The organism is Streptomyces sp. NBC_01233, assembly GCF_035989305.1.
In the GTDB taxonomy this organism is placed as follows: domain Bacteria; phylum Actinomycetota; class Actinomycetes; order Streptomycetales; family Streptomycetaceae; genus Streptomyces.
The window spans coordinates 7,194,129-7,251,799 of sequence record NZ_CP108514.1 but is presented as its reverse complement, the minus strand read 5'-3'; the positions used below and the strand labels follow the sequence as shown (position 1 = coordinate 7,251,799).

Sequence of the window (57,671 nt, the reverse complement as noted above, 5' to 3'; positions counted from 1 at the left end):
GGCCCTGTTCGGCAGGAAGAGGTCGGCCTCGGCCGACATCTACATTCAGTTCCGGACCTGGGTCAACGGCCCCGAAGGCGGCCGCCTCGGACTGGCACCGATCCCGGACGGCCCCGTGAACGCACGGAACCTCCGCCGCACGCTGGCCATGGCGCTGGCCAACCGGCCCGGCGGTCTGATCGCCGCGAAAATCCACCTTAAGCATGTGCACGTGGCCACCACCGAGGGCTACGCGAAGGCTCGGGAATTGCATCAGACGGGCGAGAAGTCGCAGGTCGCCAGCTCGGGGCGAGGGCCTGATGGACTCCAACGCTACTACGAAGTGGCCTCCTGATCAGGAAGTTTGCCAGACAGAGCCCATCTGATGCAGGATTTGCCCTCCAGAAGGGATGGTCTGGAGTGGCGCAAGAGCGGAAGGTGGCCCTGGCCGGGGCGGCTCATCTGGAGCTCGTCTCCGGGGTGATCCAGCTGCGTCCGGAGGACGCGATGGTCGATGCGATGCTGCGGGGCTGGCGGGCCCAGCAGATGTCCCGGGGTTTGAAGGAAGGCACGATCGCCGGGCGGGAACGGCTGATCCGGCGCTTCCATGAATTCACCAACGAGTACCCGTGGTCGTGGCTGCCGGGCCACATGGACGAGTGGTCAGCCTCGCTGACGGGCGAGAAGCACCTGGCACCGTCCACGATCCGCAGCTACCAAGGCGACGTTCGGCAGTTCACAGAGTTCCTCATCGACGGCCGCTACGGCTGGGGGCCGGTCTGCGAGGACGCCTTCGGGACCCATCCCGTGGCGATCTGCCACGAGTGGAACACCATCGCCCACCTCAACGACTACGAGGGCGACCCGGAGGCCAGGCCGTTCACCCGGGAAGAGCTGCAGCGGTTCCTCGACTACGCCGACGACCAGGTCGAACGCGCGGTGAAGTCCAAGCGCAAGGGCGCCCTCGCTGCCTACCGCGACGCCACACTGTTCAAGGTCATCTACGGGTGGGGTCTGCGTCGGACGGAGACTTCGAAGCTGGATGTCGTCGACTTCGGCCGCAACGCGAAGGCGCGACAGTTCGGCCGGTACGGCACGCTCAACGTCCGCTACGGCAAGGCGAAGAAGGGCCAGCCGCCACGGCGCCGGAACGTGCTGTCGGTGATGGACTGGGCGGTGGACGCGGTCCAGGACTATGTGGAGAACGTCCGGCCGCGGTTCGGCTGCGAGGACCATCCGGCGTTGTGGGTCACTGAGCGGGGAGGGCGGGTCAAGCCCTCCGAGATCAACGCCCGGTTCGTGGCCTACCGGGACGCGTTGAAGCTCCCGAAGGAGCTCGTCCCCCACTCAATTCGCCACTCGTACGTCACGCATCTGACCGAGGACGGGGTTGACCGTCGGTTCATCCAGCAGCAGGTCGGCCACGAGTGCGACAGCTCCACCGCCATCTACACGCACGTCAGCGACGACTTCATGAACACTGCCCTGAGCAAGGCACTTGCCCCGGCGTTTGCCGGAACGTGACGAGGAAGGACCCGACGATGGCCGCCAAGCTCGACTACCAGTGGCACCTGCGCAAGATCATGGCGGACCGCGGGATGTTCTCCACGACCGACCTGATCGTTCCGCTGAAGGAACGCGGCATCACACTGTCCTCCAGCCAGGTCTACCGGCTCGTCGTGGACCGGCCCGAGCGGCTCAGCTTGAAGATCCTCATGTCCTTGCTGGACATCCTGGACTGCACGATGGACGACCTCATCGAGCCGATCGCAACGGCCGGCGCCGTGAAGAAGCCGAAGAAGGCGGCGGCAGGCGGGGCACCCGCCGCCGAGGGAGTCGGTGACCTGCGGCCCAAGCGGGCCCGGATCGCACCGGTGGACCGTTGAACGGGTACGCGGAGGAGGTTCTGGCCGACCCGGTCGGCATGGTCGTGCGGCTGGTCGGAAACGTCGAGCGGCACCTGGACGCCGACCGCGTCCGCGAGATCGTCTGCACGGTGATGCGTGAACGAGCCGGTCGTCGACGCCTCGCCCAGGCCCTGCATGACGATCCGTCGCTGCTGCGGACCGGACGGCCTCCGGCCCCTTTCTGCGTCGCGCGGTTGCTGATGGCTCTTCGCGAAGCCGGCGCCCAGGACATCGCGCTTCCCCGCTGCGGTGAGTGCGGCCGCGGACGCCCCTACGTGGGCAGCCGCACCGGCGGCCGGTGGGGATGCTCGCCCTGCTTCGACAAGCCAGCCGTCTGCGCGGGCTGCCGCCAGCAGCGGCGCGTCGTCAGCCGGGACCGCCACGGCGACCCTCGTTGCGCAAAGTGCCCGGATATAAACGGCGATCCACTCGCCGAACTCACCAGACTCATCACCGCCGTCGATCCCGTGCTGACCGCCGACACTGTTCGATCAGCCCTCGAGCGCGCCACCGTCCGAACGGCAGGCCGGCGACGTCTGGCCTGGGCGGTCATCGCCCAGCCCGACCTGCTGACCGGCGCAGGCTACGACGCCCCGACCCCCGCCGTCCTGCGGTTCATCAGCGAACTCGTCCAAGCCGGGGCCACGACGGTGGTCAACCCGGCCTGCTTCCGCTGCCAGGAGGTCAAGGCACTGTCGAAGCTGCTAGACGGCAAACGGGTCTGCCGCAACTGCTTCGCCCGTAACTCGGCCGTGCCCTGCATCCGCTGCGGTGCCGTCCGCGAGCCCGCCGCCCGGGATGCCGAAGGGCACCCGCTCTGCCCCAACTGCCTCGTCAGCGACCCCGTCAACCTGGAGGAATGCTCCGGCTGCGGGCGCCGCCAGACAGTCGCCGTCCGCCTTCCCGATGGACCCCGTTGCGCCAACTGCCGGCCCAGGACCGCCACCCAGTGCGGCATCTGCGGACGGACAGCAGCCTGTGAGATTTCCCGGGTCACGGACGAACCCTGGTGCAACCGGTGCCAGCTGCGGTGGACACCCTGCAGCAGCTGCGGCACCGTCGACCACGTCCGCGGCGGCACCTGGGACGCGCCTTTGTGCGCGAAGTGCACCAACCCGGATCCGGACTTCTGGGGCCGCTGCCCGGTCTGCCGCACCACATGGCAGCTCAGTACCCGCCCCTGCCAGCGATGCACGCTCGACCAGTTGGTACGCGACCTCCTTGGCGGCAACACCGGCACAGTCCGGCAGGACCTCGTCCCCCTCTACGAGGCACTGTCCGGAGCCGAACGGCCCACCAGCACCATGTTCTGGCTATCGGGCTCAAAGGTCAGCATCCTGCTCCAGCAAATCGGGCGCGACGAACGACCCGTCACGCACGAAACGCTCGACGAGCTGCCCGCGAGCAAGGTTCTCGCGCATCTCCGCAGCGTCATGGTCGCCACCGGAGCACTGCCGGCCCGCGACGAACGCCTCGTCGCCCTGGAGGGCTGGATCACCGCGGCAGTCCAGGCCCGCACCGACCCCACCGAACGCCGGATCCTGCACGGATACGCAAGCTGGCATCACCTGCGGCGACTCCGACGACGCCTCGGCAAGGAACACACCACCCATCTCCAAGCCCTGAACGTCCGCTGCCACGTCACCGCAGCGGCCAACTTCCTCGACTGGCTGGCCGGCAACGGCCTGACGCTCAGCGACTGCACCCAGCCTGACCTGGAGCGATGGACCTCAGGCGCCGATGCCACCTACCGGGACGAGACCGGCCACTTCGTCCGCTGGTCGGTACAGCACCACCACGCCCGCGGCCTCACCTACGGCACTACCCGCTGGACGGGCCCCCTCAGCACCATCGACAGCGAGAAACGCTGGTCAGACGCCCGACGGCTCCTCCACGACGACACCCTGCCCACCCCGGACCGCGTCGCCGGACTACTGCTGGTCCTCTATGCCCAGAAGATCGCCACCATCAGCCGGCTCACTGTCGACGACGTCCACCTCGACAACGACACCGTCGCGATCACGTTCGGCACCTCGCCAGTCGTCCTACCCGAGCCGCTGGCCGCACTCGTCCGCGAGCTCGTCGCGACCCGCCGAGGCAAAGCCAAGATCGGAACCCCCGACGACGTCCCCTGGCTGTTTCCCGGCGGCCGCCCAGGACACCCCCTCGGCGATGACCGGATCGGCCAGCGTCTCCACAAGATCGGGATCCGGCCCCGACAGGACCGCTCCACCGCATTGTTCACCCTCGCCGCAGAACTGCCCGCCGCCATCCTCGCCCGGGTACTCGGCGTCCACATCCAAGTCGCCGTCCAATGGCAGAAGGCATCAGCCGGCGACTGGGCCTCTTACGCCGCCGATGTCAGCCGCCGTGTCCCGGAGAACCAATGAAGCTACCCATCACCATCCACCAAGCACGGCTCGGATCCACAGAGTTCACGGTCATCCGACCCGCCCGGCCCCTGGTTCACGCAGTGCTCATCGACCACGATCGGCACTTGGACACCTACCTCGATCAGGACGCCGCCCAGCGAATCGGTGGGCTATGGAAGCTCGCTGCCTCTTCACCGCGCTCGCTGGTCCACCTGCCGATGCGGGGGAACCGTGGCCCCTCCCGCGAGCTGCCAGAAGACGGCACACGGCAGCTTGATCTCGTGCTGCTGCACCACTCGCTCCAGTTCGCACCCTCACGCTGGAAGGAAATACGAGGACGGCTCGGCCCAGGGCGTCCGCAGACCGTGACGCTGCCCGGCCCAGGACACTCCGACGAAGCCGTGATTGATCACGAGGCACGGCACTACCAGGAGAACCGGGATCTGTTCCACCAGCATCTCCACGCCGAGACCCTGTTCATGACCGGCAGCGCGAAGGTGTTCAGGGACACCGTCCGGCACTTCTTCGACGTCGCCCGAAACGGCCCCGGATACGTCTCCGTCCATCCGAGCTACCCGCACTTCTGCACCGAGCTCCACTCCAACGACGGCATTCTCGGCGACGCGCGCGAGATCCACATCGAGTACTGCAACCAGTGGGACTCATGACCCTGACCGACAGGACCCCGCCGACCATGACGTTCAACGATCACCTCCAGCATCTCGTCGAGAGGGCCATCGCATCCATCCCGGCCGCCGACGCCGACGACATCTACGCTGTCTCCTTCCTCATCGACAACGAGGACGACGACCCTCGTCAGCCGACCTTGACGATCGGCTACAACACTGAAACTCAGGCCCGACGCAGCATCCAGGACGCCTCTGACCAGGCAGAAGCCCGCTGGAACTACGCTTTCTGGATCCAGAACGAGCTGACTGTGGTCGGCGACCTGACCAGAGACCCCGCCGGGGCCACAGCTCGCCAGGAGTGGATCACCGAACTCGGACTTTGGTACGACGAGCCGACCGACCTCGCCGACTGGGATTCAGCCATCGGGCCACTCGCCGCGCAGATCGAGGCCCGCTTCAACCAGACCTGCTGCCAGCTCGCCCGAACCCTCCATACGACCGGCATCATCGAAAGATCTGTCGGCCGAACCGTGCCGGTGATCGTCCACGAGCTGGAGTACTACGAGGCGATCGCCCGGCAGACCGAGGCCGCCAACCCGCCCGGCTTCGCCGACGAGTTCACCTCATGGGTCCGCAATGGCTGAGGCATTCGGACAGTTCCAATACCCGACTCCACCATTAGCCCGCGGCCGGCGGCGCACAAGGCATCTTCCTGGCCGAGGTCGGGGAGGAGGAGGCGAAGCACCACCTGGAGCTGACCGCCACCGCGTTCCGGGAGTTCCAGGCCGGCATCATGCCGTCCGGCCCCGGGGCCCGGGACGTGATCGCCGCGTTCACGCACGTGGACGCCGCCCTGGCCGATCACCAGGCCGGGGGACCCAAGGTGATGGGGTCGGACCGGCAGCTGGTCAACCTCCTGCGAAGCCAGTCCCAGTTCCTCCACGCCGGCGCCGCGAACTACTGCTGGTTCAAGGACCCCCATAAGGCCCTGTGCTTGAAGATCGCCGGGGCTTCGGTCACCACGGACTCCAAGCCTATGGCGGGGATGTGCGACTCCGCACGGTGCCCGCAGGCCACCCACCACCCGGTCCACCGGCAGGTGTGGGCCGACAACGCCGAGAGGACGCGCGTGTTCCTCGGCTCCATCCCCCGGGGCCACAAGGCCGAACGGGACCGTGTCCGGGCCGACCTGGACAGGTCGCTCCAGGTACTGGACGAAATCGACGCCGCCGGGACCGGCCCGGCACAGGAAGGAGACTGACGTGGCCCGGATCTCCGAGGAGACGAAGCAGCACAACGAGGGAGCGATCCGGGCCGCGATGGACCGGCTACTCCGGGGTGAACTCCCGCGCGGCGGCCGGTGCGACTTGAAGACCCTGGCCGCCGAGGCCGGCGTGACCCGCACCGGCTTCTACCCTAAGAAGGACCGGGCTGGGAACGAGCGGCCCGGCCCGTACCAGCACCTGGCGGAGGAGTTTGAGCGGCGCGTGAAGGCCGCGCAGGAGGCCGGGGAGATCATCGACCCTCGGGACTCCCAGATAGAGCGTCTGAAGGCCGAAAATGCTGGTCTGCGGGAGCGGCTGGCGGCCAACCGGGACACCATCGCGGAACTGACGGTGTTCCGCACGGTGGCCGTGTCGCAGCTGGCCGCGCAGTACGAGGAAATCGAGCGGCTCCGTAAGGCCCTGGACGGCGCCGGGAACGTCCGCACGTTGCCGCTGAGCGGCCGTACCGGTCCCGCGTAGCCTGGAGTGGCACAACGACCCTCCCAAGTCAGCAGAAGGGGCCCCACCAGGTCTTGGGTTCTGGTGGGGGCCCCTTCGCGTACCCGGGCGGTCAGGCCGCGCCGGGCTGCTGCGCGAGGATCTCCCGGACCCGGGCGCCGGTCTCGGGATACTTCGCCGCGGTGCGGGCAGAGTGGGCACGGCCCCGCTGGACCGAGGCCCACAGGCGGGCCGCCGCCGGGGCGGGAGGTCGGGGCGGGAGTCGGCGGGGACGGCGGTCAGATCCGGCGGGGCTCGATGATCACTTCGGGTGAAGACGACCGTACGACGCTGGCCGGGGGAACGATGGTGCTGCCCATGCAGACGCTCGCGGCGATGGTCGAATGCCGGCCCACGGCAATGCCGGGGCCGAGGGTGATCATGCTGCCGGTCTGGACGTGGTCGCCGATCAGGCCGCCGAACTGGGACGTGGTGCACCGGTAGGGCGGTTCGTCGCCGGGGCCGTGCAGGGCGATCTCCTTGACGGGTACGCGCATGTCGTAGTTCCACAAGCTGATCGCCGCGATCACGAGGTTCGCGGACAGGTGGGCGTCGGTCCCGATGATGGAGTGCCCGACGCCCACCTGGTGGCCGAGAACGGTGTTCTCCCCCAAGAAGGAGTGGGTCACTTCGCACCCGAAGCCCACCGACACGCCGGCGGCGAGGACGGACCGCTTGCGGACGGTCGAGAACTCGTGGACGCGGACCCCCGGCCCGATGATGACGTCTTCGCCGATGATCGCGGTGGGGTGGATCTGCGCGGTGGGGTGGATCCGCTCGGGCACAACCTGTAGGGCGTCGTCGTGGAGGGCGTCCCAGCGGGTGAGGAAGTCGGACAGCTCGAACTCGCCGATCTTGGCGTATCCGGTGGCGTCCAGGCCGGACGCGGCCGGGGGGCGGACGTAGTCACCGATACGGATGGACTCGGGCACCTGGCTTGCTCCTGGTCGTCGTCGGGGCGGGAGGTTCAGGCGGCTTCGGCGGCCTCACGGCGCAGGAAGTCGGGCAGGGCGGCGGGGGTGTTGTCGAGCCAGGCGACGTAGCGGGCCACGCCCTCGGCCACCGTGATCCGGGGCCCCCAGTCCAGGGCGGCGGTCACGCGGGCCGTGCCGGCCGTCCCGCCGAGCGGGTCGCCCTCGGGCAGCGGCCGGTCCTGGAACTCGGCTTCGGGGTAGTGGCGGCGGATGAGGTGAGCCACGTCGGCGATGGACGTGGCCTGGCCGGTGCCGACGTTCAGGATCTGCCGGTCGGCGCCGGGGGCGAGCATGGCCCTGATGGTGGCTTCGGCGATGTCTTCGACGTGGACGAAGTCGCGGACCTGCCGGCCGCCGCCGTTCAGGTGCAGAGGGAGGCCGAGCTTCGCGCGCATCGCCATCCAGGCGACCACCCAGGAGTGCGATCCCTCCTTGACGGTCTGGGGCTCGCCGTAGACGGAGAAGTACCGGACCGAGGTGTGGGAGACGTTGGCCTTGCCCAGCACCAGCGCGGTCTGCGCCTCACCCCACGCCTTCGTGTTCGCGTAGACCGAGAGCGGGGCCAGGGGCTGGTCCTCGTGCCAGGTCTGCACGTCGTGGCGCTTGGGGTCGCCGTTGCCGTAGACGGCCGCCGAGGAGACGAACACGAACCGGCGTACGCGGGCGTTGCAGCGGCGGACCGCGTCCAGGAGGACCTGCGTGCCGGTGACGTTGGTCTGGATCGCGGCCATGGGATTGCGGGTGCAGGCGGCCACATCGGCGACGGCCGCGGCATGGATCACGTAGTCCGCTTCCCGGACGACGTGGTCCATCAGGGTCGCGTCCGCGATGTCGCCCACGATGGTGTCCCGGTCGGTGGCGTGCACGCCGAACAGGTCGGCGTAGACGGCGGCGGGGTAGGCGTCGAGCTTGCCCACGGCGATCACGCGGGCCCCGGCCGCGCGAAGTCGGGCGGTGATGCGGGAGCCGACCAGGCCCCCGCCCCCGGTGACCACCACGGTTGAGTCGGCGAGGGCGGCGGACAGGTCGGCGTCGGTCAACGTCACGGTGGTCTCCTCGGATTCGGCGGAAGGGGGCGACGGGGAGGTTGCGACCGGACCGGCTTGGAACCGCCTCCCCGCCACCCCGGCGGGCACCGCCCGGGGCAGGGGTGGGCTCCACCGGAAGGAGCGGTGGTGCAGCCCCGGGCGGGCTGATGAACAGTGAACGCCCCAGCACGGAAAGTGAGTACCGTGGGCGAAGTGGCAACCCGTTCAACCCGTTCAAGATCGCTTCCGAGGGGGCCGCCATTGGCAGGGGACCGGACACCGAACAACGCGTTAGCGGACGTGATCGCCGAGTCCGGGGCCACGTACTACGCGCTGGCCAGGGAGATCCGCTCTGTGGCGGCCGAGGCCGGCCAGCGGTTGAGTACCGGGCCGTCGGCCGTCGCCTACTGGGTTGCAGGGGGTACACCCTCCGGCCAGACGCCGTTCTACATTGCCGAGGCCCTGACGAGACGGACGAAGCGGCGGGTGACGGTCGCCGAGATCGGTCTAGGCTCCGCTGTCATCGGTGGCGTCCTGGAAGCCGATCCACTGGCCGCCATCGCCGATCTCGGGAGGTCCGTCATGCAACGTCGCCGCGACTTCCTCGGCGCCGCGTTCACCGCCGCCGCCGTCGGCCTGCCTCTGGCCTACGACCACCAAGCGGTCGCCGCGACGCTCCGAGCCGCCGAGACCGGCGGCAGCGTCGGCCCGACCGAGGTGACCACGGTCCGGCAGCTGACCGAGACGTTCCGCAGCGTGGACGAACGCATGGGCGGCGGCCACGGCCTGACCACCGTCACCGCCTACCTCACCGACACCGTCGCCCCGATGCTCACCGCCCGGTTCCCCTCCGCCACGGTCCGCTCCGAGGCATTCGCGGCGGCGGCCCAGCTGGCTTGCCTGGTCGGCTGGAAACACCACGACCTCGGCCGGGAGGGCGCCACACAGCGGTACTACCTGCTGGGCTACCAGCTCGCCTGCGAGGCCGACCCGAACGGCCACGCCGCGTGGATGATGCGGGCCCTGACCCATCAGGCCCTTGACCTGGGCCACCCCCGCTCATGTCCCGAGCTGGCCGAAGCCGCCCTGGGCAGGGCGGCGGGGAAGGTCGACCGGCAGACCGAGGCCCTGCTCCTGGTCACGTGCGCCCGCGCGTACGGGGCCGGCGGCCAGAGCGCCAGGGCGGCACGGGCGCTTCTGGCCGCCGAGGACGCCGTGACGGACACCCGCGACCCAGTCACCGCCTACGCCGCCGCCTCGGGCCCGGTGGCGGCCACGGTCGCCTCCCACATGGGAAAGACCCTGACCGCGATGAAGGACCACACCGCAGCCGAACGGCACTACCGGCGGGCCCTGGCGGGCCGAACCCCGGGCACCTACCAGCTCAAGCACGGGCTGACCATGGCCAACCTGGGGCGATCGGTGGCCGGGCAGCACCGGCACGAGGAAGCCGTGGGCCTGTGGACCAGGTCCCTGGACTTCATGGGCGGCGTGGTCTCCGACCGCAACAGGCAGGCAGTCCGGGAGATCCAGGCGGCGGCGACCCGGTACCGCAAGCGCGGTGTGGCCGGCGCGGCCAGCCTGAACCAGCGCGCCACCGAACTGCTCAACAACCAGGCGCGAAAGGAACGAACACCAGAATGCCGAAGATCGGGGTTGTGGTCCTGACCATGGGCGACCGGCCCGCAGAACTGGGGGCCCTGCTGGCCTCCGTGGGCGCCCAGGAAGGCGATCCGGCAACCGTCGTCGTCCTCGGCCAGGGCGTGAAACTCCCACCCCTCCCGGACGGCGTGGACGGCGTGGAGCTGCCGCACAACCTGGGCATCCCCGGCGGCCGGAACGCCGGCGTGGCCTGGCTGCGCGAGCGCGGCGGCGTGGACGTCGTCGTGGTCCTGGACGACGACGGCCTGTTGCCCCGCACCGACACCTTCCGCCTAGTCCGGGAAGCGTTCGCCAGCAGGCCACGCCTGGGCATCGCGGGCTTCCGCATCGCGGACGAGACCGGGGCAAGCCAGCGCAGGCACGTCCCCCGTCTGGGCGGCAAAAACCCCATGGTGTCCGGGCCGGTGACCACGTTCCTCGGCGGCGGCCACGCCATCCGCATGACCGTGATCGACCAGGTAGGCGACTTCCCCACCCAGTTCTTCTACGCCCACGAGGAGACCGACTTCGCCTGGCGGGCGCTCGACGCCGGCTGGGAGATCGACTACCGGGCGGACATGGTGCTCCAGCACCCCCGCACCGAGGCGTCCCGGCACGCGGTCTACTACCGCAACACCGGCCGGAACCGCGTCTGGCTGGCCAAGCGGCACCTGCCCGCCGTCCTGATCCCGGTCTACCTCGCGACGTGGGCCGCGTACACGCTCGCGCAGCGACCCCCGCCGTCCGGCCTGGCCGCCTGGTGGGCCGGATTCTTCGAAGGCGTACGGGTGCCCTGCCCGCCAAGGCGACCCATGCGCTGGCGGACCGTGTGGCGGATGACCCAGCTGGGCCGACCCCCGGTCATCTGATCGCCGCCGACGACGACGGCCAGGATCTGGTTGTGCTGGCCCTACCTACACAGACGTGCCACCGCAGCGCCTCCTCACTCCATCGAGTGTGACGCCCGCCACGGTGGTAGGGTCTTCGCCGCGCTCGAATGCGACACCGGGACCCGTACCGTACGCGACACCGGCCCGGGCTCCAGCGGGCCCCTATACGACACGACTTGTGGGGGACACGGTGAGTGCGTCGATAAGATCACTCTTCATGCCGCCGATCCTCACCCGCGGCCGGTACCCGGGGCATCCTCCTGGAGGTGGAGCCTGGCATCCTTGGCGGGATGAGCAGCCAGCACACGAACGACATCTCCGACGTGCCCGCGGTCGGCGCGGACAGCCCCTTCCGGCAGGAGCACGCCCTGCGCGACGAGGCCCCGCAGTTCGTCCTGCCGCTGGTGGTCCGGATCGAGAAGGCCGAGCCGCCGGCCCGGACGGACGCCCTGGAGACGGCGGCCCGCGCGGTGCTGGTGCTGCTCACCGACGAGCGGGCGCAGGGCGGGGGCGAGTGGGCCGAGGCGGTCCGCGACTGGCAGGACGCGCGGATCCGCAAGGTGGTCCGCCGGGCCCGCGGGGCGGAGTGGCGCAAGGCGCAGACCCTGCCGGGTGTCACGGTGCACGGTGACACGTCGGAGGTACGGGTCTTCCCGCCGGTGCCCCTGGACGGCTGGCCCAAGGAGCTCGCGAAGCTCCAGGTGTCGGGAACCGATCTGGACGACCCGGAGCCGGTGGCCGCGGTCGAGGAACCGGAGCTGCCGGTGCTGTGGCTCAATCCCGGCCTCGACATGTCGGCCGGCAAGGCGATGGCCCAGGCCGGGCACGCGGCGCAGTTGGCGTGGTGGGAGCTGACCGGCGCGGAGCGCGCCGCCTGGCGGGAATCCGGCTTCCGGCTGGCCGTACGGACGGCCGTGCGCGAGCGGTGGGCGGAGCTGAGCGGGAGCGGGCTGCCGGTGGTCCGCGACGCCGGGTTCACCGAGATCGCGCCGGGCAGTGCGACGGTGGTCGCCGACCACCCGGCGCTGCGCGCCCGGCTCTGACGGCGCCGCTCCGACACCCCCGCGTTCGCGGGAACCTCAAATGTTCCTCTGAACGTCCCCTGCTGCGGTTGGCTCGACTCCGTCGGGGCCATGACATCGGCACACGATGCGTTGAGAGGGGGCGAGGGGACATGAAGCCCATGGCACACCTGGGGGTGGGCATCGGCTGGCGGCCGGAGATCGCGGACGCCGTCGAGCGGCTGCCCGGCCTCGACTGGGTCGAGGTGGTGGCCGAGAACATCTGCCCGGGCCACCTGCCCGAGGCACTGCTGCGGCTGCGCGAGCGCGGAACGCGCGTCGTGCCGCACGGGGTCTCGCTCGGCCTGGGCGGCGCCGACCGGCCGGACCCGGCGAAGCTGGCGGCGCTCGGCGAGCGGGCGGTGGCGCTGGGGGCGCCGCTCGTCACCGAGCACATCGCCTTCGTACGGACCTCCTCGCCCGCGCTGGAAGCCGGGCACCTGCTGCCGGTGCCGCGGACGCGCGACGCGCTGGACGTGCTGTGCGAGAACGTACGGATCGCGCAGGACGCGCTGCCCGTGCCGCTGGCTCTGGAGAACATCGCGGCGCTGTTCTCGTGGCCGGGCGAGGAGCTGACCGAGGGACGGTTCCTCACGGAACTGGTCGAGCGGACCGGTGTCCGGCTGCTCGTCGACGTGGCCAACCTGCACACCAACCGGGTCAACCGGGGCGAGGACCCTGCGGCCGTGCTGGACGCGATCCCGCTGGAGGCACTGGCGTACGTGCATGTGGCGGGTGGGGTCGAGCGCGGCGGCGTGTGGCACGACACGCACGCGCACCCGGTGCCGCCGGTGGTGCTCGACCTGCTCGCCGCACTCCGCTCCCGGGTGGACCCGCCGGGCGTGCTGCTGGAGCGGGACGACGACTTCCCGCCGGAGGAGGAGCTCGCGGGCGAACTGGCCGCGATCCGGGCGGTGGTGACGGCCGGCCCCGCGGCGCAGGCCCGGGCGCAGACCGCGCCGGAAACCGGCGCAGGGCCGGAGGGCGTGCGCGAAGGCGCCGCCGAGCCGGAGAGCGTGCCGGAAGGCGGCGGGCCCGGGGTCCGCGCCGCCGTCGAGCCCGCCCGGACCCGGGTCGCGCTCGGGCAGGCCGCGCTCCTGTCGGCGCTGGTGGCCGGGACCCCCGTGCCCGAGGGCTTCGACCGCGGGCGCATCCGGGTGCAGGCCCGGGCGCTGGCCGCCAAGCGGGCCGACGTGGTGGCCAGGCTGGCTCCGGAGCTGCCCGAGATCCTGGGCGGCCGCGACCCGTACCGCGAGGCCTTCCTCGCGTACGCCAAGGGCCGCCCGATGACCGCGGGGTACCGCCGGGACGCGCTGGACTTCGCCGAGCACCTGCTGATCCGGGACCTGCCGGCCGATCCGGCCGCGCGGCGCCGGCTCACCGCCTGGTGGCGGGAACGGGCCGGGGTGCGGCCGCCCCGACGGGCGGTCCGCTGGGCCCGGGCGCTCGCGGGGAGGGCGGCATGAACCTCCTCGCCGTGGCGATCTGGATCGCCGTCCTCGTCTCCTCCGTCCTGCTGGTGCGCGGGGTGGGCAGCGGCCGCCCCGCCTCGGCGGGACCCGCGGCCCGTCTCCACGACCTGTCCGAGGCCGCCTTCGTGGTGGGCGGGCCCGGCACCGTCGTGGACGCGGCGCTCGTCGCGATGCTCGGCGACGGCCGCCTGGTGGTCGGCGGTCCGGGCATCGTCCAGGTGCGCCCCGGGGCTCGGGCCACCGACCCGGCCGAGCGCGCCGTCATCCAGGCGCACGCGGGGGCTCCCTCGGGATGGCTGTACCAGGTGCGCTACGCCGCCATGTGCGACCCGGCCGTCCAGGAGCTCGGGGACGCCCTGGCCGCCCGTGGGATGGTGTCCCCGCCCGGATCCGGGCGGACCCGGCGCCGCTGGGGGCTGGCCCAGGCCGTCGTGTGCGCGCTCCTGATCCCGGTGTCGCTGGTGCTGACCTTCGTGGGGCTCGCCCTCGGCAGCGGCGCCCAGGTGCCGTTCATCGTGAAGGTGCTGCCCGTGCTGGTGATCGGCATCGTCATGGGAGTGATCGGCACGGTCCGGGCCAGGAGCCGGACCACCCGGGCGGGGCTGCGGGCGCTGCGGGCGCTGCGTTCCGCCTACGTGAACGACCGGACCCCGCACGTGCAGACCGCCCTGTTCGGGCTGCGCGGCCTGCGGGACCCGTACCTGCGCCAGCAGCTGGTGCCCGCCGCCCGCGGCACCCGGCTCGCCGCGGCGCAGTCGGGCGCGCGCTCCCACGGCACCCACACCTCGTCGTCCGATTCCTCGGCAGAGCTGCTGCCGGTGCTCTGGTGCGCCGCGAGCGACGGGGGCGGGGGTTCGAGCTGCGGAGCCTCGGGCGGCGGCTGCGGAGGCAGCAGTTCCAGCTGTTCCGGCGGCAGCGGTTCGAGCTGCGGCGGCTCCTCCGGTTCCAGCTGTTCGAGCAGTTCGGGTTCCAGCTGTTCCAGCAGTTCGAGTTCGAGCTGCTCCAGCAGTTCCTGATACGCCGACAGGGGCCATGACGGCCGACACCCGCCGGTGATCCTTTACAACGAACACGGTCCGGCCTCTCATCACTTCATACGATGAGAGGCAGGCCCGGTCATGCGGACGAGACTCGCGCGCCACGGAGCCGCCGCGGCGGCGCTCACCCTCGCCCTGTGCGCCCCCACCGCCCGCGCCGCACCGGCCCCGGACGCCGCCGCGGCGGCCGCCGGCATCGGCACCGCCGCCGAGTCGGCCGGCGCCGCGCTCGCCGCCCGCCGCGCCGCCACCGCCGGCCTCGACTTCCGCGCCTGCCCCGACGTCGAGGGACTCCCCGGCCCGGTCCGCTGCGCCACCCTGCGCGTCCCGCTCGACTACGCCCGCCCCGACGGCCCGCAGATCTCCCTCACGGTCAGCCGGGTCACCGCCACCCGCTCCGGCGGAGCGGTCCGCCAGGGCGCGCTCGTCCACAACCCCGGCGGCCCCGGAGCCTCCGGGATGCACTTCCCGCTCGTCGCCGAACTGCCCGAATGGGAGCGGGTCGCCGCCGCCTACGACCTCGTCGGCTACGCACCGCGCGGCGTCGGCCGCTCCGCCCCGCTGTCCTGCCAGGACCCCTCCGCCCGCGCCACGGGCCCCACCCAGGAGCCTGCCGAACCCTCCCCCGCGTACAAGAGGCAGCGCATCGAGGCCGCCCGGGCCTACGCCCGCGGCTGCGCACTGCGGGCCGGCGCGGCCCTGCCGTACTACTCGACCCTGAACAACGCCCGCGACCTGCACGTCCTGCGCGCCGCGCTCGGCGAGCGGAAGCTGACCTTCATGGGCGCCTCGTACGGCACCCACCTCGGCGCCGTCTACGCCGCCCTCCACCCCGGCCACATCCGCCGGATGGTCCTCGACTCGGCGGTCGATCCCGACCCGCGCCGCGTCTGGTACCGCAACAACCTCGCCCAGGCGGCCGGCTTCGAGCGCCGCTGGTACGACTTCCGTGCCTGGGCCGCCCGGCACCACGGCACGTACCGCCTGGGCGCCACCCCGGCGGCCGTGCAGGCGAGTTACGAGCGGGTCCGTGACGCGGTGGCCCGTACGCCCGCCGCCGGGAGGGTCGGCACCGGCGAACTCCGGGCCGCCTACCTCCAGGCCGCGTACTACGACGACGTATGGCCGGAGCGGGCATCGGCCCTGGCCGCCTTCCTGCGCGGCGATCCGGCGGAGCTGGCCGCCCAGGCCGCCCCGGACCCGGCCGCGGCGGCCGGGGCGGAGAACGCGACGGCCGTCTACACGGCGGTGCTGTGCAACGACGCCCCCTGGCCCGCGGACTGGGAGACCTGGGACCGCGACAACACCGAGCTGGCCCGCACGGCCCCCTTCGAGACCTGGGCCAATGCCTTCCTGAACCTGCCGTGCGCCTCCTGGCCGGTGCCCCGGCGGCAGCGGCCGGCGGCGGTCGAGCGGCCGGCCCTGCTGCCGCGGACGCTGGTGGTCGCGGCGGAGCGGGACGGGGCGACCCCGTACCCGGGAGCGCTGGAGCTGCAGCGGCGGCTGGGCGCCGGGGCCGCGCTGGTGACGGAGGCGGGGGCCGGCTCGCACGGAGTGGTCGGCGGACGCAACGACTGCGTGGACCGTCACGTGGAGCGGTATCTGCTGACGGGTGCCACCCCGGGGTGGCGTGTCACGTGTGCGCCGCATCCGGAGCCCGCACCGGTGTCGCTGGACGACCGGGCAGCGGGCGCCCGCAGGGCGCTGCTGCCGCCAGTCGTCTGAACTTCCGGGCGGGATCTCCGGCTGCGTCGTTTCGGGGGCAGGGCCTCCCGATCCACCGGAGGAACTCACCTGACGGTGTGGTCGTCCTCCGGTCCTTCCCCCCAGGGGAGGTATCAGGCGAGCCCGGCCACCAGATCGGCGACGGACTTGCGGCGTCCGGTGTAGAAGGGCACTTCTTCCCGGACGTGCATGCGGGCCTCGGAGGCGCGCAGGTGACGCATGAGGTCGACGATGCGGTACAGCTCGTCCGCCTCGAAGGCCAGCATCCACTCGTAGTCGCCCAGCGAGAAGGAGGCGACGGTGTTGGCGCGGACGTCGGGGTAGCCGCGGGCCATCTTGCCGTGGTCGGCGAGCATGCGGCGGCGGTCCTCGTCCGGCAGCAGGTACCAGTCGTAACTGCGCACGAAGGGGTACACGCTGACGTAGTCGCGCGCGACCTCGTCGGCGAGGAAGGCCGGGATGTGGGACTTGTTGAACTCGGCCGGGCGGTGCAGGGCCATGTTCGACCACACCGGCTCCAGCGCACGGCCCAGCTTGGTGCGGCGGAACAGGTTGTACGCGGTCTGCAGCTCGTCCGCGGTCTCCGCGTGCCACCAGATCATGATGTCGGCGTCGGCGCGCAGGCCGGAGACGTCATAGGTGCCGCGGACGGTGATGTCCTTGGCGGCCAGCTGGTCGAACAGCTCCTGGACCTCGTCGGCGAAACCGGCGCGGTCAGCCTCAGGACTGGGGAGGACGTCCTTCAGCTTGAAGACGGACCACAGGGTGTAGCGGATGACCTCGTTGAGGTCCTTCGCCTTCTTCCCCGCGTTGGGAATCTTCTCTGGTGCAGTCATGTTCCTATTGTCCCGTGCGCTGATCAGTGGTCGGCGCCAGGGGTGCCGTACCCGCACCGAGCGAGGCGAGCACCGCCTCCGCGGCCCGGCCGGCACTGGCGATGCACGCCGGGATGCCCACCCCGTCGTAGAGGGCGCCGCACACCGCGAGACCCGGCAGGGCGGCGGCGGCGCCGCGGATCCGGGCCACCCGGTCGAGGTGGCCGACCGGGTACTGGGGCAGCCCGCCGTCCCAGCGGGTGACGGTGGAGGCGACCGGCCGTGCCGCGAGCCCCACGGCCTCGCCGAGGTCGGCGAGGGAGACGTCGACCAGCTCGCCGTCCTCGCGCCCCAGGTCGGCCTCGTCGGCGTACCGGCCCACCGAGGTGCGCAGCAGGAAGAGCTCGGGATCCGCCCCGGCCCAGGCCCACTTGTTGCTGGAGAAGGTGGAGGCCTTGATGGTCCGGCCGTCGACGGGCGGTACGAGGAAGCCGCTGGCGCCCCCGCCGGCGACGGCGGCCGACAGGTCGGAGCGGCGGAAGGCCATGGTGACCAGGGCCATCGAGGCGTATTCGACCCCGCGCAGCTCGGCCGCGGCGGTGGGCGCGAGCCCGTCCAGGAGGCGTGCGGCGGGTCCGGCCGGGGTGGCCAGGATCACGCCGTCGGCCTCGATCGTCTCGGTGGCCCCGGCGGTCCCCGCGCCGGCCACGATCCGCCAGCCTTCAGGCGTACGCACGACCTCGGTGACGGGTGCTCCGGTGACGATCCGCGCTCCGGCCGCGCGGCAGGCCTCGGCCACGGCGAGCGGGAGCCGTCCGATGCCGCCGTCGATGCCGGCGAAGACCGGACCGGCCTGCTGGGGACCGGCCGCCGCCCTCTGCTGCAGTTCCCGTACTCCGTCGGACAGCAGCGCGTGCGTCCGGGCGGCCTCGAAGAGCTGGGGCACGGCGGCCCGCATGGAGATGCGGTAGGCGTTGCCCGCGTAGACGCCGCCGAGCAGAGGTTCCACCAGCCGGTCGACGACCTCGTGGCCGAGCCGGGCGGCGACGTACGCGCCGACGGCGACGTCCTCGCCGATCTCGGTGGGCGCGAGCGTGCGCTCGGCCTCGATGCGGGCCAGCCCCTCCGCGGAGAGGACCCCGGAGGCGGCGAGCGGCCCCAGGTCGCCGGGGACCCCCATGACGTGTCCGCGCGGCATGGGCCGCAGCGCGCCCCGGGTCCACAGGTGGGCGGTGGCGGTGGCGGGCGGCTGCACGGCTTCGCCGAGGCCCACGGCCCGGGCGAGGTCCACGCCTTCGGGGCGGCGGGCGAGCATGGATTCGGCGCCGAGGTCGACACGGGCCCCGGCGAGCTCGCCGGCGTACAGCTTGCCGCCGAGGCGCGTTCCGGCCTCCAGCAGCGTGACGCGGGCGCCTTCGGCGAGCAGCCGGTGGGCCGCCGCGAGGCCCGCGATGCCGCCGCCGATGACGACGACATGGCCGGGGGAGCCCGACCGGTCCGGCCGATCCGTACGCATGTCCGCTTCGTGCATGGACACATCGTCTCAGACCGATCTCCGAGGCCGGACCGTGACCGCATCGGGACCGGCCCGGGACCGTACGAGCGAAACCCGCGGCAGGACTCTGTACGTCGAAACGGCAACACCAGCCGATCATCGGGGGTTTGCACGATGCATGCTCTGCACAGACACCGTTCCGCGGCGGCCCTGGCCGCCCTCTCCCTGGCCGGGGCGCTCGCGCTCACGGGCTGCGGCGCGGACGCCGGGGGCAAGACGTCCTCGGCCGACCGGGCGGCGGTCGCGCCGGCGCCCGCCCAGGACGGCAAGGCGCCCCAGGGCGCGGAGGGCGCGAAGGGCGCCGCGGCGGCCCCGTCGGCCGCCCCGGCCGACAAGAACGCCCCGCCGTCGGCCCCGGTCCGCCCGAACGTGATCCGTACGGCGACGCTCGGCATCGAGACGACGGACGCCCAGAAGGCCCTCGCCGCCGCCCGCGCCGCTGCCGACGGGGCGGGCGGCTACGTCGGCAACGAGTCCACCAGGCGCGGCGAGGACGGCCGGATGACCTCGACGGTGACCCTGCGGGTACCCGGCGAGCGCTACGACTCGGTGCTCAGCGCCATGGAGGGCAGCGGCAAGCTCCTGCACCGCAAGGTCGACGCGCAGGACGTCACCGAGAAGGTCGCCGACATCGGCAGCCGCGTCGCCTCGCAGCAGGCCAGCGTGGCGCGGGTGCGGGAGATGATGGGCAAGGCCACGGCCCTCGGCGACGTGGTGATGCTGGAGAGCGAGCTGAGCCGGCGCCAGTCCGACCTGGAATCGCTGCAGGCCCAGCAGACGGCGCTGAAGGACCAGACCTCGATGGGCACCATCACGCTGGAGGTCACGGAGCCCGCCCCGAAGCCGGAGGTCACGGAGAAGAAGGAGAAGGAGCCCACCTTCCTGGACGCCCTGAGCGGCGGCTGGGAGGTCTTCACCACGGTCGTGCGGTACCTGACGGTGGCGGTGGGAGCGCTGCTGCCGTTCGCGCTGACGGCGGCGCTGGTGGTGGCGCTGGTCCGGCTGTACCGCCGGCGGCTTCCGGCGCGCCCGAAGGCGACTGCGGTCCCGGCCCCGCAGCGGACCGCGGCCCAGGTCCCCGCACCCCGGACGCCGGCTTCGGACACCGAGGCCGACGTGCAGGACTGAACGCGCGTTCGCCCGTAGCGTGTTCACCATCCGATGACGGGGTGAAGGGGCGGTACGGACGATGGCGACGGAACGACTGGTGGTGGTCGGCGGTGACGCGGCGGGGATGTCCGCCGCGTCACAGGCCCGCAGGCTCAAGGGCCCGGCGGAGCTGGAGATCGTCGCCTTCGAGCGCGGGCACTTCACCTCGTACTCCGCGTGCGGCATCCCGTACTGGGTCGGCGGCCGGGTCGCCGGGCGCGACGAACTGATCGCCCGCACCCCCGAGGAGCACCGCGCCCGGGGCATCGACCTGCGCACCCGCACGGAGGTCGTGGAGCTGGACCTGCCCGGGTCCCGGGTCCGCGCCCGCGATCTGGACAGCGGATCCGAATCCTGGACGGACTACGACAAGCTCGTCCTGGCCACGGGCGCCCGCCCCGTCCGCCCCCGGCTCCCCGGCATCGGCGCGCACGGGGTCCACGGCATCCAGACCCTGGACGACGGCCAGCGCCTGATGGACTCACTGGAGCGCACCGAACGCACCGGGGGCAGGCGGGCGGTGGTGGTCGGCGCGGGCTACATCGGCGTGGAGATGGCGGAGGCCCTGGTCGGGCGGGGCTTCGAGGTCACCGTCCTGCACCGGGGCGCTCAGCCGATGGCCACGCTGGACCCGGACATGGGCGGCCTGGTGCACACCGCGATGAACCGGATGGGGATCCGCACGGTCTCCCGCGCCGAGGTGACGAAGATCCTCACGGACGAGCAGGGCCGGGCCCGGGCGGTGGCCACGGCCGCGGGCGAGGAGTACGAGGCGGACGTGGTCGTGCTCGGCATCGGCGTGGAGCCCCGTACGGCCCTCGCCCGCGCCGCGGGCCTGCCGCTCGGCCCGTCGGGCGGCATCCTCACGGACCTCTCGATGCGCGTCCGGGGCCACGAGAACATCTGGTCGGGCGGCGACTGCGTGGAGGTCCTGGACCTGATCGCGGGCCGCACCCGGCACATCCCGCTGGGCACGCACGCCAACAAGCACGGGCAGGTCATCGGCTCGGGCGTGGGCGGCGGCTACGCGACCTTCCCCGGGGTCGTCGGCACGGCGGTCAGCAAGGTCTGCGACCTGGAGATCGCCCGTACGGGACTGCGCGAGCGCGACGCCCTGGAGGCGGGCCTGCGCTTCGTGACGGCCACGATCACCTCCACGACCACGGCGGGCTACTACCCGGGCGCGGCGGAGATGACGGTGAAGATGCTGGCGGAACGCCGTACGGGCAGGCTGCTCGGCGTCCAGATCGTCGGCGGCGCGGGGTCCGCGAAGCGGGTGGACGTCGCGGCGGTCGCCCTCACGGCCGGCATGACGGTGGACCAGATGGTCACCCTCGACCTGGGCTACGCCCCTCCCTTCTCCCCGGTCTGGGACCCCGTCCTGGTGGCAGCGCGCAAGGCCGTCTCCGCGGTCCGCTCGGCGGGGGTCTAGCCGCATTGCCCCGGGAGGTTGTGGACGCGTGATGCAGGTCTCGGCTGAGGCGTCTGGAACGGGTGAGGGCCTCCCAGGTTCGGTGTGGATTGCGACATCTACACCAACCAGCAGAAGGCCCTCATGCCCCACCGTAATGCACCCCTGACCGAGACCGGACGACTGCGCCTGGCCCGCTGCGTGGTCGAGGACGGCTGGCCGCTACGGCGAGCCGCAGAACGCTTGCGTAGACGAAGAGGTGCTCGGTGTGGTGCTCGTCCAGCCGGTCGTGCTTGCTCCGGACGAGGCACCAGACCCCGTCGACGGTCTGTCCGTCGGATATGCGAAACGTCGGCCCGTGCCATGTCATGCACGGCACGGTACCGACGTTTCGATCTTGCTCGGATCAGCGGGCCGTCTTGGTGTGGACGTAGTCCACCAGGCGGGTCAGCGCGTCGGGGTCGGTCGTCGGGAGGACGCCGTGGCCCAGGTTGAAGACGTGGCCCTCCAGGCCGGCCGCGGCCGCGAGGACCTCGTCCGTCTTGGCCTCGACCGCCTCCGGCGTGGAGAAGAGCACCGCCGGGTCCAGATTGCCCTGGAGTGCCTTGCCGGGACCCACGCGGCGGACGGCCTCGTCCAGCGGGACCCGGTAGTCGACGCCCATGACGTCGGCGCCGGCCTCGCCCATGAGGCCGAGGAGCTCGCCCGTGCCCACGCCGAAGTGGATGCGCGGGACCCCGTACGAGGCGACGGACTCCAAGACCTTCGCCGACGCGGGCATCACCGAGCGACGGTAGTCCGCCGGGGGGAGCGCGCCGACCCAGGAGTCGAAGAGCTGGACGGCGGAGGCTCCGGCCTCGATCTGGACCTTCAGGAAGGCGGAGGTGATCTCCGCGAGGCGGTCCAGCAGGTCGGCCCACAGCTGCGGGTCCCCGTACATGAGGGCCTTGGTGTGCTCGTGGTTCTTCGAGGGACCGCCCTCGACGAGGTAGCTCGCGAGGGTGAAAGGTGCGCCCGCGAAACCGATCAACGGCGTGGAGCCCAGTTCACCCGTGAGCATGCCGATCGCCTCGGTGACGTACGAGACGTCCTCGGGGGTGAGGTCGCGCAGCTGTGCGAGGTCCTCGCGGCGGCGGATCGGCTGGGCGACGACCGGGCCGATGCCCGGCTTGATGTCCAGGTCGACGCCGATGGCCTTCAGCGGGACCACGATGTCGGAGAAGAAGATCGCCGCGTCGACGTTGTGGCGCCGCACCGGCTGCAGCGTGATCTCGGTGACCAGGTCGGGGCGCATGCAGGACTCCAGCATCTGCGTGCCCTCGCGCAGCTTGCGGTACTCCGGCAGCGAGCGCCCGGCCTGCCGCATGAACCACACCGGGGTGTGCGGCACCGGCTCGCGCCGGCACGCCTTCAGGAAGGCGGAATCGTACGTCTGACTCGGCTGGCCCGTCGGGCGGTCGTTGGCACTCACGACCCAAATCTTCGCACGTATGAAGAAGTGCCCGACCCGGCGCGGGTGTCCCTGCGCCGTACGGGCGCACATACCGCCTAGTCTTCCCCGCATGGCTGCGGCTCAGGGACGATTTTCAGATGGCGCTGACGGTGTGGACAGCGCGAAGGAGAGCTCCGTCCCGCTCCCGTTCCGCCGGGCGGTCGACGGCTTGAAGAAGGCGCGGCTGCGCCCGGGCATCGAGATCGACCCGACGAAACCGCCCCAGAGACTGGCCCCGCACGCCTACGCGCTGGAGGCCGTGGTGGTGGACGGCGAGGACGACCTCGCCGACGGGCGGCTGATCCTGCTCCACGATCCGGCCGGGCACGACGCCTGGCACGGGACCTTCCGGCTGGTGACGCTCGTCAGAGCGGAGCTGGAGCCGGAGATGGCCGCGGACCCGCTCCTCCCCGAGGTGTGCTGGTCCTGGCTGACCGGGGCCCTGGACGCGCGCGGGCTGACGTACGGGGAGACGAGCGGGACCGTGACCATGGCGAGCTCGCACTACTTCGGCGGGCTCGCGGAGCGGCGGCCGGCCACGCAGATCGAGATCAGAGCCTCGTGGACGCCCCGCGAGGGGGTGGGCGGGGTGCCGGACACCTCGGCGCACCTGTCGGCGTGGTGCGAGCTGCTGTGCCAGATCGCGGGGCTGCCGCCGGTGGGTCCGACGGACACCGTCACGGGAGTGGTCTCCCTGCCACAGCGGCGCGGTCCGCACCACCCGTAGCCGTACGGCCGTGCCCCGAGACCGTCCACAGGCCGTCCGCCGACCGCCTGCAGGCCGGCCCGCAGACCGTGCGCCGGCCGCCCGGGGACACCCGGAGACGGCCGCCGACGTCCGGCACGTACAGAACGAGCGGTCGAAGCCCGCAACGAAGTGTCGGAAGGCGGCGTCCATTGTGGGCTTCTGATCACCCTATGATCGATCGTGCGTCCGAATTGCCCGAATTGTTACTCACCAAATCGTGATCATTCCCTAAAGCCGGGCGGGTGACGTGCCGAAGGAGTCAGTGACCATCCGCACGGTTCGCACCGGCTTCCTTCCCCGAGCCGGCCGTCCCGCCACTCCCCCAGGAGGCCTAGGTGTCCGTTCTTCTCGAGCAGCCCGCAAGCCTGGTCGCCTACCGCCCGAACAAGCCGACGGCCATGGTCGTCGTGGCCGACCCGCGCGTCCGCTCCACCGTGACCCGCCATCTGTGGGCCCTCGGCGTACGTGACGTGATCGAGGCGTCGTCCATCGCGGAGGCCCGCCCCCGCGTCGGCAGCCCGCGCGACATCTGCGTGGCCGACGTACACCTGCCCGACGGTTCCGGTCTCACCCTGCTCTCCGAGACCCGCGCAGCCGGCTGGCCCAACGGCCTGGCCCTGTCCGCCGCCGACGACATCGGCGCCGTACGCAACGCCCTCGCGGGCGGAGTGAAGGGCTACGTCGTCACCGGTACGCGGACCAACATCGGGCTCCCCACCCGCCCCGGCGCCGCCCCCATCGGTGCCGCGGCCGCCCGTATGCACCGCCGCCCCCCGGGTGCCCCGAACCACCCGGGCGGCTACCGAGAGCTCTCCGGCCGCGAGGTCGAGGTCCTGCGCCTCGTCGCGGAGGGCCAGTCCAACAAGGCCATCGGCGTCTCGATGGGCCTGTCCGCCCTGACCGTCAAGTCCCACCTCGCCCGGATCGCCCGCAAGCTGGGTACCGGTGACCGCGCCGGAATGGTCGCCGTGGCGCTGCGCACCGGGATCATCCACTGAGCGCGGGGCGGAGCTCCCGGATAACCTCCCCCGGACCCGGTCCGGGGGAACCTCCGGGAGTACCCCCGGAAAACTCCCCGCATACTGCCCGCGCCCGTCGCCGGAACGTTCCGGCGACGGGCGCGTCGTATACACGGATACCCTTGACCGGTGACCGACGCCCAAGAGACCGCAGCAGACCTGCGCACCACCACCGGGGGCGGCCCCCCGGACGACGTCGTTGTTCCGCCCGGTGGGGTGCCGATTCCGTTGCTGGAGCCCCGCGAGGGGATCCCGCCGGTGGCCGCCGACGCGGACGCCCTCGCCCAAGTGGTCGCGGCGTTCGCCGCGGGCACCGGCCCCGTCGCCGTCGACGCCGAGCGAGCCTCCGGATACCGCTACGGCCAGCGCGCCTACCTGGTGCAGCTGCGCCGCGAGGGTGCGGGGTCCGCGCTGATCGACCCGGTGGGCTGCCCCGACCTGTCCTCGCTGGGCGAGGCCCTGTCCGGCACCGAGTGGATCCTGCACGCCGCCACCCAGGACCTGCCGTGCCTGCGCGAAATAGGCATGGTGCCCACCTCCCTCTTCGACACCGAGCTGGCCGGCCGCCTCGCCGGCTTCCCCCGGGTCGGACTCGGCGCGATGGTCGAGAGCGTTCTCGGCTACGCCCTGGAGAAGGGCCACTCCGCCGTCGACTGGTCCACCCGCCCGCTCCCCGAGCCGTGGCTGCGCTACGCCGCCCTGGACGTGGAGCTGCTGGTGGACCTGCGGGACGCGCTGGAGAAGGAGCTGGACCGGCAGGGCAAGCTGGACTGGGCCCGCCAGGAGTTCGACGCCATCGCCTCCGCTCCGCCCGCACCGCCCCGCAAGGACCCCTGGCGCCGCACATCCGGCATGCACAAGGTGCGCCGCCGCCGTCAGATGGCGGTCGTACGGGAGCTGTGGGAGTCCCGGGACCGGATCGCGCAGCGGCGCGACGTGTCGCCGGGCAAGGTACTGGGCGATGCCGCGATCGTCGAGGCCGCCCTGGCCCTGCCCGCGAACGTGCACACCCTGTCCGCGCTGCCCGGCTACGGGCAGCGGATGGGCCGGCGCCAGCTGGACCAGTGGATGGCCGCCGTGGACCGGGCGAAGGCCCTGCCCGAGAACGAGCTGCCGCAGCCGGGGGCGACCCCGGCCGGTCCGCCGCCGCCGCGCTCCTGGGTGGACAAGGACCCGGCCGCCGCGGCCCGGCTGTCGGCGGCCCGCAGCGCCGTCTCGGCGCTGGCGGAGGCGCTCAACCTGCCCCAGGAGAACCTGATCACCCCGGACACCGTCCGCCGGCTGTGCTGGGAGCCGCCGCAGCGGCTCGACGCCGACGCGGTGGCGCAGGCCCTGGCCGGCTACGGTGCCCGCGCCTGGCAGATCGAACAGGTGACCCCGGTCCTGGTCACGGCCCTGGCCGCCACCGCCTGACCCGGCCCGATGTGCGGTGGAGCCCCCGGCCCGGTGCCGGGGGCTCTGCTAGATCGTGTCCGTGTAGGCGCCGTCCTCGTCCACGTAGAAGCTGCCCTTCTCGAGGTCCTCGACCTTGGTGTGCTTGAGCCACTGCCTGGACAGCTGGTGCAGGACCTTGTGCTGGCGCTCCCAGACGATGGAGTGCCCGGCGCCGGCCACCCGGAACATCAGCTTGCGGACGCCGGGGATCGCGTCGTAGAACGCCGGGACCGAGAAGGTGGGCGAGTTCGCCGTCTGGTCGTGCTCTCCGTAGACGATCATCACCGGGACCTCGTCCCCGAGCACGCCGCCGATCGGGACGGTGTGCTTGTTCCAGCCCCACCAGAAGGAGTTGCGGAACCGCAGGACGCCCTCGGGCGATCCGGCGACCGGGCCGCCCCAGGCCTTGCCGACCGCGTCGACGGCCATGCACTCCTTCCACACCGCCTCGACCATGCCGGCGGCCCGCTGCTTCTTGCTGTGCACCTCCTTGTCCCAGGCGCTTTCGAGACCCGTCCTGCTGGTGAGGTTCATCGGGAAGCCGAACAGGGACGGCGGGTTGGACACGGGAAACGTCGGGACCGGTGCGCCGAAGCTGTCGGGCGGCACGCTGGCCCGGCCGTCGGGCGGATAGATCGGCGCCAGGAGGAGCAGACTGTCCACCTTCCCGGGGTGCTGGATCGCGTACGGCCCGAACACGAAGGCGGCGGCCGACTGTCCGACGAGCGACACCTTGGTCACGCTCCGCAGGTTCCTGATGAACTCGACGACCGTGTCGACCTCGCCCCACTCGCTCTCCGAGTTCCCCAGCTCGTGCGGGTAGGGCGGGGGGCTGGTGTCCGACAGCGGGTTCGGGATCAGGATGCTCTGGTGCAGCGGGTTGGCGTTGCGGGGCTTGTCCATCTCCGGCCGCGGCGAGAGGCCGGATCCCGTGAGCTCCATGAGGAACACGTCGAATCCCGAGTCGGCCAGGAAACGCGCCCAGTTGTACTTGCCTCCGTCGTGCTGGAGGTCGAAGGCCACGACCGACGGAACGCTTCTGCCGTGCAGCATCAGAACGGCCTTGCGCTGCGCGTTGGGGCCAGTCGGTGTGCCGTCGTATTCGCGCACGAACAGCTGGACGACCTGCCCCTTGACGGCGGGGACGGACGAGGTGTGCGGGACCTGGTGGTTCACGGCCGGGGTGGTGGGGGGCATCGCTGGCATCCGATCCGTCGACTCAGCCGGAGGAGGGACGCTCCGGCCGGGTCAGGATCGGGACGGTCCGGCGGAAATGCCACGACCACGGCCGGGCGCCCGCCGGACGTGACCTGAACGGGTTGGCCCGCCGGGTCCGATCGGACGGGGTCTCACGGTCGCGGCGCCACGGGCGGAGTGTGACCTTCACCGCTCCTGGGGGAGGGGGTGTCCACAAGGGTTACCCGCAAGTAGCATGGTCGGGTGAGCGGGCGCTCAGCAACGCATGCCGAACGCCCCCGCGCGCAGCAGTGCACACCCGCACCTGGAGGAGAGCCAACGTGCCTCGTACCGTCAGGGACGTCGTCTTCGTCGACGGCGTCCGCACCCCGTTCGGCAAGGCGGGCCCGAAGGGCATCTACCACGAGACCCGCGCCGACGACCTCGTCGTGAAGGCGATCCGGGAGCTGCTGCGCCGCAACCCGGACCTGGACCCCGCGAAGATCGACGAGGTCGCCATCGCCGCGACCACGCAGATCGGCGACCAGGGCCTCACGCTGGGCCGTACGGCCGGCATCCTCGCGGGCCTTCCGCAGTCCGTCCCGGGCTACTCCATCGACCGCATGTGCGCCGGCGCGCTGACCGCCGTGACCGCCGTCGCGGGCGGTGTGGCCTTCGGTGCGTACGACGTCGCCCTCGCCGGCGGTGTCGAGCACATGGGCCGTCACCCCATGGGCGAGGGCGTGGACCCGAACCCGCGCTTCGTCTCCGAGAAGCTGGTCGACGAGTCCGCCCTGTTCATGGGCATGACCGCCGAGAACCTGCACGACCGGTACCCGACGATCACCAAGCTCCGCGCCGACGAGTACGCCGTGCGCTCGCAGGAGAAGGCCGCCAAGGCGTACGCCGACGGCAAGATCCAGCAGGACCTGGTCCCGATCTCGGTGCGCAACACCAACGAGGCGGCCGGTGAGACGGGCTGGGGCCTGGTCACCACCGACGAGCCGATGCGCCCGGGCACCACGCTGGAGAACCTGGCCGGCCTGAAGACCCCGTTCCGTACGCACGGCCGGGTCACCGCGGGCAACGCCGCCGGTCTCAACGACGGTGCCACCGCCGCGATCATCGCGTCCGAGGACTTCGCCCGGGAGAACAACCTCCCGGTCAAGATGCGCCTCGTCTCGTACTCCTTCGCCGGTGTCGAGCCGGAGGTCATGGGCTACGGCCCGATCCCGGCCACCGAGAAGGCCCTCGCGCAGGCCGGCCTGACGATCGATGACATCGGTCTCTTCGAGGTCAACGAGGCCTTCGCCGTGCAGGTGCTCGCCTTCCTGGAGCACTACGGCATCGCCGACGACGACGCCCGCGTGAACCAGTACGGCGGCGCCATCGCGTTCGGCCACCCGCTCGCCTCCTCCGGCGTCCGTCTGATGACGCAGCTGGCCCGCCAGTTCGAGGAGCAGCCGCACGTCCGCTACGGCCTGACCACCATGTGCGTCGGCTTCGGCATGGGCGCCACGGTCATCTGGGAGAACCCGCACTTCACCTCCGAGGGAGACGCCAAGTGAGCACCACCACTGAGCTCCTGAAGGGCGCGGCCGAGCTGTTCCCGGACGAGGTCGTCACGTCCGCGCACGTCCGCCACCTGGACCTGCCGTTCGGCGCCGGGCGCTTCGCGCTCATCACGCTGGACAACGGCTTCGACCACACCAAGCCGACCACCTTCGGCCCGCAGTCCCTCGCCAACCTGAACGCGGCGATCGACCAGGTCGAGCAGGAGGCCACCGCCGGCACCATCGTCGGCGCGGGCATCACCGGCAAGCCGTTCATCTTCGCGGTCGGCGCCGACCTCAAGGGTGTCGAGCTGCTGAAGAAGCACGACGAGGCGCTCGCCATCGGCAAGGGCGGCCACGACGTCTTCAAGCGCCTCTCCGCGCTCGCCGTCCCGACCTTCGCCTACTACAACGGCGCGGCGATGGGCGGCGGCGTCGAGGTCGGCCTGCACTGCACCTACCGCACCGTCTCGAAGGCCATCCCGGCCTTCTCGCTGCCCGAGGTCTTCCTCGGCCTGGTTCCGGGCTGGGGCGGCTGCGCCATCCTGCCGAACCTGATCGGCGCCGAGCGCGCGGTCTCGGTGATCATCGAGAACTCGCTCAACCAGAACAAGCAGCTGCGCGGCAAGCAGGTCTTCGACCTGGGCATCGCGGACGCGCTGTTCGAGGGTGCGGACTTCCTGGAGCAGTCGCTCCTGTGGACCGCGAACGTCCTGAACGGCACCACCGAGGTCGTCCGCGCCGAGGTCGACCGCGGCGAGGCCTGGGACGCTGCCGTCGCCAAGGGCCGCTTCATCGCGGACTCCAAGGTGCACGGCGCCGCTCCCGCCGCCTACCGCGCGCTGGACATCATCGCCGCGGCCAAGTCGGGCGACCTCCAGGCCGGCTTCGACGCCGAGGACACGGCCCTGGCCGACCTCATCATGGGCGGCGAGCTGCGCTCCGGCATCTACGCCTTCAACCTGGTCCAGAAGCGCGCCAAGCGCCCGGCCGGTGCCCCGGACAAGTCCCTGGCCCGTCCGGTCACCAAGGTCGGCGTCGTCGGCGCGGGCCTGATGGCCTCGCAGCTGGCGCTGCTCTTCCTGCGCCGCCTGGAGGTGCCGGTGGTCCTCACCGACATCGACCAGGAGCGCGTGGACAAGGGCGTGGGCTACGTCCACGCCGAGATCCAGAAGCTGCTCGGCAAGGGCCGGATCAACCAGGACAAGGCCAACCGCCTGACCGCCCTGGTGACCGGTGTCCTGGACAAGGCCGAGGGCTTCGCGGACGCGGACTTCATCATCGAGGCCGTGTTCGAGGAGATGTCCGTCAAGCAGAAGGTGTTCGCGGAGGTCGAGGCGGTCGCCCCGGCGCACGCGATCCTCGCCACCAACACCTCCTCGCTGTCGGTGTCGGAGATGGCCTCCAAGCTCCAGCACCCGGAGCGCGTGGTCGGCTTCCACTTCTTCAACCCGGTCGCGATCCTCCCGCTGCTGGAGATCGTCCGCGGTGAGCAGACCGACGACGCCTCGCTGGCCACGGCCTTCGGTGTCGCCAAGAAGCTGAAGAAGACCGCGGTCCTCACCAAGGACGCCCCGGCGTTCGTCGTGAACCGCATCCTGACCCGCTTCATGGGCGAGATCCAGAACGTCATCGACGAGGGCACCCCGGTCGTCACGGCGGAGAAGGCCATCGAGCCGCTCGGCCTGCCGATGTCCCCGCTGGTGCTGCTGGAGCTCGTCGGCCCGGCGATCGGTCTGCACGTCTCCGAGACCCTGAACCGCGCCTTCCCGGAGCGCTTCACCGTCTCGCCGAACCTGGCGGCCGTCGTCAAGGCCGGCAAGCGCGGCTTCTACGTCTACGATTCCGGCAAGCCGGAGCTGGACCCCGAGGTCGCCGCCCTCCTGGTGCAGGGCGACTCCGTCCTGACGGAGGAGCAGGTCCGCGACCGCGTCCTGGACGCGGTGGCGCAGGAGATCGGCCTGATGCTGGAGGAGGGTGTCGTGGCCGAGGCCCAGGACATCGACCTCTGCCTCATCACCGGTGCCGGCTGGCCCTTCCACCTGGGCGGCATCACGCCGTACCTGGACCGCGAAGGCGTCTCGGAGCGCGTGAACGGCAAGAAGTTCCTCGCTCCCGGCCTGGCGAGCGTCCCGGTCTAGTCCGGGTCGCAGACGGGCATTCCACGGCCTGGCCCGCCCCCTCGGGGGGCGGGCCTCGGCCATTCGAATATCTGTCTAAGATTCACCCCCATGACGGAAACGCACGCGCGGCCCAGGCGCCGCCGACGCCGCATTCTGCGGATCACCCTCCTGCTGGTCGCCGTGCTGATCCTGGGCGCGGCCGGTGCCGGCTGGTGGACGTACAGCCACCTCAACGGCAACATCGACAGCGTCGACCTGGATCAGGCGATCGGGGACAACCGGCCCCCGAAGGTGGTCGCGAACGCACAGAACATCCTGGTGCTCGGCTCCGACTCACGGGCCGGCGCCAATGCCGATCTCGACCACGGCGACGTCGGCGGCGCCCGCTCGGACACCGCGATGCTGGTGCACATACCCGAGGGCCGGGCCAAGGCGACCGCGGTGAGCATCCCCCGCGACACCCTCATCACCCGGCCCGAGTGCAAGGACCGCGCCGGCAAGACCGTGCCGTCCGCGAAGCGGGTCATGTTCAACTCCGTCTACTCGCTGGCCGGTCCGGCCTGTGTGGTCAACACGGTGGAGCAGCTGTCCGGGGTGCGCGTGGACCACTTCGTCGAGGTGGACTTCGCCGGCTTCAAGGGCCTGGTGGACGCGCTCGGCGGGGTCACCGTCACCCTGGACAAGCCGATGAGCGGCGCCAAGGGCGGCCTGAAGCTGGACGCGGGCACGCACCGCCTGGACGGCACCGACTCGCTCAAGTTCGTCCGTACCCGCTACGGCTACGGCGACGGCAGCGACCTCGGGCGCATAGGCCTGCAGCAGCAGTTCATGCTGGCGATGCTGTCCGAGATCAAGAAGCAGGACGCCCTCGGCAACCCGGCGCGGCTGTACAAGCTCGCGGACGCCGGCACCAAGTCGCTGACCACGGACTCCGATCTGGCCTCGCTCACCGCGCTGTCCGACTTCGCGCAGAGCATGAAGGGCGTGAACCCGGAGACGATGGAGACCATCATGCTGCCGGTCGCCTACGACAAGGTGGACCCGAACCGCGTGGTCGTGGCCGAGCCGCAGGCCACCCAGCTGTGGGACGCCCTGCGCAAGGACGAGAAGGTCCCCGCCTCCGCGAAGGACTCCCCCGCCAAGGGCTGACGGGACCGCGCACGACGGAAGCCGGCCGTACGGGTGACCCGTGCGGCCGGCTTCCGTCGTTCCACCGCTAGAACTTCGCGTCGGCGCCGACCTTGCCGAGGCGGCTGTGCGAGCGTCCGTAGGCGAAGTAGACGACGATGCCGATCGCCATCCAGATGCCGAAGCGGACCCAGGTCTCGGCCGGCAGGTTGAGCATCAGCCAGAGCGAGGCCGCGATCGACAGGATCGGGATCACCGGCACCCACGGGGTGCGGAAGGACCGGTGCAGGTCGGGGCGGGTCCGGCGCAGGATGATCACGCCGAGGGCGACGAGCACGAAGGCGAAGAGCGTGCCGATGTTCACCAGTTCCGCGAGCTTCTCCAGGCTGGTGAAGCCCGCGACGACCGCGATGACGCAGCCGAGCAGGATGGTCGCCCGGTAGGGGGTGCGGTACTTGGGGTGGGTGACGGAGAAGACGCGCGGCAGCAGTCCGTCACGGCTCATCGCGAAGAACACGCGGGTCTGGCCGAGCAGCAGGATCATGCTCACGGTGATCAGGCCGACGGCCGCCCCGAGACTGATGGCACCGGAGAAGAAGGGCTGGTTCACCGATTTGAAGGCTTCGGCCAGTGGCGCGGTCGGCGACATCTCCGTGTACTTCTGCATGCCGGTGACCACCAGCGTCACGGCGACGTAGAGCACGGTGCAGATCAGCAGCGAGCCGAGGATGCCGCGCGGCATGTCCCGCTGGGGGTTCTTGGTCTCCTCGGCCGCCGTGGCCACGACGTCGAAGCCGATGAAGGCGAAGAAGATGAGGGAGGCCGCGGTGAAGATGCCCATGACGCCGAAGTTGGTGGGCTCGTAGCCGAAGAGCAGCTGGACCAGTGGCGCGTGCCAGCCGCTGACGCCCTCGGCCTGCGGCTGCGCCGGGGGGATGAACGGCGAGTAGTTGTCGGCCTTGATGAAGAACAGGCCCGCGACGATGACCAGCAGGACCACGGTGACCTTGATGGCGACCACGATCGCGGTGATCCGCGCCGAGAGCTTCGTCCCGACGACCAGGATCGCGGTCAGCCCCAGGATCAGCAGGAAGGCGAGCAGGTCGAAGCTTCCTCCCGCGTCCGGTCCGGACAACGCGGTGGGCAGGTCCCAGCCCAGGTTGGTGTGCATCAGGTGGCGCACGTAGCCGGACCAGCCGACCGCCACGACCGCGGTGCCGAGTGCGAACTCCAGCACCAGGTCCCAGCCGATGATCCAGGCGGGCAGCTCACCGATCGACGCGTACGAGAAGGTGTACGCGGATCCGGCCACCGGCACGGTGGACGCGAACTCGGCATAGCAGAGCGCCGCGAGGGCGCAGACGATGCCAGCCGCCACGAAGGCGAGGGCGGTGGCGGGTCCGGCGTTGTTCCGGGCCGCGATGCCCGTGAGCACGAAGATGCCGGTGCCGATGATGACACCTACACCGAAAACCGTCAGGTCCCAGGCGGAGAGCGACTTCCGGAGCGCGTGTTCCGGCTCCTCCGTGTCGCGGATGGACTGCTCCACCGTCTTGGTGCGGAAGGGGCTGTTCATATCCCTACTCACCGACGCACCTCCGAAACAGGTGTCGACGCACGCGAACGGGCCGGGAGGCCCACCCCTTCAAGGGTGATCTCCCGGCCCGTGACGTGCAACCGCGCGGCGATCTAGTGGCCGGTACCCGTCCTAGTCGACGGCGGCGGCCGGCTCGCTGTCGTAGCGCCCGTCCAGCTTCGCGACCAGGCCCGTGACCTGCCGTGCGATGTCCGGAGCGGTCAGCCCGATCTCGGCCATGACCTCCTTGCGGGAGGCGTGGTCGAGGAAGCGCTGCGGGATGCCGAAGTCGCGCAGCGGTACGTCGACGCCCGCGTCCCGCAGGGCCTGCGAGACGGCGGAGCCCACGCCGCCGGTGCGGCCGTTGTCCTCGACGGTGACGACCACGCGGTGGCGGTCGGCGAGCGGGGCCAGCGCCTCGTCCACGGGCTTGACCCAGCGCGGGTCGACCACGGTCGAGGTGATGCCCTGCTTGTCGAGCAGGTCGGCGATCTCCAGGCACATCGGGGCCAGCGCGCCGACCGAGACGAGCAGTACGTCCGGTCGGGTGACGTCGGCACCGGGGGCGCGCAGCACGTCCATGCCGCCGACCTTGCCGACGGCCGGGACGGCCGGGCCGACGACGCCCTTGGAGTAGCGGACGACGGTCGGTGCGTCCTTGACCTCGACGGCCTCGCGCAGCTGGGCGCGCAGCTGCTCGGCGTCGCGCGGGGCGGCCAGTCGCAGACCGGGCACGACCTGCATGATCGACATGTCCCACATGCCGTTGTGGGAGGCGCCGTCGGTGCCGGTGACACCGGCCCGGTCCAGGACGAAGGTGACCCCGCACTTGTGCAGGGCCACGTCCATCAGGACCTGGTCGAAGGCACGGTTGAGGAAGGTCGCGTACACCGCGAAGACCGGGTGGGCGCCGCCGGTCGCCAGGCCCGCCGCCGAGGTGGCGCCGTGCTGCTCGGCGATGCCGACGTCGTAGATCCGGTCCGGGAAGGTGTCCGCGAACTTCTTCAGGCCGACCGGCTGGAGCATGGCCGCGGTGATCGCGACGATGTCCTTGCGCTCCTTGCCGAGCTTGACCATCTCGTCGGCGAAGACGGAGGTCCAGCTGGCGGCGTCGGTGGAGACGGGCAGGCCGGTGTCGGGGTGGATCGGGCCGATGCCGTGGAAACGGTCCGCCTCGTCCTGCTCGGCGTGGGTGTAGCCCCGGCCCTTCTGGGTGAGGCAGTGCACGATGACCGGGCCGCTGAAGCGCTTGGCGCGCTGCAGGGCCGACTCCAGGGCCTCGATGTCGTGGCCGTCGATGGGGCCGATGTACTTCAGGCCCAGGTCCTCGAACATGCCCTGCGGGGCGATGAAGTCCTTGAGGCCCTTCTTGGCGCCGTGCAGGGTCTCGAAGAGCGGCTTCCCGACGACCGGGGTGCGCTCCAGGATCTCCTTGCCGCGGGCCAGGAAGCGCTCGTAGCCGTCCGTGGTGCGCAGGGTGGCCAGGTGGTTCGCGAGGCCGCCGATGGTGGGGCCGTACGAGCGCTCGTTGTCGTTGACCACGATGACCAGCGGACGGTCCTTGGCGGCGGCGATGTTGTTCAGCGCCTCCCAGGCCATGCCGCCGGTGAGCGCGCCGTCGCCGATGACGGCGGCGACGTGGTGGTCCTCGCGGCCGAGCACCTCGTTGGCCTTGGCGAGGCCGTCGGCCCAGCCCAGCACGGTGGAGGCGTGCGAGTTCTCGATCACGTCGTGGTCGGACTCGGCGCGCGAGGGGTAGCCGGAAAGGCCCCCCTTGGAACGCAGGTTGCCGAAGTCCTGGCGGCCCGTGAGCAGCTTGTGGACGTAGGCCTGGTGGCCGGTGTCGAAGAGGACCTTGTCCTTGGGCGATTCGAAGACCCGGTGCAGGGCGATCGTCAGTTCGACCACGCCGAGGTTGGGGCCGAGGTGCCCGCCGGTCTTGGAGACGGCGTCGACGAGGAAGGACCTGATCTCTGCGGCGAGCTGGTCGAGCTCCTCCTGGCTGAGCCGGTCCAGATCGCGCGGTCCCTTGATGCGGGTCAGCAGCACCCGTGCCTCCTTGCAGTTGCTTGCTGGTCTGTCGAGTCTAATGTTCCGCTGCGCGGCACGGTCATCGGGCCGTCCCGGCGGAGTCACACCTTTGTCATACATGTACGCACGACTACGTGGCCACACAACGCATACGGGCGCATACCCGCACAGGAGTACCCGCACATGTACGCACGGATGCCCGGCGCCACGTGAAGTGGCGCCGGGCACTGTGACCGTTCTTACCGCCGGATGCCGCTCCGGCGCGCAGTCGGCCGCGCGGTCAGGCGCGTCCGGCCGTCTTCTGGGTCTTGCGCGAGACCGAGTCGATCACCACGGTGGTCAGCAGCACCGCACCGGTGATCATGTACTGGATCGGCGTCGCGATGCCTTCCAGTGCCAGACCGTACTGGATCGAGACGATGACCATGACGCCGAGGAGGGCGTTCCAGGTCCGGCCCCGGCCGCCGAAGAGGCTGGTGCCGCCGATGACGGCCGCCGCGATCACGTTCATCAGCAGGTCGCCGGCGCCGGCGCTCTGGTTGGCGGCCGCGATCTTCGAGGCCCAGAACAGACCGCCGATGGCGGCGAAGGTGCTGGAGATCGCGAAGACCGTGATCCGGATCCGGGTGACGTTGATGCCCGCGCGGCGGGAGGCCTCGACGCTGCCACCCAGTGCGAAAACGTTTCGCCCGAAGGTCGTGCGGCGCAGCAGGAAGTCCGTGACGACCAGGGCCAGCAGGAAGACCACCACCGCGAGCGGCAGGCCCTTGTACTGGTTGAACAGCACGGCGGGGCCGAAGGCGAACACCGCGAGCAGGCCGGTGCGCAGCAGGATCTCGGCGAGCGGCCGGGTGGGCATCCCGGCCGCCTCGCGGCGCCGCGCGTCGAGGAAGGCCGCGATGAAGTAACCGGCCACCGCGAGTGCGGCCAGCCCGTAGGCGACGGCCACGTCCGAGAAGAAGTACGTGGTCAGCTGACCGACCACGCCGTCGGAGTCGATGTTGATCGTGCCGTTGCTGCCGAGGATCTGCAGCATCGCGCCGAGCCAGAAGAGCAGGCCCGACAGAGTGACGGCGAAGGCCGGGGCCCCGAGCCTGGCGAAGAAGAAGCCGTGGATGCAGCCGATCAGCGCGCCGCCGGCGATGGCCGCCAGGATCGCCAGCCATTCGTTCACACCGTGGGTGACGGCGAGGACGGCGACGATCGCACCCGAGACGCCGCTGACCGAGCCGACCGAGAGGTCGATCTCGCCGAGCAGCAGCACGAAGATGATGCCGATGGCGATCATGCCGGTGCCGGTCATCGTGATCGCGATGTTGGTGAGGTTCTCCGGGGAGAGGAAGTTCGAGTTCAACCCCTGGAAGATGGACCAGATCACGATCAGGCCGATGACGACGGGGAGGGAACCCAGGTCGCCGGCCTTCATCTTGCGCTTGAACTCGCCCACGTACCCGGCGAGGCCCTCCTCCCTGACGAGCAGGCGGGGGTCCACGGCCGGGATCGCGTCGTGCGCGGCCGCGGGATTGACCGGGTCGATGTGCTCCGGCTGGTCGACTGGGCCCTTGCCCAGTGGACCGGTGGCAGGGTTCTGGGTGCTCACTTGCCGGCCTCCGAGGTGCGGGCCGCCCGGCGGGTCACGGCGTTGTCCGTGGCACCGGTGATGGCGGAGATGATCTCTTCCTGCGAGGTGTCGGCGACGTTGAAGACACCGTTGTTGCGGCCCAGCCGCAGGACCGCCACCTTGTCGGCGACGGCCTTCACATCGGCCATGTTGTGGCTGATGAGGATGACGGCGTGGCCGCGCTCGCGCAGGCGTTCCACCAGGTCGAGGACCTGTGCGGTCTGCTCGACGCCGAGGGCGGCGGTGGGCTCGTCGAGGATGACGAGCTGGGGCTCGCCCAGCATGGAACGGGCGATCGCCACGGTCTGGCGCTGACCGCCGGAGAGCGAGGCGATGGGGATCCGGACACTGGGGATCCGGATGGACAGGGTGGTCAGGAGCTCGCGGGCGCGGCGCTCCATCTCCACCTCGTCGAGGATGCCGAAGCTCTTGAGCTCACGGCCGAGGAAGAGGTTGCCGACGACGTCGATGTTGTCGCACAGCGCCAGGTCCTGGTAGACCGTCGCGATGCCCAGGTTCTGCGCATCGTGGGGCTTGGTGATGGAGACCGGACGGCCCTCCCACTCGATGACTCCGTCATCGATGGGGTGCACGCCGGCAATCGTCTTGACCAGCGTGGACTTGCCGGCGCCGTTGTCGCCGACCAGGGCGACCACCTCGCCGGAATGGATCTCGAGTTCTACGTCGGTCAGGGCCTGAACGGCGCCGAACCGCTTCGAGACCCCTCGCAACGCCAGCACGGGCGCAGCGGACACATGAACCATCTCCTTCGCCGCCTGACCGGCGGGGATGTCGTGCAAAAGAGCAGGAGCGGGGCGAATGGGGGAACGTTTCTGCCCGGCGCCCCGCCGGGTGGCGGGGAATGGGAGGGCGGGGCGCCGGTCAGGCACGGGGGCCGCCTCGGGAGGAGGCGACGGGGGCCGCTACTTCAGGCCGAGGGCGGCGCAGGCGGCCGCGTACTTGTCGGTGCAGATCTCTGCGACCGAGTAGACGCCGTCCTTGACGACGGTGTCGTTGATGTTGCCCTTGGTGAGGGAGACGACCGGGATCAGCACGGAGGCGACACCCTTGGTGGTCGGGCTGTCGACCGTGGAGGTGGTGACTCCGTCGAGCTTCTCGCCCTTGGCGAGGGCGACGGCCATCTTCGCGGCGGCCTCGGCCTCCGGGGCGTACGGCTTGTAGACGCTCATGAACTGCTCGCCCGCGACGATGCGCTGCACGCCGGCGAGTTCGGCGTCCTGGCCCGTGACCGGGGGCAGGGGGGAGACGCCGGCCGCCTTGAGGGCGGTGATGATGCCGCCCGCCATGCCGTCGTTGGCGGAGTAGACGCCGATGACCTTGTCCTTGCCGAGCGCGGAGAGGGCGGCCGCCATGTTGGTGTTGGCGTTCTCCGGCTTCCACTCGACGGTGTCGTACTCCTTGCCGACGTTCACCTTGCCGTCGAGGACGGAGTGCGCACCGGACTTGAAGAGCTTGGCGTTCGGGTCGGTGACCGAGCCGTTCATCATGACGATCTGGCCGTCCTTGGCCTTGTCGCCCAGCGCCTCCAGCAGCGCCTTGCCCTGGACCTTGCCGACCTCTTCGTTGTCGAAGGAGGTGTAGGCGTCGATCGGGCCCTCGGCCAGACGGTCGTAGGCGATGACCGGGATACCGGCCTCCTTCGCCTTCTTGACCGAGCCCGCGATGGCCTTGGAGTCCACCGCGTCGACGATCAGGACGTCCACCTTGTTGGTGATCATCGTGTCGACCTGGGAGTTCTGCGTGGTCGCGTCCTGCTTGGCGTTCGCGTAGACGACCTGACCCTTGCCGCCGGTGAGCTCGGCGACCTTCTTCTCGATCAGCGGCTTGTCGAACTTCTCGTAACGCGCGGTCTGGTTCTCCGGCAGGAGCAGACCGACCTTGATCGCGTCGCCCTTGGCAGCGCCGGAGGACTCCTTCGCCGTGTCGCCGGCCTCCTTCGCACTGCCGCAAGCGGCGAGGGAAACGGCCATGGCACCGGCGGCTACAGCTACGGCGGCTCTGCGCATACGCGTGTTCATTACTTGAACCTCCCTGACGAGGCCGCAGCACTGCGGCCGAGGTGGATGTGAGTCAACCCCGGCCGCGTTTTGCCGTCAAGGAGTGAATCCTTAACGAGATGACAACGGTGCCATCCGTTATCTACCTGAAGGCAAGACGGCGGGAGCTCGCACTCCACTTCCATGGTCTGACAAAAGTGTTGAATCGCCCATTTCGCTGAGTACAAGCGCCAGTGCGCCCAGGACCTCGGCACGCCCGCCGAGGGACCCCGTCACCACCGACAACTGCCGGGCCGCACTGGGGATCGCGTACCTCCCCACTGATTCACGGATGGGAGCGAGGACGAGTTCACCGGCCTCCGCCAGCGAGCCGCCCAGAACCACCCGGCTGGGGTTCAGGAGGTTGCACAGGCTGGCCACGCCGCTGCCGATGTGGCGGCCCACGTCCGTGATCACGCGGCGGCAGCCCGGGTCCCCCTCGCGGGCCAGCTCGACCACCCGCTCCATCGTCAACTCCGGCCCGTGCGTGCCCTGGAGCAGCGGCAGGACGTACCGGGCGGCGGTGAAGGTCTCCAGGCAGCCTCGGTTGCCGCAGCGGCAGACCGGGCCCGATTCGTCCAGCGTGATGTGCCCGATCTCCCCGGCCGTGCCGCCCGGTCCGCGGTAGATCTGGCCGTTGATGACCAGGCCCGAGCCGACGCCGCTGGCCACCTTGATGTAGGCCAGGTCCTTTACTCCCCGCCCACTCCCCCAGACGAGTTCACCGAGGGCTCCGAGGTTCGCGTCGTTGTCCACGTACACCGGAACGCCGAGGCGCTGCGAGAGCTCCTGGCGCGGGTTGATGCCCGCCCATCCCGGCAGGATCGCGGTCGAGCCCAGGGTCCCGGACTCCACGTCGATCGGGCCTGGCACGCCCAGGCCGACGCCGATGACCTTCTCCAGCCCCACCCCGATGTCCGCGATCAGCCGCCCGACCAGGGCTTCCGCCCGGTTGAAGCCGTCCGCCCAGGACGCGTCGACGTCCAGCGGCTCGGACTCCTCGGCCAGCACCTGGTGCGCCAGGTTCCCCACCGCCACCCGCAGGTGGGTGTGGCCGAAGTCGACGCCGATGACGATGCCCGCGTCACCGCTGAGCGAGACGCTGCGTGCGCGCCGTCCGCCGGCCGAGGTGTCGGTGACCTCGACGGTCCCGCCCTCCTTCAGTTCTCGGACGATGTTGGAGACCGTGGCCGCCGACAGTCCGGTGGTGCGGGCGATCTCCGCCTGGGTCAGCGATCCCGCGAGCCGCACCGCCCGCACGACCCGTTCGAGATTCGCGCGATGCAGCGAGGACTGCGATCCGGGAGTCTGCACGACTCATCCACTCCTGCCCATAAGCGACGGCAAGCCGTCGCCCCCCGGCCGGGACACGTCGCGGTTTCGCGCTTCGAGACCCCGGCGTCTCTCCAACTTGTGAACCTTAAGTCGAGCCTTTGCGCATCCACACGTCAAGAGGCTGACACGGCACGAAACGGCCAGTACTGACCGAAAGGGGGAGAGAACCGGCCCCCTAGATCGTGCTACGGTCGCTGAGGCGCCGGTCCTCTGCGGCCTTTCCCGGCCGGATCGGGCGCCTGTCATGACAGCGCTACGCGAGGAGGTGTTCGGGATGAGTCCCGATCGAAGTCCTTGCCGCGCTCTCATCGGCTGACCTGTTGATCAGCTGACGCCTACCCGAGTGCGCACGGCCGCGGTTCACCGCTGTCCCGTGCGTTGCCGCGTTTCTTTCCATTCTCTTCCTTCCGCGCGTCCCGGCAGCTCCGCCGGTCACGCCCCCGGGTTCCTTCCCCCGGCCGTCGCCGAGGCGTGCCCCGGGGCCACTCCCACCATGCCCGCCGGCGTGTCCCGCGGCCCTCCCGGCCGCTCCGCGCCGACCCGCGATCACTCCACGTGACCGCGCGGCTCCGTGCTGCCCGGACACCGTGGAGGGAGGTATTCGTCATGACCATGCTCACCCCCCGTACCCCGACCAAGCTCGCGCCGCCGGGCCGGTCCCGCCGCGAGCGCAAGGCCGCCGAGCTGGAGTCCCGTACCCGGCTCGTCGGCGAGCGCCTCGCCGAGACCAGCGCCCGGCCGGCCGTCGGCGTACTGCAGTCCGTGGACGCCTCCGCCAACGGCCTCACCCACGCCGAGGCCGCGCTGCGCCTGGAGCGCCATGGCCCCAACGTCGTCGCCCACGAGCGCGCCCCGCGCTGGTTCCTCCAACTGGCGAAGGCCTTCTGGAACCCCTTCATCGCCGTCCTGGTCTTCCTGGCCGCGGTCATGTTCTGGCAGGACCCCGCGGACGAGGGCGTCGTCATCCTCTCCGTGATGGTGGGGATCAGCGGGCTGCTGCGCTTCTGGCAGGAGTTCCGTTCGGGCCGCGCCGCCGACGCGCTGAAGAAGCTCGTCACCACCACCTGCGCGGTGCAGCGCCGGGCCGGCAGCGGCTCCGGGCCCACCACCTTCGAGGTGCCCATGGACCGGGTGGTCCCGGGCGATGTGGTCAAGCTGGCCGCCGGCGACCTGGTCCCGGCCGACCTGCGGCTCATCAGCGCCAAGGACCTGATGGTCAGCCAGGCCGCCCTCTCCGGCGAGTCCCTGCCGGTCGCCAAGGCCGACACCGGCACCCGCGGCGAGGACCTCGGCCAGCAGACGACCACCGACCCGGTCGAGGCCGACAACCTGGTGCTGATGGGGACCTCGGTCACCTCCGGCACCGCCACCGGGGTCGTCGTCGCCACCGGCGCCGACACCTACTTCGGCTCGATGGCCGGCTCGCTCGTCGGCGAGCGCCCGCAGACCAACTTCGACACCGGCGTGCGCAAGGTCAGCTTCCTGCTGATCCGCTTCATGCTGGTCATGGTCCCGGTCGTCTTCATGATCAACGGGTTCACCAAGGGCGACTGGGACGAGGCCTTCCTCTTCGGCATCGCCGTCGCCGTCGGCCTGACCCCCGAGATGCTGCCGATGGTCGTCTCCGCCAACCTGGCGCGCGGCGCGGTCGCCATGTCCAAGCGCAAGGTGGTCGTCAAGCGGCTCAACGCGATCCAGAACCTGGGCGCGATGGACGTGCTCTGCACGGACAAGACCGGCACCCTCACCGAGGACCGGATCGTCCTGGACCGCTACCTGGACGTGCACGGCAACGAGGACAACGAGGTCCTGGAGTACGGCTACCTCAACGCGCACTTCCAGACCGGTCTGCGCAACCTCATGGACCAGGCGGTCATCGACCGCGTCAACGAGGCCGAGGAGGTTGTCGTCGACGCACGGTTCTCGATGGTCGACGAGATCCCCTTCGACTTCGCCCGGCGCCGGATGTCCGTGATCCTCAACCGGAACAGCATGGTGGGCGACCCCGGCCGCACCGAGCACGTCATGATCACCAAGGGTGCCGTCGAGGAGGTCCTGGACCTCTGCACGCACATGACCGACCGCGGCGTGCCCGTCGAGCTGACCGAGCAGCTGCGGTGGCACGTCACCCGGATCGCGGAGGACAACAACCGCCGGGGCCTGCGGGTCCTCGCCGTCGCCACCCGCACCGTCGACGCTCCGCGCGACACCTACACGGTCGCCGACGAGGACCGGCTGACCCTGGTCGGCTTCCTCGCCTTCCTCGACCCGCCGAAGGCCGACGCCGGACGCGCCCTGCAGGGCCTGGCGGACAAGGGCGTCGCCGTCAAGGTGATCACCGGCGACAACGACCTCGTGGCCTCCCGGGTCTGCGCCGACGTCGGCATCGAGGTCGGGCACGTGGTGCTCGGCAGCGAGATCGACGGCCTCGACGAGGCGGAACTGCGCGCACTGGCCGCCCGTACGACGGTCTTCGCCAAGGTCAACCCGGTCCAGAAGGCCCGCATCGTCCGGGCCCTGCAGGCCGACGGCCACGCGGTCGGCTTCCTCGGCGACGGCATCAACGACGCGGCCGCACTGCGCGACGCCGACGTCGGCATCTCCGTGGACACCGCCGTCGACATCGCCAAGGAGTCGGCGGACATCATCCTGCTGGAGAAGGACCTGACCGTCCTGGAGCAGGGCGTCGTCCAGGGCCGGACCACCTTCGGCAACACGATCAAGTACATCAAGATGACGGCGTCGTCGAACTTCGGCAATGTCTTCTCGGTGCTGGTGGCCAGTGCGTTCATCCCCTTCCAGCCGATGCTCGCGATCATGCTGCTGGTCCAGAACCTGGTCTACGACATCTCGCAGCTGGCGACGCCGTGGGACCGGATGGACGAGGAGTACCTGCGCAAGCCCCGGAACTGGGACGCGAAGGGCATCGGCCGCTTCATGGTCACCATCGGCCCGGTCAGCTCGGTCTTCGACATCTCGATGTTCCTGATCATGTGGCACGTCTTCGGGGCCGACAGCGAGGCGAGCCAGTCCCTCTTCCAGTCCGGCTGGTTCATCGAGGGCCTGCTCTCGCAGACCCTGATCGTCCACATGATCCGTACCCGGAAGATCCCCTTCATCCAGTCCCGCGCCTCCTGGCCGGTGATGGTGACGACCGTCCTCGCGGTGCTGGCCGGGCTCTGGCTGCCCTTCTCCCCGCTGGCTCCCACGCTCGGCTTCGTGGCCCTGCCGGCGAGCTACTTCCCGTGGCTGATCGGTGTGCTGCTCGCGTACTGCACGCTCACCCAGCTCGTGAAGACCTGGTACATCCGCAAGTTCGACACCTGGCTCTGAGAGGAGGACAAGCCGATGCCCAGCGAGTGGATCATGGCCGGGCATCTCGCCGCGGCGCTCGGCTTCGGGGCCGCGATCGGGCTGGAACGGCAGTGGCGGGCCCGGATGGCGGGCCTGCGGACCAACGCCCTGGTGGCGGGCGGTGCCGCGCTGTTCGTCCTGCTCTCGCAGTACGGGTTCATCGGCGAGGTCTGCGAGGTCCAGTACGACGGCTCACGGGTGGCCGCCCAGGTCGTCTCCGGGATCGGCTTCCTGGGCGCCGGCGTGATCATGCGCGACGGCCTGAGCGTACGGGGCCTGAACACGGCCGCCACCCTGTGGTGTTCGGCGGCCGTGGGCTGCCTGGCCGGGACCGGGATGTTCGTCCTGGCCGCCTTCGGCACGGTGGGCGTGGTGGGAGCGAACCTCCTGCTGCGCCCACTGGGCCGGCGCCTGGACCGCGAACCGCGCGGCGGGGCCGAGGTGGCCACCGACTACCACTTCGAGGCGGTGTGCCTGGAGGCGGAAGAGGCCCACATCCGCCACAGGCTGGTCGACGCGCTGGGCCGGCCGGGCTACACGCTGCGGGAGATCCGCAGCCAGGACGCCCCTCAGGCGGGCAGGGTGACCGTCTCCGCCCTGCTGACCGCCGAGGGCCGGCGGGACGACCGGATGCTGGAGGAGGCGGTGAGCAACCTCTCGCTCGACCCGTCGGTGTCGGCGGTGAGCTGGTCGGCGGTGCCCGCGTGAGGTACGCGCGAAGAATGAATTGAACACGTTCAGTCAGGCTGGCAGTATGGATCCGCGCGCAGCCCCAACCGGGCGGTCGCGTTCATTTCGCCGTGCCACGAGGGGGGTTGGCCGTGCACGAGAAGCATGAGAAGCATGAGAAGCGGTCGTACGGCCTGATGCTGTTGGTCTCGGTGCTGGTGGGCTGTCTGGAGGTCGCCCTCACCGTCGTGGTGGTCTTCCTGTACGTCGAGACGCAGCCGCCGCCGGACACCCCGGTCGACCACACCGCCCTGGCGGGGTCCCTGCTCTCCCTCGGCCTGATCGTCGCGGTGATCGCGGTGCTGCTGACCCTGGTCTTCGTGCTGCCGTCGGTGGCGCTGGCCGACCTGCTCGGCCGCCTGATCGGCGGCCGCGAGGCGTGGTGGTGGGTGCCGCTGATGACGGCCGCCCTGGTCGCAGCGCCGATCTGGGCCTTCGCGTCGTACAACGACGTGGCGACGCGGCCCGTGCTCGTCTTCTGGGCGATCGCCACGGCATCGCTCTCGGCGGGCGGCCTGATCGCCCGGCTCCGGCACCCGGAACTGCTCCGGCGCGTGGCCCTGGGGGGCGCGGCGCTGGTGGCGGGAACCGGCCTCCTCGGCGCGCTCGGGCTCACCGCCGGCCTGCTGCCCGCGTACGAGCCGCCGGAGATCGGTCCGGCGACCGTGCCCGGCACCTGGGGCGACCACACGGAGGGAAGGCTGGTCTTCACGTCGGACGGCCGGGTCACGGCCTTCGGCGTCGCCGAGCACCGCCCCGGCGACGAACCCCACGTCCTGGCACCGCAGTGCTCGGGCCCCGGCACCTGGTCGTACGAGCCCGGGCGGGGCGTGCGCACCCAGAAGGTCCGCGTACGGGTCCCGGGGTGTTCCTGGCCGGCGTGGAGCGTCGGCGGCACCGACCGCGAGCCCCGGATCTACCAGAGCATCGGCCGTCCGGGCTCCGGCTACCTGTACGAGCTGCGGAAGACCGCCGACGGCTCCTGACGCCGGGGCGCTACTTCAGCGTCGCCGAGGTGAGGCCCGCCTGGATCTGGCGCTGGAAGGAGAGGTAGACCACCAGCATCGGGACCATCGCGATGGTGGCGCCGGCGAACAGCACCGGCAGGTCCGTCTCGTAGCCCATCTGGTACTGGAGCTGGATGAGCCCCTGGGTGAGCATGTACCGCTCGGGGTCGGCGCTCGTCTGCGGCTGCATCAGCACGGCGGGCAGGATGTACTGGTTCCACTGGCCCAGGATGTTGAAGATCCCGACGCTGATCAGGCCGGGCTTGGCCATCGGCAGCATCACCTGGAAGAAGATCCGGGTGTCGGAGGCCCCGTCGATGACCGCCGCCTCGTGGATCGCCGTCGGCAGCGTCCGGAAGAAGGAGTGCATGAAGAAGACCGTGAAGGGCATCGAGTAGGCGACGTACACCAGGATCAGGCCCTGGTAGGTGTTCAGCATGTCGAAGCGCTTGACCATGAAGAAGAGCGGTACGAGCGCCAGGAACACGGGGAACATCGCCCCGCTGACGAAGAAGTAGTAGATGAGCCGGTTGCCCGTGAAGGGGTAGCGGGCCAGCACGTACGCGGCCATGGAGCCGAACAGCATGGTCAGCGGAACCGAGAACACCAGCACGATGAGGGTGTTGGCGAAGTAGCCTCCGATGCCCTTCGTCCAGGCCCGCCCGAAGGCGTCGAAGTGCCAGTTGGAGGGCCAGCTCAGGGCCGAGCCGCCGATCTGCGCGTCGGTCTTGAAGGCACCGAGCGCGAGCCAGATCAGGGGCAGCACGATCATTATCGCCCAGACGACGAGGAAGCCGTGCGAGAAGACGTTGAGGGCCATGCCCTCGGAGCGGCGCCCGTCCCGCTTCCCCGTCCGTCCGGCGCCGCCGGGCTGCTCCGCGGCCTTCTCGCCCGGAGCCTTGATCACTGTGGGCTGTGCGGTCATCGTGGAACTCCTCTCAGAATTCGATGCGCTCGCGGCGGGTGGCGCGCAGCGTGATGACGGAGAGGATCATGGTCAGGGCGAGCATGACCACGCCCATGGCGCAGGCGTACCCGCTCTTGCCGAAGTAGAGGAAGTTGCGCATCAGCACCGTCGACATGACCTCGCTGTGGTGGTCGGGTCCGCCGCCGAACTGGCCCGAGGTCATGGTCGACACCAGCACGAACATGTCCATCGCGGCGATGCCCAGATAGACCGCGGAGGTCTGCACAGAGTCCCACAGCAGGGGCAGCGTGACCTTGAAGAAGGTCTGGGCGCGCCCGGCGCCGTCGAGCAGCGCGGCCTCGTAGATGTCCTTGGGGACGGACTGCATGGCCGCGGAGAACAGGACGAGGTAGAAGCCGACGCCGTGCCAGACGACGACGAGGAGCAGGCACCAGAGGACGAGGTTCGGCTCGTTGAGCCATTCGACCGGGTGGTTCGCGTCGATCAGGCCGAGCCCGGTCAGGAAGCCGTTGAGCAGGCCGCCCTCGTCACTGCGGTAGATCGCGCCGAAGAGCACGGAGAGGATGGCGAGGGAGAGGACCTGCGGGAAGAAGTAGACGACCTTGTAGAAGCGCGATCCGCCGACTCCCTGCACTCCGCCGGCTCCGCCGCGCCCGCCCGCGTTCACCATGAAGGCGAAGAAGAGGGCGAGCAGGATGGTCACGAGCGGGACGAACACCAGGAGCAGCAGGTTGTGCCAGAGCGCGCCGCGGAAGACCTCGTCCTTCAGCAGGGCCGCGTAGTTGTCCGTGCCGACGAAGTCGAACGTCGGTGACTGCCCGGTCCAGTTGGTGAAGGAGTAGCCGAACGTCTGCACGTACGGCCAGATGACGAAGGTCAGGTACAGCGCGAGGGGCGCGAAGAGGAAGCCGGCGATGAAGCCGTACTTGCCCCTCCCTTGGGCTACATGGCTCATGGTGTCCGTCCCTGCGGTGGTCAGCTGCGCTTGTTGTTCTTGGCGTTCGGGTCCTGGGCCGCCTTGTTCACCGCGGCCTGGGCCCGCTTGATCCACTCCTTGGGCTGGATCCGCTGCGCCATGAGCTCATTGGACGCGTTCTGGATCTCCGTGTCCATCTCGCTGTACCAGTCGGGGTAGCGGTAGCTGAAGGTGTTGCCGCCCGCGGCCTTGAGCGCCTCGACCGCCGACTGGGTGCCCGGCCGCAGCTTGACTCCCGGATCCACGCCGTCCTTGACCACCGTGAGCGAGTTCGCCTGCTGGGCGAAGATCGTCGACCATTCGCGGGACAGCATCGAACGGAGGAACTCCAGGCCCGCGGCCTTGTTGGCGGCCTTCTCCGGGACGATGAACGGCTCGTCGACGCCGGCCCGGATGGCCTCGAGGGGCATCTTGCTGTCGGCGAGCAGGGGCACCGGCAGGAACTTCATGTCGAAGTCCTCCGGGGTCTGCTTGAGCTGCTCGTTCTCCAGCCAGGAGCCGGAGGGGATGAAGGCCGCCTTGTACTGGTTCCAGGCCGTCTGGGACTCCGTGTGGGTGAGGCCGTTGGTGCCCGGCATCAGCAGGCCCTTCTCGACCACCTCGTAGACCGCCTCGACCGCGGCGAGAGCGGCCGCGTTGCCCTCGAAGGCGTTCGGCGCGAGGTTGTCGATCGCCTTCACCGCGTCCAGACCACCCTTCTTGGCGATCAGGTCCATGATGACGACGTTGATGTAGTACGGGTACTTGCCCTGGTGGGCGAGACCGCCGATGCCCGCCTCCTTGGCCTTGGTGCAGACGGCGAGGAACTCGTCCCAGGTCTTGGGCGCCGTCCAGCCCTTCTCCTTGAAGAGCTTGCCCGAGTACCAGAAGCCGGACACGGCGTACACGTACTTCAGGACGACGTACTTGCCGCCCAGCATGCCCTGTTCGACGGCCCCGTCCACGAGGGTGTCGCGCACCTTCTTGCTCGGGTCGTCGAGCGAGGGCGCGTCGAGCACGGCGTTGAGGTCGGCGAGCTGGCCGCCCTTGCCGAGCACGTCCAGCGGGATCTTCTGGGCGCCGGAGTCGTCGACGACGTCCGGCGGGTTCCCGCCGTTGAAGCGGGGCTGCAGCTTGGCGGTGATCTCCTGGGTGCCCAGGTGGGAGCTGGTGGTGCCCCACTTCTTGTCGAAGGCGGCCTCCCAGGCCTTCGCGTAGTCGTCGCCGAACCCGCCCTTGAAGACGACGACGTCCAGCTTGCCGCCCTTCGCGACGCCGAAGGGGTTCTCCTTGGTCACCGGCGCCTTGGCCGGACCCTTCGTGGAGTTCTCCCCACCGCCGGAGGCGCAGGCGGACAGGAAGCTCATCGTCGGCACCGTGATCAGTCCGAGTGCTGCGGAGCGCTTGATCAGGTCGCGGCGTCCGAGGCCCTCACCAGTGGATCCCATGCTCATGTCCTCGCCTTCGTCAGAAGTGTGAAGGAGGCCGGAGATTCACGGTGGTCGCCGTGCATGCGGACATCACCACAGGTCCCCGCCCGTCCCCCGGCCCGGAGCCACTCGTCTCGCGGTGATCCGGACGGGCACAGGTATAGTCCACTTCCGCTCGTGTGAGCAAGATCATGCACACTTATGGCCACCAGTTTTTCCGAGTTGAGACCTGTCCGTCACATGGACACGCCGCCGGACGAACGGAAGGGCCGTACCCCCTGGACGGGGATACGGCCCTTTGGCGCCTATGCCGTGGCTCAGCCGCGGATGAGGTTCCGGAGCACGTACTGCATGATGCCGCCGTTGCGGTAGTAGTCCGCCTCACCCGGCGTGTCGATGCGGACGACCGCGTCGAACTCCACACCGGTGTCGGTGGTCACCTTGACGGTGCGCGGGGTGGTGCCGTTGTTCAGCTCCTCCACACCGGTGAAGGAGAAGGTCTCCTCGCCGGTGAGGCCCAGGGAGGCGGCGGTGGCGCCCTCGGGGAACTGCAGGGGCAGGACGCCCATGCCGATCAGGTTGGAGCGGTGGATGCGCTCGTAGGACTCGGCGATGACGGCCTTGACGCCGAGCAGCGCGGTGCCCTTGGCCGCCCAGTCGCGGGAGGAGCCGGAGCCGTACTCCTTGCCCGCCAGGATGACCAGCGGGACGCCGGCGGCCTGGTAGTTCTGCGAGGCGTCGTAGATGAACGAGACCGGTGCGCCCTCGACGGTGAAGTCGCGGGTGAAGCCGCCCTCGGTGCCCGGCGCGATCTGGTTGCGCAGGCGGATGTTGGCGAACGTACCGCGGATCATGACCTCGTGGTTGCCGCGGCGGGAACCGTACGAGTTGAAGTCGCGGCGCTCGACGCCGTGCTCGGTGAGGTACTTGCCGGCCGGGGTGTCGGCCTTGATCGCACCGGCCGGGGAGATGTGGTCGGTGGTGACCGAGTCGCCCAGCTTCGCCAGCACGCGCGCGCCGGCGATGTCGGAGACCGGGGTGGTCTCCATCGTCATGCCCTCGAAGTAAGGGGGCTTGCGGACGTAGGTGGACTGCGGGTCCCACTCGAACGTGTTGCCGGTCGGGATCGACAGCGCCTGCCACTGGGCGTCGCCCGCGAAGACGTCCTGGTAGGACTTGCTGAACATGTCCTCGCCGATGGCGTTCGCCACGACGTCGTTGACCTCGGCCTCGGACGGCCAGATGTCCTGCAGGAAGACCGGCTTGCCCTCGGTGTCGGTGCCGATGGCGTCCTTGGTGATGTCCACCTTCATGGAGCCCGCGATGGCGTACGCGACGACCAGCGGCGGGGAGGCCAGGTAGTTCATCTTGACGTCGGGGTTGATCCGGCCCTCGAAGTTGCGGTTGCCGGAGAGCACCGAGGTGACCGCGAGGTCGTGCTCGTTGATCGCCTTCGAGATCTCCTCGTCCAGCGGACCGGAGTTGCCGATGCAGGTGGTGCAGCCGTACCCGACGAGGTTGAAGCCCATCTTGTCGAGGTACGGGGTCAGGCCGGCCTTGTCGAAGTAGTCGGTGACGACCTTCGAACCCGGGGCGAGGGTGGTCTTGACCCACGGCTTGCGGGACAGGCCCTTCTCGACCGCCTTCTTGGCCACGAGCGCCGCGGCGACCATGACGTAGGGGTTCGAGGTGTTGGTGCAGGAGGTGATCGCGGCGACCGTGACGGCGCCGTGGTCGATCTCGAAGGACGTACCGTCCGCGAGGGTGACCAGGGTCGGGCGGGTCGGCACGCCGTCGGTGGTGGCCGGGGAGTCGGAGGCCGGGAAGGACTCCTTGCCCGCCTCGTCGTCCTCCGCGACGTAGTTGCGTACGTCCTGGGCGAACTGCTGGGAGGCGTTCGCGAGGACGATGCGGTCCTGCGGGCGCTTCGGGCCGGCGATGGAGGGGACGACCGTGGAGAGGTCGAGCTCCAGCTTCTCGGAGAAGTCAGGCTCGGCGGCCGGGTCGAGCCACAGGCCCTGCTCCTTGGCGTACGCCTCGACGAGCGCGACCTGCTGGGCGTCGCGGCCGGTCAGGCGCAGGTACTTCAGCGTCTCGTCGTCGATCGGGAAGATCGCGGCGGTGGAGCCGAACTCCGGCGACATGTTGCCGATGGTGGCGCGGTTCGCGAGGGAGGTGGCGGAGACGCCCTCACCGTAGAACTCGACGAACTTGCCGACGACACCGTGCTTGCGCAGCATCTCGGTGATGGTCAGCACCAGGTCGGTGGCGGTGGTGCCGGTCGGCAGCTCGCCGGTCAGCTTGAAGCCGACGACGCGCGGGATCAGCATGGAGACCGGCTGGCCGAGCATCGCGGCCTCGGCCTCGATGCCGCCGACGCCCCAGCCCAGCACGCCCAGGCCGTTGACCATGGTGGTGTGCGAGTCGGTGCCGACGAGGGTGTCGGGGTACGCCTGGCCGCCCCGCACCATGACGGTGCGGGCCAGGTGCTCGATGTTGACCTGGTGGACGATGCCGGTGCCCGGCGGGACGACCTTGAAGTCGTCGAAGGCGGTCTGGCCCCAGCGCAGGAACTGGTAGCGCTCCTTGTTGCGGCCGTACTCCAGCTCGACGTTCTGCGCGAAGGCGTCCTTCGTGCCGAACTTGTCGGCGATGACCGAGTGGTCGATGACCATCTCGGCGGGCGAGAGCGGGTTGATCTTCGCCGGGTCGCCGCCGAGGGCCTTCACGGCCTCACGCATGGTGGCGAGGTCCACGACGCAGGGAACGCCGGTGAAGTCCTGCATGATCACGCGAGCCGGCGTGAACTGGATCTCCTCGCTGGGCTGGGCCTGCGAGTCCCAGTTGCCGAGCGACCGGATGTGGTCGGCGGTGATGTTCGCGCCGTCCTCGGTACGGAGCAGGTTCTCCAGCAGGACCTTCAGGCTGTAGGGAAGGCGGGCGGAGCCCTCGACCTTGTCCAGCTTGAAGATCTCGTACGACTCGTCGCCCACCTGCAGCGTGCTGCGGGCGTCGAAGCTGTTCGCCGACACGACAGTCTCCTTCATGCATGAATTCGCGCGTATAACCGCATCCTGCCGCCACGCCCCTTGGCCAATCCGCTAAGGTAGGGCTAAGTTAGGTAACCCTTACCAGCGGGGGCGGCTGTGGTACGCCTTCGGCAGATATCTCGATGTCGAGATAACTCTAGTACATGTCCGGGTCCGGGGACGAGGCGCGCACCCCGGGGAAGCCCTGTCCGGTCGGCCGACCGGATGCTTCCGCACGCTCCGCCCCGGCCCCTGCGACCGGCGCCGACGCCCGGTTTCCCCTTGTTCCCGTCCGGCCGCCAGGCCGTGACGATGATCACGGAGCGTTCCGGCGCGGTCGGCCCATTCGGCCCCACAGGGCTCGCCCCCGGCCGAGCTCCCCTTGCACACCCTTCGCGGCGGCCCCCGCCGCCCCTGTCCCGCGACTCCCGGACCACGCCGCCGGCGGTCGCGCTCACCGCGGAGGGGGAGACCCTCGCCTTCACCACGGAGGGGGAGGCCCTCGCCGGCGAGGCGGCCGCCCCGCACGAAGTCCCCGCCCGCGCAGAGCCGGGGTCCATTGGCGGAGGAGAAGGAGGAGGAGGAGGCGGCCGGGGAGCAACTCCTCGGCGCGGCCCGGGAGGAGCTCCCGGCCCCGCCGTCCGCGCAGGAGCGGCAGCGGCTCACCCGTCCGCCCGGCCGGACCGTCCCGCATCACACGTACGGGGACCCCACCATGGGACCTGGCGGTCAATAACCCACAAAACGCCCATCCGACACACCCATCTGGCATACCCGGAGCGGGACTCATCTCATATCTGAGATAACGTGCCCCCATGGCAGACGACTACCTCGCACGCATCGGCAAGCTCATCCGTGACGCCCGTCAGCACCGGGGCTGGACACAGAGTCAGCTCGCTGACGCACTCGGCACCAGCCAGAGTGCCGTGAACCGGATCGAGCGCGGCAATCAGAACATCAGCCTTGAGATGATCGCCCGAATCGGCGAAGCGCTCGACAGCGAGATCGTCTCCCTGGGCTACGCCGGCCCGATGCACCTGCGCGTGGTCGGCGGCCGCCGGCTGTCGGGCGCCATCGACGTCAAGACGAGCAAGAACGCGTGCGTCGCCCTGCTCTGCGGCTCGCTGCTCAACAAGGGCCGTACGGTGCTGAGGCGGGTGGCCCGCATCGAGGAGGTCTACCGCCTCCTGGAGGTCCTGAACTCCATCGGCGTCCGCACCCGCTGGATCAACGACGGCGTGGACCTGGAGCTGATCCCGCCGGCCCGCCTCGACCTGGAGGCCATGGACGCGGACGCGGCGCGCCGGACCCGGAGCATCATCATGTTCCTGGGCCCCCTGCTGCACCGGATGGACCACTTCCGCCTGCCCTACGCGGGCGGTTGCGACCTCGGCACCCGCACCATCGAGCCGCACATGATCGCCCTGCGCCGCTTCGGCCTGGACATCACCGCGACCGAGGGCATCTACCACGCGAAGGTGGAGGCCGGGGTCTCCCCCGACCGCCCGATCGTGCTGACCGAGCGCGGGGACACGGTCACCGAGAACGCGCTGCTGGCCGCCGCCCGGCACGACGGCGTCACCGTCATCCGCAACGCCTCCTCCAACTACATGGTCCAGGACCTGTGTTTCTTCCTGGAGGAGCTGGGCGTCAAGGTCGAGGGCGTCGGCACCACCACGCTCACGGTCCACGGCGTTCCGAACATCGACGTGGACGTGGACTACTCCCCCTCCGAGGACCCGGTCGAGGCGATGAGCCTGCTCGCCGCGGCGGTCGTCACGGAGTCGGAACTGACCATCCGCCGGGTGCCGATCGAGTTCATGGAGATCGAGCTCGCGGTGCTGGAGGAGATGGGCCTCGACCACGACCGCTCGGCGGAGTACGTCGCGGACAACGGCCGCACCCGCCTGGTGGACCTCACCGTCCGCCCGTCCAAGCTCGAAGCCCCGATCGACAAGATCCACCCGATGCCGTTCCCCGGGCTGAACATCGACAACGTCCCGTTCTTCGCGGCCATCGCCGCCGTCGCCCAGGGCCAGACCCTGATCCACGACTGGGTGTACGACAACCGGGCCATCTACCTGACCGACCTCAACCGCCTCGGCGGCCGCCTCCAACTCCTGGACCCCCACCGCGTGCTGGTGGAGGGCCCCACCCGCTGGCGCGCGGCGGAAATGATGTGCCCGCCGGCCCTGCGCCCGGCGGTGGTCGTCCTCCTCGCGATGATGGCCGCGGAGGGCACCTCGGTCCTGCGCAACGTCTACGTGATCAACCGCGGCTACGAGGAACTGGCCGAACGCCTCAACTCGGTGGGCGCCCAGATCGAAATCTTCCGCGACATCTGAGGATCTGGGTAAATCGGTAAAATTCGGACCTAGCCTGATGCTCAATCAATCCCCGGCCTGACCTGCGAAAATACCCCTTCACAGCTTCCGGTACCTTCCCGTCGTTTCCGACGCCTTGCGCAGCGGATGTACAGCCTGGGAATCGAACACTGAAATACCGTCAGCTCGACCTGAGCCCCCGTCACTCCTCACGGAGAGTGGCGGGGGCTTTCTATTTTGCCCGTAAATGTCCCGACCAGAGCTTGGATTGGGTCCGCTGACGATTCGTCGGCCACTACGCACGGTGCTGCTACGGTGGCGCTCACGGTCGAACATGACGCCCCCGCGAGGGGCTTACGTGCAACCGCACGGCGCTGTGCTGTCTACCCGGCCGGCGTCGCCGGCACAAAAGAATCCGTGCGGCCAAAAAAGAAGAGAGGCCCGGTCTGCCCCCGAAACGGGGCGTGTACCCCGGCACGGGGTGCAGACCAAACCTAACGAGCATAACAAGAAGCGGTTCGAAAAGTCACGGAACCTGTTCTACGTTGCATGCTCGCGCGCTCAAGAACATCTCGTCCTCCTGTTTACAACTGAGCTTTCCAGCGGTGCCCTTGAGACACTCAACACGTGGGTGGGTGGTGCGAATATCGTGAATGTTCAATATTCGCCAGAAGGAACCCCCATCAACTCATCCTGAGGTATTTTTTCGTGGCTAAAGTCACGTGGAATCGCGGCAGGTGCGGTGAGCGTGGACACGGGCTCGTGTTGGTGTACGGAAGCCACGGTGCTGGTGCAGCTACGGCAGGCCCGCTCAGCAGCAGATGGGGCTCAGCGTCGGAGGGTGACCGCTTGGCAGGCATGCATCCCCGCCGGCTGCCTCCTAGTACTCCAGCTGTAGATCGTGATCTTCATGTCTGGGATGCGGCTTGTCGCTGGTAATGGCTGGTGCGTGATCGCTTTTGATGGCGGCGTCGCCAGTCGGACCAACCGAGCCGGTGGGCCGCATCGCGGAGAGGCCGGATGGCGAGGGTGATGAACAAGCGCTGGATCTCGTTGCAGGACAGCGGGACCAAGTCGTCAGAGGTGGACTGTCGGGCGTGTTCGTTCGCACGGACCACCGCGAGGAAGGCGTGGGCGGGCATCGCAAGGGTGACCCAGCGGATCCAGGAGGGGTAGAGGCGGACCTGGTGCTCATCGAGGCCGGCCAGCCCTTTCTCGCTCTGGAAGGTCTCCTCGACCCGCCATCTCGATCCCGCGACCCGCACCGTAGTCGTCAGCGGCACCGGATCCGGCGCGTAGCAGCGGTAGTAGGCGAGTTCGCCGCTGGTGCGGTTGCGGCGGATCAGCAGCTGGCGGTGACCCGGGCAGGGATCGGCCAGGTCGATGACCGCCCAGTCGTAGAACCGCTGTCCCTTCGCGCCGCGTCCGGCCGAGAGCTTCTGCCAGGCCCGCTTCGGCACCTTCCGGGCCAGGGCATCGGCGCGGAACGTGCCCGCACCGGTGGTCACTTCGGCCGAGCAGGCCACCGCGAGGACATAGCCCATGCGGCGTTCCTCCAGGGCGGATCGCAGTTTCGGGTTGTCGCCATAGACCTCGTCACCGGTGACCCAGTCCACGCGGTGTCCGGCATCCATGAACCGTTCGATCATCGTGCGGGCCAGCTCCGGCTTGGTCGCGAAGACGGTTTCCTCGCCGAGCCCTGCCGCCCGGCAGCGGTCCGGGTCGCCTGTCCAGGAGCGCGGGACGTACAGCTCCCGGTCCACCGCCGCGTGTACCCGGGCGCCGGCGTAGACGAGGTAGACGGCGACCTGGGAGTTCTCGATCCGTCCCGCGGTGCCTGTGTACTGGCGTTGGACCCCGACGGTGTGGGTGCCCTTCTTCACGTCGCCGGTCTCGTCGACGACCAGCACCGCTGCATCGTCGTGGAGGTGCTCGACGACGTATTCGCGGACGTCGTCGCGAACGGCATCGGCGTTCCAGGACGCCCGGCACAGCAGGTGCTGCATGCCGTGCGGGGTTGCCTCGCCGGCCCACTCCGCGATCGTCCAGCAGTTCTTGCGCGGCAGGTCCGACAGCAGGCCCAGCACCAACCGCCCGGCCCGTAGGCGAGGTTCATAGCGGGCGAACCGGCCCGCGATGCGCCCCATGGCCACCTCAAACGCCTCCCGCCAACGTGCGGGATTTATGCTGTGACCAGTGGCCACCGTCTCGTCGTCAGTCCACACACCCACGATGATCAACGGCTGCCGCATCTGTTCCCGTAACGGCCCCACCAGCAAGATCACAATCCACACAGCTGGAGCACTACAGTCCGCTTACGGACCCGCGGGCCTTTGAGAGCGCTCTGCATCGTCCCGCGAACCCCTCCTTCAAGGGGCGCGGAAATCCGTGGACGGACCCGCGGAAGATCACGTACTGTGTGGCTTCACGCCCTGAGATGGACGGAAGGAGGCGAGTGCCGTGCAGTTCACACCTTTCCAGCGCTCCCTCTTCCGCTATCCCGGCGTAGTTCGTCAGTTCTGACCGGGAGCGCTCCAAGCAGCCTGTATCCCGGAGGAATCCATGACCGATACGGTCATCCGCGCGCTCTCCGCGAGCGACGCACATCTTTTCGACGCACACCCCGACCCCCTCGGCGCCGGTGAAGGCCACCGGCGTACCCGGTTCCGCCCCGACTGGAAGCGCGTCGCCCTGCGCGACGGCGAGGTCGTCGCACGCGGCGCGTGGTGGGGCGGCCCCGACGACTCGGAGCCCGTCAACATCAACTGGTTCGACGTGGCCGAGGGCGAGGAGGAGGCCGGGGCCGAACTCCTGCGCTCCGCTCCCTGGCAGGTCGAACTCGAGATCAACCTGCCCGGCGGCTGGCGGGAAAAGACCTACCTGCGCGCCGGAGCCGAGGCGCGCTTCGCCGCCGCACGAGCCGCAGGGTACGAACTCCTGGTGGAACGCTTCCTGTACCGCTGGACCCCCGAGCGAGGTCTGCCCGAGCGGCCCGGACGCCTGCGCTTCAGCGCGGAACCCGACGACACCGTGTTCTTCGACGCGTTGCGCCGCATCCACTCCGCCACCCTGGACGCCCACGCGCTCAGGGCCATCGAGGAGGGCGGCCTCGACCAGGCCGCCCAGGAGGAACTCGACTTCTTCCACTGGTGCCCCTCCCCACGGGAATGGTGGCAGATCGCACACACGCCGGAGGGCGACCTGGCCGGCATCC

45 protein-coding genes and 1 pseudogene (2 of these 46 cut by a window edge) are annotated in these 57,671 nt (G+C 70.2%); 29 read left to right on the top strand and 17 right to left on the bottom strand.

Going from position 1 to position 57,671, the window contains the following annotated elements; translation table 11 throughout:
* The 8 genes from OG332_RS34010 to OG332_RS33975 form a co-directional block, all read left to right on the top strand.
* A protein-coding gene (locus OG332_RS34010) for a hypothetical protein (RefSeq protein ID WP_327417035.1) crosses the window boundary here: on the top strand, positions 1-334 show its 3' end. Its footprint begins 1,385 nt before the window's first position; only the last 334 of its 1,719 coding nucleotides appear in the window; its start codon lies beyond the left edge, outside the window; its stop codon occupies positions 332-334.
* A 65-nt stretch (positions 335-399) separates the two neighbouring features.
* Entirely contained in the window at positions 400-1,503 is a 1,104-nt protein-coding gene (locus OG332_RS34005; RefSeq protein ID WP_327417034.1) for a tyrosine-type recombinase/integrase, read from the top strand.
* Positions 1,504-1,520: 17 nt separating this feature from the next.
* Positions 1,521-1,865: a helix-turn-helix domain-containing protein gene (locus tag OG332_RS34000; protein WP_327417033.1), complete on the top strand. Its 345-nt coding sequence runs from the start codon at positions 1,521-1,523 to the stop codon at positions 1,863-1,865.
* A complete protein-coding gene (locus OG332_RS33995) occupies positions 1,862-4,276 on the top strand; it encodes a site-specific integrase (protein ID WP_327417032.1) in 2,415 nt (804 codons plus the stop codon). Before OG332_RS34000 ends, OG332_RS33995 begins: the two co-directional genes overlap by 4 nt.
* A 107-nt stretch (positions 4,277-4,383) precedes the next feature.
* Complete coding sequence (locus OG332_RS33990) at positions 4,384-4,926, top strand: hypothetical protein (protein WP_327417031.1); 543 nt, start codon at positions 4,384-4,386, stop codon at positions 4,924-4,926.
* Positions 4,923-5,531, top strand: coding sequence for a hypothetical protein (locus tag OG332_RS33985; RefSeq protein WP_327417030.1), 609 nt, complete (start codon positions 4,923-4,925; stop codon positions 5,529-5,531). The genes OG332_RS33990 and OG332_RS33985 overlap by 4 nt, the downstream gene beginning before the upstream one ends.
* 149 nt (positions 5,532-5,680) lie before the next feature.
* Positions 5,681-6,148, top strand: a complete 468-nt coding sequence (locus OG332_RS33980) for a hypothetical protein (RefSeq protein ID WP_327417029.1) — start codon at positions 5,681-5,683, stop codon at positions 6,146-6,148.
* 1 nt (position 6,149) lies between these two features.
* Entirely contained in the window at positions 6,150-6,632 is a 483-nt protein-coding gene (locus OG332_RS33975; RefSeq protein ID WP_327417028.1) for a hypothetical protein, read from the top strand.
* Between the two features lie 257 nt (positions 6,633-6,889).
* Here OG332_RS33975 and OG332_RS33970 read toward each other — a convergent pair whose 3' ends face one another.
* Positions 6,890-7,582, bottom strand: a complete 693-nt coding sequence (locus OG332_RS33970; protein WP_267011536.1) for a transferase — start codon at positions 7,580-7,582, stop codon at positions 6,890-6,892.
* Positions 7,583-7,617: 35 nt separating this feature from the next.
* Positions 7,618-8,670, bottom strand: a complete 1,053-nt coding sequence (locus OG332_RS33965; RefSeq protein WP_327417027.1) for an NAD-dependent epimerase/dehydratase family protein — start codon at positions 8,668-8,670, stop codon at positions 7,618-7,620.
* A gap of 243 nt (positions 8,671-8,913) precedes the next feature.
* Here OG332_RS33965 and OG332_RS33960 point away from each other — a divergent pair, with 243 nt between their 5' ends.
* The 6 genes from OG332_RS33960 (at position 8,914) to OG332_RS33935 (ending at position 16,478) form a co-directional block, all read left to right on the top strand.
* Complete coding sequence (locus OG332_RS33960; RefSeq protein WP_327417026.1) at positions 8,914-10,320, top strand: tetratricopeptide repeat protein; 1,407 nt, start codon at positions 8,914-8,916, stop codon at positions 10,318-10,320.
* Positions 10,293-11,162: a glycosyltransferase family 2 protein gene (locus tag OG332_RS33955; protein ID WP_327417025.1), complete on the top strand. Its 870-nt coding sequence runs from the start codon at positions 10,293-10,295 to the stop codon at positions 11,160-11,162. The genes OG332_RS33960 and OG332_RS33955 overlap by 28 nt, the downstream gene beginning before the upstream one ends.
* 311 nt (positions 11,163-11,473) lie before the next feature.
* Entirely contained in the window at positions 11,474-12,226 is a 753-nt protein-coding gene (locus tag OG332_RS33950; RefSeq protein ID WP_327417024.1) for an aminoacyl-tRNA hydrolase, read from the top strand.
* A 131-nt stretch (positions 12,227-12,357) separates the two neighbouring features.
* A complete protein-coding gene (locus OG332_RS33945; protein ID WP_327417023.1) occupies positions 12,358-13,710 on the top strand; it encodes a DUF692 domain-containing protein in 1,353 nt (450 codons plus the stop codon).
* A complete protein-coding gene (locus OG332_RS33940) occupies positions 13,707-14,732 on the top strand; it encodes a TIGR04222 domain-containing membrane protein (RefSeq protein ID WP_327417022.1) in 1,026 nt (341 codons plus the stop codon). Before OG332_RS33945 ends, OG332_RS33940 begins: the two co-directional genes overlap by 4 nt.
* A 102-nt stretch (positions 14,733-14,834) precedes the next feature.
* Positions 14,835-16,478, top strand: coding sequence for an alpha/beta hydrolase (locus tag OG332_RS33935; protein WP_327417021.1), 1,644 nt, complete (start codon positions 14,835-14,837; stop codon positions 16,476-16,478).
* Between the two features lie 113 nt (positions 16,479-16,591).
* Here OG332_RS33935 and hemQ read toward each other — a convergent pair whose 3' ends face one another.
* Entirely contained in the window at positions 16,592-17,314 is a 723-nt protein-coding gene (gene hemQ / locus OG332_RS33930) for a hydrogen peroxide-dependent heme synthase (protein WP_327417020.1), read from the bottom strand.
* A 4-nt stretch (positions 17,315-17,318) separates the two neighbouring features.
* The gene (gene hemG / locus OG332_RS33925; RefSeq protein ID WP_442816389.1) at positions 17,319-18,809 is read right to left on the bottom strand and encodes a protoporphyrinogen oxidase; all 1,491 of its coding nucleotides are present in this window, start codon (positions 18,807-18,809) and stop codon (positions 17,319-17,321) included.
* 153 nt (positions 18,810-18,962) lie between these two features.
* Between hemG and OG332_RS33920 the strand changes: the two genes are divergently transcribed.
* The 3 genes and pseudogenes from OG332_RS33920 to OG332_RS33910 form a co-directional block, all read left to right on the top strand.
* Entirely contained in the window at positions 18,963-19,976 is a 1,014-nt protein-coding gene (locus OG332_RS33920; RefSeq protein ID WP_327417018.1) for a DUF4349 domain-containing protein, read from the top strand.
* 61 nt (positions 19,977-20,037) lie between these two features.
* Entirely contained in the window at positions 20,038-21,429 is a 1,392-nt protein-coding gene (locus OG332_RS33915) for an FAD-dependent oxidoreductase (RefSeq protein WP_327417017.1), read from the top strand.
* A gap of 123 nt (positions 21,430-21,552) precedes the next feature.
* A pseudogene (locus OG332_RS33910) lies at positions 21,553-21,655 on the top strand (IS481 family transposase); the annotation flags it as partial.
* Positions 21,656-21,814: 159 nt separating this feature from the next.
* Here the strand turns inward: OG332_RS33910 and hemE are convergent.
* Entirely contained in the window at positions 21,815-22,879 is a 1,065-nt protein-coding gene (gene hemE, locus OG332_RS33905) for a uroporphyrinogen decarboxylase (RefSeq protein WP_327417016.1), read from the bottom strand.
* Between the two features lie 91 nt (positions 22,880-22,970).
* Here hemE and OG332_RS33900 point away from each other — a divergent pair, with 91 nt between their 5' ends.
* The 3 genes from OG332_RS33900 (at position 22,971) to OG332_RS33890 (ending at position 26,080) form a co-directional block, all read left to right on the top strand.
* A complete protein-coding gene (locus tag OG332_RS33900; RefSeq protein WP_327417015.1) occupies positions 22,971-23,627 on the top strand; it encodes a DUF3000 domain-containing protein in 657 nt (218 codons plus the stop codon).
* Positions 23,628-23,983: 356 nt separating this feature from the next.
* Complete coding sequence (locus OG332_RS33895; RefSeq protein WP_150517362.1) at positions 23,984-24,646, top strand: helix-turn-helix transcriptional regulator; 663 nt, start codon at positions 23,984-23,986, stop codon at positions 24,644-24,646.
* Between the two features lie 150 nt (positions 24,647-24,796).
* A complete protein-coding gene (locus OG332_RS33890; protein WP_327417014.1) occupies positions 24,797-26,080 on the top strand; it encodes a ribonuclease D in 1,284 nt (427 codons plus the stop codon).
* A 48-nt stretch (positions 26,081-26,128) separates the two neighbouring features.
* Here the strand turns inward: OG332_RS33890 and OG332_RS33885 are convergent, their stop codons facing one another.
* Positions 26,129-27,298 (bottom strand): alpha/beta fold hydrolase, encoded by a 1,170-nt coding sequence (locus tag OG332_RS33885; RefSeq protein ID WP_327417013.1) that lies wholly within the window; start codon positions 27,296-27,298, stop codon positions 26,129-26,131.
* Positions 27,299-27,618: 320 nt separating this feature from the next.
* Here OG332_RS33885 and OG332_RS33880 point away from each other — a divergent pair, with 320 nt between their 5' ends.
* The 3 genes from OG332_RS33880 to OG332_RS33870 all read left to right on the top strand — a co-directional run bounded on the left by OG332_RS33880 (position 27,619) and on the right by OG332_RS33870 (position 32,102).
* Positions 27,619-28,845, top strand: coding sequence for a thiolase family protein (locus OG332_RS33880; RefSeq protein WP_327417012.1), 1,227 nt, complete (start codon positions 27,619-27,621; stop codon positions 28,843-28,845).
* On the top strand, positions 28,842-30,971 hold the full coding sequence (locus OG332_RS33875; RefSeq protein ID WP_327417011.1) for a 3-hydroxyacyl-CoA dehydrogenase NAD-binding domain-containing protein: 2,130 nt from the start codon (positions 28,842-28,844) through the stop codon (positions 30,969-30,971). Before OG332_RS33880 ends, OG332_RS33875 begins: the two co-directional genes overlap by 4 nt.
* 90 nt (positions 30,972-31,061) lie before the next feature.
* On the top strand, positions 31,062-32,102 hold the full coding sequence (locus OG332_RS33870; protein ID WP_327417010.1) for an LCP family protein: 1,041 nt from the start codon (positions 31,062-31,064) through the stop codon (positions 32,100-32,102).
* Between the two features lie 67 nt (positions 32,103-32,169).
* Here the strand turns inward: OG332_RS33870 and OG332_RS33865 are convergent, their stop codons facing one another.
* The 6 genes from OG332_RS33865 to OG332_RS33840 form a co-directional block, all read right to left on the bottom strand.
* The gene (locus OG332_RS33865; protein WP_327417009.1) at positions 32,170-33,657 is read right to left on the bottom strand and encodes an amino acid permease; all 1,488 of its coding nucleotides are present in this window, start codon (positions 33,655-33,657) and stop codon (positions 32,170-32,172) included.
* Between the two features lie 132 nt (positions 33,658-33,789).
* On the bottom strand, positions 33,790-35,706 hold the full coding sequence (gene dxs, locus OG332_RS33860; protein WP_327417008.1) for a 1-deoxy-D-xylulose-5-phosphate synthase: 1,917 nt from the start codon (positions 35,704-35,706) through the stop codon (positions 33,790-33,792).
* A gap of 262 nt (positions 35,707-35,968) precedes the next feature.
* A complete protein-coding gene (locus OG332_RS33855; protein WP_442816388.1) occupies positions 35,969-37,258 on the bottom strand; it encodes a sugar ABC transporter permease in 1,290 nt (429 codons plus the stop codon).
* A 26-nt stretch (positions 37,259-37,284) separates the two neighbouring features.
* Positions 37,285-38,073 carry an ATP-binding cassette domain-containing protein gene (locus tag OG332_RS33850; RefSeq protein WP_327417007.1) on the bottom strand — a complete coding sequence of 263 codons (789 nt, stop codon included), beginning with the start codon at positions 38,071-38,073 and terminating at the stop codon, positions 37,285-37,287.
* Positions 38,074-38,232: 159 nt separating this feature from the next.
* Positions 38,233-39,348, bottom strand: a complete 1,116-nt coding sequence (locus OG332_RS33845) for a substrate-binding domain-containing protein (RefSeq protein ID WP_327417006.1) — start codon at positions 39,346-39,348, stop codon at positions 38,233-38,235.
* 117 nt (positions 39,349-39,465) lie between these two features.
* Positions 39,466-40,680: an ROK family transcriptional regulator gene (locus OG332_RS33840; RefSeq protein WP_327417005.1), complete on the bottom strand. Its 1,215-nt coding sequence runs from the start codon at positions 40,678-40,680 to the stop codon at positions 39,466-39,468.
* 627 nt (positions 40,681-41,307) lie between these two features.
* On the opposite strand from OG332_RS33840, the gene mgtA reads away from it, so the two are divergent.
* From mgtA to OG332_RS33825, 3 genes are all read left to right on the top strand, one after another.
* A complete protein-coding gene (gene mgtA, locus OG332_RS33835; RefSeq protein ID WP_327417004.1) occupies positions 41,308-44,034 on the top strand; it encodes a magnesium-translocating P-type ATPase in 2,727 nt (908 codons plus the stop codon).
* Positions 44,035-44,049: 15 nt separating this feature from the next.
* Entirely contained in the window at positions 44,050-44,763 is a 714-nt protein-coding gene (locus OG332_RS33830) for an MgtC/SapB family protein (RefSeq protein WP_327417003.1), read from the top strand.
* A 113-nt stretch (positions 44,764-44,876) separates the two neighbouring features.
* The gene (locus OG332_RS33825; protein ID WP_327417002.1) at positions 44,877-45,770 is read left to right on the top strand and encodes a hypothetical protein; all 894 of its coding nucleotides are present in this window, start codon (positions 44,877-44,879) and stop codon (positions 45,768-45,770) included.
* A 10-nt stretch (positions 45,771-45,780) separates the two neighbouring features.
* On the opposite strand, the gene OG332_RS33820 is transcribed toward OG332_RS33825, so the two are convergent.
* From OG332_RS33820 to acnA, 4 genes are all read right to left on the bottom strand, one after another.
* Complete coding sequence (locus OG332_RS33820; protein ID WP_327417001.1) at positions 45,781-46,716, bottom strand: carbohydrate ABC transporter permease; 936 nt, start codon at positions 46,714-46,716, stop codon at positions 45,781-45,783.
* 13 nt (positions 46,717-46,729) lie between these two features.
* On the bottom strand, positions 46,730-47,674 hold the full coding sequence (locus OG332_RS33815; protein ID WP_319730405.1) for a carbohydrate ABC transporter permease: 945 nt from the start codon (positions 47,672-47,674) through the stop codon (positions 46,730-46,732).
* Between the two features lie 20 nt (positions 47,675-47,694).
* Positions 47,695-49,122, bottom strand: coding sequence for an N-acetylglucosamine/diacetylchitobiose ABC transporter substrate-binding protein (ngcE, locus tag OG332_RS33810; protein ID WP_442816253.1), 1,428 nt, complete (start codon positions 49,120-49,122; stop codon positions 47,695-47,697).
* 299 nt (positions 49,123-49,421) lie between these two features.
* Complete coding sequence (gene acnA / locus OG332_RS33805) at positions 49,422-52,151, bottom strand: aconitate hydratase AcnA (protein ID WP_327416999.1); 2,730 nt, start codon at positions 52,149-52,151, stop codon at positions 49,422-49,424.
* Between the two features lie 541 nt (positions 52,152-52,692).
* On the opposite strand from acnA, the gene OG332_RS33800 reads away from it, so the two are divergent.
* Positions 52,693-52,869 carry a hypothetical protein gene (locus OG332_RS33800; protein WP_327416998.1) on the top strand — a complete coding sequence of 59 codons (177 nt, stop codon included), beginning with the start codon at positions 52,693-52,695 and terminating at the stop codon, positions 52,867-52,869.
* Positions 52,870-52,948: 79 nt separating this feature from the next.
* Positions 52,949-54,478 (top strand): helix-turn-helix domain-containing protein, encoded by a 1,530-nt coding sequence (locus tag OG332_RS33795; RefSeq protein WP_327416997.1) that lies wholly within the window; start codon positions 52,949-52,951, stop codon positions 54,476-54,478.
* A gap of 887 nt (positions 54,479-55,365) precedes the next feature.
* Here OG332_RS33795 and OG332_RS33790 read toward each other — a convergent pair.
* Complete coding sequence (locus OG332_RS33790; protein ID WP_327416996.1) at positions 55,366-56,604, bottom strand: IS701 family transposase; 1,239 nt, start codon at positions 56,602-56,604, stop codon at positions 55,366-55,368.
* 415 nt (positions 56,605-57,019) lie between these two features.
* Here OG332_RS33790 and OG332_RS33785 point away from each other — a divergent pair, with 415 nt between their 5' ends.
* Positions 57,020-57,671: the 5' portion of a GNAT family N-acetyltransferase gene (locus OG332_RS33785; protein WP_327416995.1), read on the top strand. 248 nt of this gene lie beyond the right edge of the window; 652 of the gene's 900 nt are visible here — the first part of the coding sequence; it begins with the start codon at positions 57,020-57,022; the stop codon falls past the right edge of the window.

What these genes read in the sequence shown, in the direction of transcription:
- OG332_RS33915 (WP_327417017.1), top strand. Translation starts at nt 20,038, where the DNA reads ATGGCGACGGAACGACTGGTGGTGGTCGGCGGTGACGCGGCGGGGATG.
- acnA (WP_327416999.1), bottom strand. Translation starts at nt 52,151, where the DNA reads ATGAAGGAGACTGTCGTGTCGGCGAACAGCTTCGACGCCCGCAGCACG.
- OG332_RS33845 (WP_327417006.1), bottom strand. Translation starts at nt 39,348, where the DNA reads ATGAACACGCGTATGCGCAGAGCCGCCGTAGCTGTAGCCGCCGGTGCC.
- OG332_RS33830 (WP_327417003.1), top strand. Translation starts at nt 44,050, where the DNA reads ATGCCCAGCGAGTGGATCATGGCCGGGCATCTCGCCGCGGCGCTCGGC.
- OG332_RS33980 (WP_327417029.1), top strand. Translation starts at nt 5,681, where the DNA reads ATGCCGTCCGGCCCCGGGGCCCGGGACGTGATCGCCGCGTTCACGCAC.
- OG332_RS33885 (WP_327417013.1), bottom strand. Translation starts at nt 27,298, where the DNA reads ATGCCCCCCACCACCCCGGCCGTGAACCACCAGGTCCCGCACACCTCG.
- mgtA (WP_327417004.1), top strand. Translation starts at nt 41,308, where the DNA reads ATGACCATGCTCACCCCCCGTACCCCGACCAAGCTCGCGCCGCCGGGC.
- OG332_RS33945 (WP_327417023.1), top strand. Translation starts at nt 12,358, where the DNA reads ATGAAGCCCATGGCACACCTGGGGGTGGGCATCGGCTGGCGGCCGGAG.
- OG332_RS33935 (WP_327417021.1), top strand. Translation starts at nt 14,835, where the DNA reads ATGCGGACGAGACTCGCGCGCCACGGAGCCGCCGCGGCGGCGCTCACC.
- ngcE (WP_442816253.1), bottom strand. Translation starts at nt 49,122, where the DNA reads ATGGGATCCACTGGTGAGGGCCTCGGACGCCGCGACCTGATCAAGCGC.
- hemG (WP_442816389.1), bottom strand. Translation starts at nt 18,809, where the DNA reads ATGCGTACGGATCGGCCGGACCGGTCGGGCTCCCCCGGCCATGTCGTC.
- OG332_RS33950 (WP_327417024.1), top strand. Translation starts at nt 11,474, where the DNA reads ATGAGCAGCCAGCACACGAACGACATCTCCGACGTGCCCGCGGTCGGC.
- OG332_RS33795 (WP_327416997.1), top strand. Translation starts at nt 52,949, where the DNA reads ATGGCAGACGACTACCTCGCACGCATCGGCAAGCTCATCCGTGACGCC.
- OG332_RS33940 (WP_327417022.1), top strand. Translation starts at nt 13,707, where the DNA reads ATGAACCTCCTCGCCGTGGCGATCTGGATCGCCGTCCTCGTCTCCTCC.
- OG332_RS33900 (WP_327417015.1), top strand. Translation starts at nt 22,971, where the DNA reads ATGGCTGCGGCTCAGGGACGATTTTCAGATGGCGCTGACGGTGTGGAC.
- OG332_RS33920 (WP_327417018.1), top strand. Translation starts at nt 18,963, where the DNA reads ATGCATGCTCTGCACAGACACCGTTCCGCGGCGGCCCTGGCCGCCCTC.
- OG332_RS33870 (WP_327417010.1), top strand. Translation starts at nt 31,062, where the DNA reads ATGACGGAAACGCACGCGCGGCCCAGGCGCCGCCGACGCCGCATTCTG.
- OG332_RS33815 (WP_319730405.1), bottom strand. Translation starts at nt 47,674, where the DNA reads ATGAGCCATGTAGCCCAAGGGAGGGGCAAGTACGGCTTCATCGCCGGC.
- OG332_RS33820 (WP_327417001.1), bottom strand. Translation starts at nt 46,716, where the DNA reads ATGACCGCACAGCCCACAGTGATCAAGGCTCCGGGCGAGAAGGCCGCG.
- OG332_RS33985 (WP_327417030.1), top strand. Translation starts at nt 4,923, where the DNA reads ATGACCCTGACCGACAGGACCCCGCCGACCATGACGTTCAACGATCAC.
- OG332_RS34000 (WP_327417033.1), top strand. Translation starts at nt 1,521, where the DNA reads ATGGCCGCCAAGCTCGACTACCAGTGGCACCTGCGCAAGATCATGGCG.
- OG332_RS33790 (WP_327416996.1), bottom strand. Translation starts at nt 56,604, where the DNA reads ATGGGGCGCATCGCGGGCCGGTTCGCCCGCTATGAACCTCGCCTACGG.
- OG332_RS33865 (WP_327417009.1), bottom strand. Translation starts at nt 33,657, where the DNA reads ATGAACAGCCCCTTCCGCACCAAGACGGTGGAGCAGTCCATCCGCGAC.
- OG332_RS33850 (WP_327417007.1), bottom strand. Translation starts at nt 38,073, where the DNA reads ATGGTTCATGTGTCCGCTGCGCCCGTGCTGGCGTTGCGAGGGGTCTCG.
- OG332_RS33955 (WP_327417025.1), top strand. Translation starts at nt 10,293, where the DNA reads ATGCCGAAGATCGGGGTTGTGGTCCTGACCATGGGCGACCGGCCCGCA.
- hemQ (WP_327417020.1), bottom strand. Translation starts at nt 17,314, where the DNA reads ATGACTGCACCAGAGAAGATTCCCAACGCGGGGAAGAAGGCGAAGGAC.